This is a genomic window from Kitasatospora sp. LaBMicrA B282 (assembly GCF_050325825.1).
Taxonomy (GTDB): domain Bacteria; phylum Actinomycetota; class Actinomycetes; order Streptomycetales; family Streptomycetaceae; genus Kitasatospora.
The window spans coordinates 1-57,245 of the sequence record NZ_JBNQTI010000013.1; the positions used below are offsets into that span (position 1 = coordinate 1).

Genomic DNA, 57,245 nt, shown 5'->3' on the forward strand with positions numbered 1-57,245 from the left:
TCGCCACTGCAGTCCACCCCTCTGACCAGCCCGATCTCCAGCTCAGGACAGCAGAAGGGCACGGGCGCAGTCCGCCAGAAGACGGCAACGTCACTCTCGCCAGTGAAGATCACCAACAGCATCAACTCCGTGATGGCCGTGCCCATCAGCTACTTGGGAACGCTTACTCGTTGGCCAACTGCGCATGAACGAGGTCGGGATCGCGCTGGGCAAGGTAGGCGAAGTGCAGCCGCAGATCGCCGTCAGAGTCGGACAGCGATGCGAGAAGTCCGTGGCCGGCGTTCAGCAGGCGAGGCTCGTTCCACTGCTGCGCCACGACCGCAATCGGGTTACCGCCGACGGTTTCCAAGACCCAGGTGGCCTGGCCACCGTAGATCAGCGCGAGGTAACGGTCGGCGATGATCGCTTCGATGGCCCCACGAATCGTGATGTTGTCGGGGAGGTGCCGCTCCTGCTCGTGAGGAGCAAACACGTCATCGCCCATGGCGACACTGTCTCTGGTCAACTGGACCCTCATGGAGGCAGCGTAGGTCCTCCCGGCTTGCCGGCAGTAGTCACCTGGTCATGTCAGGACTGGGCGAGGATTCGGATACGAAGGAGCCGGAACGAAGCCCGGCCGTACATGGCTCTCTTGATCGTTTTGACGCGGTTGACGTTCCCCTCGACGATGCCGGAGCTCCAGGGAAGGGTGAGGCCGGCGGTGACGGCGTCGAAGTCCTGGCGGAGGAACGCGGCGAACTTGGCGACCGGGACGACATCGGATTGTTCGGCCTGGCGGATCCAAGCAGGCAGCAGCTGGCCTCGGCGTTTGCGGACCAGGTCGGTGAAGGCCCGGGCGAGGTCACACGCCCTCGCGATGTCCGGGCAGGCGAGGCGGACTTGGTCGAGTTGCTCGATCTCTTTGGTGCTGAGGCGGTCGCGGTTGCGCATGATCCATGCGGTGATCCGGCGCGGGCTCGGGATTTCCGCGGGTGCGGCCACGGCCGTGCCGGCTTCCAGGGTTCGCAGGTAGGCGGTGAGTGTCGAGTAGCCGCCGCGAAATCCGCGCTCGCAGATCTGCTGGAACAAGGTCCGGCCACTGGTGACGCCCGCGGCGTACTGCTGCTGCAGGTACGACTTGAAGGCGTCCAACCGCTCGGGGCGGCGGTCTCGGGCGCTGTCGAGGAGGTGCTCGAGGCTCGTGTCGCGGTAGCGGCGGACGGTCTTGCGGTCGAGGTCAAGGCGGCGGGCGATGTCGCTGAGCGGGTGGCCGGCCGCGACCATGCGCGTGACCTCGGCGTGGTGGTGAAGGACGCGCTGCACGATGCGCGTGGGCGGCAGGGCATCCGCCAGCGGCATCTGGATCGGGCGGTCGCCTCCCCGTTCCGCGTGCTTCTTCAGGCACAGCCGGTGCTGATGGCAGGTCTTCTCAACGGCATCGGAGAGGTTCTGGAGCAGGTGCCAGCGGTCCGCGACCTCCAAGGCGGCCGGGGCCGCCTCCTTGATCGCCTTCGTGTAGGCGCTGGCGCGGTCGCGGCAGATGATCTCCGCACCGGGGTGGGCGGTCAGCCAGGCAGCGAAGGTCTCCGCGGTGCGATCGGGCAGAACGTCGACCACCCTGCCGGTCTCGACGTCGACCAGGATGGTGCCGTACCGGCGGCCGCGACGGAATGCGAACTCGTCGACCCCGAGGACCCGTGGTGCCCGCTCCGGCGCCGGCGGTTCCTCCAGCAGTCCCAGCAGGCGGGTGCGGCCCGCCGCCAGGTTGAGCTTGCGGCACAGCCGCTCGCCGGGCCGACCGCCGAGCTCGACGGCCACCGTCGTCAGCCACTCCTTCAGTCCGAGGCTGGAGCGGCGGCGACGCTCCGTCAGTTGATCGACCTGCTCAACGAACGTGCGACGGGCGCACGACTTCCGGTCGCAGAAGAAGCGCCGCACCCGAAGCCGCACCACCAACTTCTGCCCGCCCAACGGTCGTTCGGACAGGCTACGGCGGTAGGTCGAGTGCAATCTGCGTCCCCGCCATCGGCAGCCCGGGCAACACGGCGGTCGCCCGCAGGCCGCGGCATCAACGAACAGCACCGCGGCGGTGACAGTCACGCCCTCCAATCGCACGTCGATCCCGGGAAACAGTACGTCTTCGATCGAGAAGGCCCCCATGATTGAGAACTGCCCCGACTGAACGTTCCTGCATTCACACCCTGACCTGGGCTTTCACGGAAGCGCGGTCAGAACCGCTCGTTGAAGCCGACGCCGCTGGGCTCCCGGCCGACGTGGCGGTGCACCGTGTCGGGGCCGTGCTCGTCCAGCGCCAGGCAGTAGTTGACCGCCTTGGAGACCGACTGCAGGCAGAAGTCGGTCTCCGCGTCGCCGATCGAGAACCGCTGGCCGTCCACCGTGCAGACCGAGATGGCGAACTGGTCGGCGTCCACCCGGGCCAGCTGCGGGATGTAGTCGGCGACCGCGCCCCGGGTGTCGGCGACCACCTCGGCGTAGATCCGCCGGATGTCGGCCACCAGGGCCGGGAAGTCGGGCACCGCCAGCTCGCCGCGGGCCGCCTTGCTGATGATGCTGCTGTTGCGCTGGGTGGCGGCGGCCAGCTCGGCCACCGTCATCACCAGCGGCTCGGGCTCCGGTGGCGCCGGGCGGGCACCGGCCAGGTTGGCGACCGTCTCGGCGATCCGGGGGTCGTCGGGCAGGATGCCGGCCTGGTGCAGTTGGGCGAGCACCTGGTCCGGGGAGAGCCGGCCCGTGTGGTCCCGGCCGAAGCTGCGGAAGACGTCGACGTGCGCGGCGTCCGCCGGACTCGTGACCACCGGGCCGGCGGCCACCGGGCTCATCTCCACCGGGCTCGCGGCCGGTGCGGTGACGGCCGGTGCCGTGGCGGTGGGTGACGGGGCGCCCGATGACGAGGGGCCCGGCGGGGTGCTCGGGCCGTCGGGGCGTGGCTTGGTCTTGGTACCGGACATGGGGACCTCCAGGAGGCCTTCGGACCGAAGGCGGGACGGGGGGAGGCGCGCGCCCCGGTCGGGCCGCGGTGGACCGGCGCGGCGGCCGGGCGGCGGTGGGGTGGCGCGACGGGGCAGAGGATGCCCAGCAGCCCGAACGCCGCGCAAACGGTCCCTGCGGCGCGTCGCGTTGCGCCGGCCGGGGCGCGGGACAGGCGGGGGACGGGCGAGCGGGGATGTCGATCTCCACCGCAATCACCCGGACGGCCGCCCGCGCGGACATGGCGCCCGGCACTGTCCATCCGCCGCTCGAACCCGGACGCGCTCGCGCCCACGGTCACCACTGCGCGCGCGGCCGCGGGCGCAAGCGGGTCCGGTACACCCGCACCGAGGGGACCGTGCGCGGGGCGCCGAGGTGAAAGCGCCGGCCGTGGGACCGAGCCGGCAGGCAGCCGAAGCGGCCCGCCGGAGAACCGACGGGCCGCCACGAGAGCGGTGCAAAGCTCAGTTGCGGTGGTCTCAACTGCAGTGGTCTCAGTTGCAGTGGTCCGGGCCCTCGCTGAACTGGCCCCAGTAGTCACCACCGCCCCAGTAGATGCACTGGCCCGGGGCGTAGACGTAGACGGGCCCGGCGTAGTACGAGTAGGTCCCCGAGTCGGACTGCGACGCGGGCGGGTTGGGCGTGGTGTCGACCCACGCAGTCGTGTTGTCGATCGGCGAGCCCCAGTCGCCGGGCACGTGCATGGTGACGACGCAGTCGGTACCGCCGCTGTACGAGAGGTAGACGGTCTCCGAGTTGAGGTCGATCTCGCCGTCGGGGCTGAAGCCGGCTCCGCACAGCGCGGCGGCACCGTACTTGTCGTCGGAGACCGCCGAGGCCGACGTGGTCATGAACGCGATCGACACGAGAGACGCGGCGCTGAGGGTGAGGGCGCCCCGCTTGAGCACGGACTTTCGACTGAACATGGTTTCTCCCCCGTGATGGCTCTCGGTGCACTGACGCGGACCGAGTGACGAGAACCATCGTCGAGCACCCCCACCGCCCTTCCCATGGCGTTGACTTGGCGTTCCGCCGGCCTTTCGTCACCGCGATGGCCTACGGTCGTGGACAGACCGACGGCGCGGCAGGCACCGGGCCGCCGGCCAGGTCTGACAGTTGTCGGCGGGGGACGCACACATGCCTGGGCAGTTCGGGAGGCGCTGCGGCGCTACCGGTTGCGGTCCGGTCTCACACAGGAGGAGCTCGCGGAGCGGTCCGGCGTGTCCTCGCACGCGATCAGCGTGCTGGAGGCCGGCCGGCGCAGCCCGCGGCTGTCCTCGGTGTCCAGGCTCGCCGCCGGCCTCGGCCTGGAGCCGGCCGACCGCACCCGGCTGATCGCTGCGCTCGGCGGTCCGGCTGCTCCGGACGCCCCGCCGCCCCGGAGGTCCCGGAGGTCCCCGCCGCCGCGGCTACCCCGGCCGCCGGGAGAGCCACCGGCATCGCCCCGGCGGCAAGCTCCGGCAGCCCGGCCGAGCGACCGGAGCAGCGCGCCACACCCTCCCAACTTCCCTACGACACCCGGATGTTCACCGGACGCACGCGCGAGCTGGAGCAACTCGTCCGGCCGGCCGAAGGAGCGCCCGCGGGCAGCCACGCGGGCATGGTGGTGGTCTCCGCGATCGACGGGATGGGCGGCGTCGGAAAGTCCGCGCTCGCCATCCGGGCCGCCCACCGGGTCCGCTCCCACTTCCCTGACGGCCAACTCTTCGTTGACCTGAACGGCCACACCCCCGGCACCGCGAGGAGGCCGGCCGGGCCGGCGCGGAGGTCGAGCGGGTTCAGGCTGAGCTGGAGCGGGCGCGGTTCGCGGCCCGGCATGCCGAGGAAGCCCGCGCGCGGGCCGCCGAGCGGGCCGAGGAGCTGCGCGGGCGGGCGGGCGAGGCCGCCTCGGCGGTACAGCGGGCGGAAGACGAGCTTGCCGCCCACCGGCAGCAGCAGTCGTAGCCGCTGCCAGCCGATCATTTGCGGCACGCGACCAGCTGATCGTCCCGGGCGATGGACCTGATGTTCCCGAACCAGTCGTTGTTGACGTCTCCCGCGTCTCCGGCGCCCAGCGGCGTCGAGTACCCCGAGCAGTGCGGCTCCGCGAACACGTACCAGGTGTGGCCACTGCGGTTGCGCCACGACCTCGCGAAGTAGCCGACCGCGGTGTCGCGCAAATCGTTGTCGTAGGCACCACGAGCGACGACGGAACCGGTAAGGCCCTGGCCGCTGAAGAGACAGAACTTGCCTCGTGCGCAGCTGTCTTCCACCGCCGCGCCGGCCGGCACCGCCGACATCAGGGCTGCGGCGACCACGGCGAGCGAGACAACGGCCCGACCGAGAGACGACTTGCACATGAAAGGGCTCCAATCTTCGGACAAGGGCAGACTGGGACGACCGGTTGACCGACGACGTGAGCAGTTCGATCCGTGGAGCCCAGACCAGGAATAACCAATCGTACACGACTCACTACGGTTTGTCACCGAGTGTGCAGACTCGCAGCGTGTACAGCCGAAGGGCCGGCGCTAGAGCGCGTGCTGGGCCCCAGGATCGACCACCCGGCGGTCCTGGCCCTGCTGGAGCGGTTCGGCTCACCGGCCGCCCTGCGCAAGGCCGGGCGCCGACGCCTGCTCGGCGTCGCCAGGCCGCTGGCCCCGCGCATGTTCGAGCGCCTCGTCGAGGCCCTCCTCACCGCGCTCGACGAGCAGACCGTCGTCGTCCCGGGCACCAAGGCGGCCGCACTGATCGTGCCGAGCCTGGCCGGCTCCCTGCGGACCGTCCTCGACCAGCGCAAGTTCCTGGAGCAGCGGATCCAGGAACTGTTGGACGAGCACCCGCTGACGCAGATCCTCACGTCCATGCCCGGCATCGGAACATGGACCGGCGCCCGGGTGCTGATCGACGTCGGTGACGCCAGCGCCTTCCCGACCGCCGCCCATCTCGCCTCCTACCCCGGCCTCGCCCCGGCGACCCGCAGTTTGGGCTTGATTCGCTTTGACGGACATCTCTGATCAGGGGCTTCGGCCCCGAGAAGGATGATGTCCATCATGGAGAGCATGGGGAAGAAGAAGCCACGCCCTCGCCGCTCGTTCACGACGGAGTTCAAGGCCGAGATCGTCGAGCTGTGCCGACGCGGTGACCGCTCGGTCGGTCAGGTCGCCAAGGACTTCGACCTGACCGAGACCGCGGTGCGGGACTGGGTCAAGCAGGCCGAGGTCGACGCCGGCGAGCGCGACGGCCTGACCAGCGACGAACGCGAGGAACTGGCCAGGCTGCGGCGGGAGAACCGCCGGCTGCGCGAGGACGTGGACATCCTCCGCCGTGCCACAGCTTTCTTCGCTCAGGAGACCCGGTGACGGTCCACCCGTTCATCGAGGCGGAGAAGCAGGGCGGCCACAACGTCAAACAGGCGTGTGAACTGCTGAAGGTCTCCCGTGCCGCCTTCTACGCCCGCCGCACCGCCGTGCCAGGCCCCCGTGCCGTGCGCGACGCGGAACTGACCGAGAAGATCGCCGACGTCCACCAGGCCTCGCGGGGCAGCTACGGCGCCCCGCGAGTCCATGCCGCCCTGCAGCGCGACGGCGAGCGGTGCGGGCGCCGCCGCATTGCCCGGCTGATGCGCCGATCGGGCCTGCAGGGCCGCCACCGTGGGCGTCGACAGCGCACCACGATCCCCGATCCGCACGCCGACGCCCGCCCGGACCTGGTCCTGCGCAACTTCCAGCCCGACCCGACGGCACTGGACACGCGCTGGTGCGGCGACATCACCTACATCCCCACCGACGACGGATGGCTCTACCTGGCCACCGTCATCGACATCGCCTCCCGCCGCGTCATCGGCTGGGCCACCGCCGACCACCTTCGAACCGAACTGGTCACCGATGCTCTGCGCGCCGCCTGCCATACCCGCCGCCCGACTGGGCCCGTGGTCTTCCACTCTGATCGCGGCTGCCAATACACCAGCCGCGAATTCGCCGACCTCGCCCGGGAGTTCGGCATCCGACTGTCGGTCGGCCGGACCGGTCAGTGCTGGGACAATGCACTCGCCGAATCCTTCTTCGCCACACTGAAGCGGGAGTTGCTCGGCCACAGACCCTGGCCCAGCAGGGCTGCGGCGCGGACCGCGATCTTTGAATGGGTCGAAGGCTGGTACAACATACGCAGGCTGCACAGCAGCCTCGGCTACCGCAGTCCCGCCGAATACGAGAACGTCCTGGCAGCCTGACCACCACACCAACGGTGTCCGTCAAAGCGGAACAAGCTCAGGTAGCCATCGCCCAGGCCCTGCTCGACACCCACTGACGAACACGCCCGCCAACACGCCGAGCCAGCCGGCTCCATGACACGCAGACACCGCACACAGGCGCGGGCCCCGGTCACATCTTGTCAGGGAGGCGACCGAAAGGCCCGCCCGACAAAGCTACCCGCACCCCGGTCGCCACCACCCTCGGACACTCCGGCTCCCGCCTGGCTGGTCACCCGACCAGTGGCTCCCGAACTCACCGAAAAACACGACGCGCGGTCGAAGACATCCACGCCACCAACGGCCCAACCCTGGGCACCGACCGTCACCGAAGACGTGGTGCCCATATGACCCGACTACCGGTGGTTTGTTGACACGGGGTCAGGTACGCAGTATCGGTGAGGTGAGAGTGCTTCGGGGGTGTTGCCATGACCGCACGGGTTCCCTGTCCGCCGGCTCCTGGTCCGCTGGAAGCGTACGCGGCCCAGTTCGACCTCTTCCGCTCGCCGGCCCAGCGGCGGGGATTCCGGGAGTACCTGACCGGTTTGCTGCTGCCGCGAGAGCGGAACAAGACGCTCACCGCGCTGGCCGGGGCCGAGCCCGTGGTCGGCGCCCAGCACCCGGCGGTGCAGCGGCTGCAGTTCTTCCCGTCGGAGTCGACCTGGAAGTTCGAGCAGGTCAACACCCGTCGGCTTGAGCTCCTGGCTGCGGACCCGGCCACCGCGCCGCACGGCCGGGGCGTGCTGGTGATCGACGATTCCGGGGACCGCAAGGACGGCACGGCGACCGCCCACGTGGGACGGCAGTGGCTGGGCCGGCTCGGGAAGACGGACAACGGCGTCGTCACGATGACCACCGTCTGGGCCGACGAGCGCCTCTACTACCCGCTGCACGCCCAGCCCTACACACCGGCCCACCACTTCCCGAGGAAGCGCAACGACCCGGCGTTTCGCACCAAGCCCCAGCTCGCCACGGACCTCGCCGGCCAGGCCAAGCAGGCCGGGTTCCCGTTTCGGGCGGTAGTGGCGGACTGCGGCTATGGCGATCACGACGAGTTCCGGCACGCACTGCGCGAGGCCGGCCTGCCGTTCGTCATTGGCCCTCAAGCCCCGCCGCGGCATCTGGGCCCGTGAAACGGACGCCCACACCCCCGTCGAGGCCGCGCGTGCCCTGGTCTGGACAGATCCCGAGCAGCCCGGCGACTGGACACCGGTCGTCCGTACCTTCCGCGACGGGCACACCGAGACCTGGTGGGCCGCCGACGCCCGCCTGGGACGCTGGGGCCCCGACGAATTCACCCGCCTGGTCGTGGCCTCAGCCGACCCGGACACCCCGCCGGAGAAGGCGACCTGGTACCTGGCCACCAACCTGCCCCGGCCCGGCTCACCCCGTGCCGCCGACAGCCCGCACCAGCCCGCCGGCCTGGCCGAACTCGTCCGCCTCTACGGCCTGCGGCACTGGATCGAGCAGAGTTACCAGCAGATCAAAGACGAGCTCGGCTGGGCCGACTTCCAGGTCCGCTCGGATGTCACGATCCGCCGTCACCAGACCCTCGTGAACTGCGCGTTCTCGTTCTGCTGGGACGCCTGGTTCGCCGATGAGCCCCCACCGCGGGGCCAGACCCAGCCGCCCAGGGATGCCGGCGGGCCAGAGAGGGGGCACACCTGTTCCCCACCAGCCCCAGCCGCCCAGCTGGCCCAAAGCCATCCGCGCGATCCGAGCCTGGCTCGACCCCTGGCACACCCTGCAACGCTACTGGCAGGCATGGTCAACGACACCCCCGCCACCCGAACTCCAAGCCCTCATCAACTCATTGGCCAACGGTCAAGTCCTTGACCTCTACCTACGGGTTTAACAAACCACCGGGAGTTGTCACTGGTCACCCAGCAGCTTCCAGCGGCTACGGGACAGCCCTTAGGCTGACACGCGGTACCCGTTTTCCGTTCGAGGAGGAGGGCTCTGTGATGACCCCTGGTGGACTCGGGACCAGGATGGCCGAGCGGTTGACGGCCACCGGGGTCTTTACTGCCGTCGCCTCCCTCGTCCTGCCACCTCTCGACCGGGCCGTCCACCGTCTCACCGGCGGCCGGAGGATGCTCACCATGGCTCGTCCGCGGGACGGCCTCATCCTGATCAGTGCCGGCGCCAGGACCGGGTCCCTCCGGTCGACCCCTCTTGCCTGTACCCCCGACAGTCTCACTGGCACCTGGTTGGTCGTGGGCAGCAACTTCGGCAAGCCGGAACACCCCGGCTGGAGCGCGAACCTGCGCAAACACCCGTCGGCCGCGATCTACTGGCAGGGCGAGCGGATCGATGTGACCGCTACTCAGCTCACGGGCGAACAGCGCGACCAGGCGTGGGCGCAGCTCGCCGCTTTCCGGTTCATGTACGAGGCCTACCAGCGTCGGACCGAACGGGAACTCAGGGTGTTTCGCCTCGCCCGCCGCCCTGCGTCCTCCTGAGGTCGGCCGTCCTGTCGGTGGGTGAGGCCGTTCGCGTTGGCGGCCGACGGGCCGGTCGGCCGCCAAGGGTGTGTCCAGTGAATGGTGTAACTCGGTTGGGTTGAGTCAGCGGCGGCCGGTGGAGAGGCAGCCGTCGAAGGCGATCTCGAAGGCGTTCAGCGCTGCCTTCCAGCGGGTCATCCAGCGTTTGCGGCCGACCCCGGTCGGGTCGAGCGACGTGATCGCCAGGTAGACGCACTTCAGGGCCGCCTGCTCGTTCGGGAAGTGCCCGCGTGAGCGGACGGCCTTGCGGATCCGGGCGTTCACCGACTCGATCGCGTTCGTGGTGCAGATGACCCGGCGGACCACGACGTCGAAGCTCAGGAACGGCACGAACTCGGCCCAGGCGTTCTCCCAGGGCCGCACGATCGCCGGATACTTCTTGCCCCAGGCTTCGGTGAACTCCACGAACCGCTCCAGTGCGGCTTCCTCGGTCGCGGCGGTGTAGACGGGCTTGAGCGCCTTGGAGATCTTGTCCCAGTCCTGCCGGGCTGCGTAGCGGAAGGAGGCCCGGGTCAGGCGGACGATGCAGGTCTGGGTGACGGCCTGCGGCCAGACCGCGGCGATGGCGTCCGGCAGGCCCCTGGGCCCGTCGCAGACGACCATGCAGACGTCCGTGACGCCGCGGTTCTTGATCTCGGTCAGCACGTGCAGCCAGTACTTGGCGCCCTCGCCACCGTCGCCGGCCCATAGTCCGAGGATCTCCCGGGTGCCCTCGACCGTGACCGCCAGGGCGAGGTAGATCGGCCGGTTGGCGACCTGGCCGTCGCGGAGCTTCACGTGCACGCAGTCGATGAAGACCACCGGGCAGACCGGGGCGAGGGGCCGGTTCTGCCACTCGGCCATGCCTTCGATGACCTGGTCGGTGACGGTCGAGATGGTCTGCTTGGACACCTCCGCGCCGTAGGCGCGGAAATCTCACCATGTGTCAGGCCCCGGGCGGACAGCGAGAGGACCATCTCGTCCACCCCGGACAGGCGCCGCTGTCGCTTGCGCACCAGCTGCGGCTCGAACGATCCTTTCCGACCACGGGGCACGTCGATCTCGACCGGGCCGACCTCGGTCAGCACCGTCTTCGACCGGACGCCGTTGCGCGCGTTCCCGCTGCCGGCCCGGCCGGATCGTGCTTCTCATAGCCGAGATGGTCCGTCATCTCTCCTTCGAGTGCCGACTCCAGGATCTTCTTCGTCAGCTGCTGGAGCAGACCACCGGCACCGGTCAGCGGCAGCCCGCTCGCACGGGCCCGCTCGACCAGCTGCCCGATCAACTGCTCGTCCGGCCCGTCCGAGTCCGGCTCCAACTCCACCGGCCGCACAGCCTCCACGGCCTCGGCCGAAACGGTCACTGTCTTCATCAGGTGCTACTTCCACGATCGGGAGTTACACCGTTCTTTGTACAGACCCGAGCCAGCAACGGGCTCCCCGGGAATTTCGTGATCTTCTCTACCTCTACCAGCACCGGTCGATCATGCAGCATCCACCTCGCAAGGGGAGCCTGTGCTGTTCAGGCACCGCCTTGCGCAGGTTCGCCGGAACATGTGCGCTCTGGTGAAGGGGGAGTTCGTGGCGACTGCGGTGGCCTTGCGCTCCTCGCGCTCGGTGCAGTTTGGCGCCCTTGCGGTCGAGGTTGAGGTGTTGGGTCGGGGACGGCACGCCGTGCACCCTCTCGGGTGTCGGTTTTCCCGTCCCCGCCCGCCGAACCGGACGTGCCCGTTGGCCGAGCATCCGGCTCTCCACGTGATCCGGTGGATCAGGCGAGGTATTCGCTGACCTGGCCGACGAAGGCCACATCGTCGTGGCTGGTCCGGCGGAAACGAGCCCCGTCCGGATCGACCTCGTCGATGTTGTAGGGCGTGCTGATCTGCGCTCCGCGGAAACGGTAACGCTCAACACGCATCTTCGCCGAGTTGTAGAGGACGATCCCACCCTCCGTGATGCGGTCAGCCCCGAATTAGCGGCGCCGCAGCTGTTTCCAGGTCAGGTGGGGGTGCTTGTAGCGAATCCAGTGGATCAGCCTCCACCACGCGTACCAGCCGAGGTAGGAGAACGTCCGCTTGGAAACGCCGTAGCGGAAGTAGACAGCTCTGCCCCGCAGGACAGGGTTGACCGTCCGCCGCACCTCCTCCAACGGGAGCGAGGTCATGCTCCGCCCCGTCAGTTTCTTGATCTTGTGCATCACCGACGCCAAGGCCTGCTTGGACGGGATGGTGAGCACGACGCGCCGGCCGTCGCCGAAGGGCCTCCGCTGGATGTGGAAGCCGAGGAAGACGAAGCCGTCGTCGATGTGGGTGATCTGGGTCTTCTCGTCGGAGAGGGTCATCTTCAGGCTGCGGGCCAGCAGTTCACCGATCTCCGCCTGGCGCCAGAAGGTGCCCCGGCTCCCGCACCGGAAATGGGCCCAGAGGCCCACATCCGTGCAGGTCGCCGGGCACCGTCCGTTGGCTCGACCACGCGCTTGCCTCAGCAGCCCGAGGCTGATGCGGTGCGAGCCCCTTATTCCTGCGCGTTCATGCGCCGTCGGGCCACCAGAGCCAACACCCCGACCCCGATACTGCCGGCACCGGCCAGAAGCAACCAACCGGCCGGGAAGTCCGCACCCGTATCCGGCAACGGCACCGGAGAACGACTCCACGACGGCGACGGAGAAGGCGTCGGAGGCGGCGTGGGCGTGGGAGTAGGCGTCGGACTCGGGGTGGGGGTCGGACTGGGGGTGGGAGTCGGCGAAGGCGTGGGGGTGGGGGTCGGACTGGGGGTGGGAGTCGGCGAAGGCGTGGGGGTAGGCGTCGGACTCGGGGTGGGAGTCGGTGTGGGGCTCGGCGTCGGCGTGGGCGTAGGTGTGGGGGCGGCGGGTGTGTTGACACTCCACGTGCCGGAACCGTTGACGGTCGCGCCGCCACCGGGTTGGAAGCTGTCGGTGCCGGTCAAGGTGCTACCGGGCGCCGCGCTGGGGCTGACGGTGTAGGAGATGGTGCGTGTGACACCCCAGCTGGGGTTGGTCGCGGTGCACGTGGCCGAAGAACCGTCGGGCGCGATCACCTTGGTGTCGCCGCACGTGATGTCGGTGATGGTCACCCCCGCCGGCGCGGTGAAGGTGAGAATGTCGCCCTTGGCCCCGCTGACCGCGGAGGATCCGTCGGGACCGGTCAGGTTCACCGTGGTCGTGCCACTGGCCCCGGGCGCGGTGGTCGGCACGCTCGGCTGCACCAGCAAATTCGGACCCGGTGTCTTGATGGACCAGGTGCCGCCGGCGGTGGTGCCGCCGGCGGGCTGGAAGCTGTCGGTGCCGGTCAGCGTGGTACCGGGTGCCACACCGGGGCCGACCGTGTAGGAGATGGTCCGCGCCACGTTCCAGCCGGCGGTGAACGTGCCGCTGCAGGTGGCACTGGACCCATCCGGCGCGATCACCTTGGCGTCGCCGCAACTGATGTCAGTGATCGTCACCCCGGGCGGGGCGTTGAACGTCAGAACGTCACCCTTGTGCCCGGTGATCCCGGTGGACCCGTCGGGTCCGGTCAGGTTCACCGTGGTCTTGCCGCTCGCACCAGGCGCGGTCGTCGGCACACTCGGCTGCACCAGCAAATTCGGCCCCGGCGTGGGTGTCGGAGTGGGTGTAGGCGACGGAGTCGGTGTAGGCGACGGCACAGGTGTCGTCGGCAGCCGCGTACCGTCGGCGCCGACGAGGAAGAAGGAGTTCAGGCCCTGGCCATTGGTGTTGCCGGGGGTGTTGTCCTGGGCGAAGTAGTACAACGGCTGGCCGGCCAGGGTCGCCTGCTGCTGAGAGGCGTCGTTCGGGTCGCTGGTCGAAGCGACTGCAGCGGTGATCGCGGAATCCTTGCCGGGAAGCCCGAGGGCCGCCGGCCAGACAACGGCGCAGCCGCCGGTGCAGGTGGACGTGCCGGCGCTATCGCCGGCCGACACGTACAAGGCGTTGCCGTTCTGGTCGGCGACAGCCTGACCGAACGGAGTGCTGATCAATGTCAACCGCCCGGGAGCGGTGGGTGTGGTCAAGGCCATCACCGGGCTGACGCCGAGGGCGACGACAGCCGTGGCGGCCGCCGCAACTGACACCGCGCGGCCTACATGTTTTCCTGCTCGAACATCCATGCCACCAAGTAGAAAAGATGACAATTCCGCCCAGCAGCAGGCTCATCACGAGGTCACCCAAACGCCGGACAACCAGCGCACGCCCGGCCGGAGCGCCGCACCCGCTGCCAACAGCCAGCAACCGCGTCGGGAGCCGGCTGCAGCCTCGGGCGCCGGTGCCGGGGTTCGGGGCGGGGCCTGAGCGGCTGTCACCGGGTGAGGCGGGCCAGAAGTGAGGCCGACCCGACCGGGCGGTTGATGACCGCCGGCCGGGGCGGCTGTCGGTACAGTCGTCCAGTCCTGACCGCCCGGCAGCCCGGGGGCGCCCGTCGCGGCGCAGGCGCCGCCCCCAGCGACGGCGGCCCGGGCCGGAGTGCGGTGGTCAGGGAATGAGCAGGCTCTGGCCGGGCTCGATCAGGTCGGGTTGGCGATGCCGTTGGCGTTCGCGATCTCCTGGTACCGGTCGCCGTCGCCGTAGAAGCGTTCGGCGATCGCCCACAGGCTGTCGCCGTCCTGGACGGTGTAGGCCTGCCCCTGCGGGACGCCGGCGGGCGCCGCCACGGCGCCGGTACCCGAGGCGGTGACGGTGACCACGCGGGTACCGGACTCCCACAGCACGCCGCCGTCGCCGGTACGGACCGTCAGGTTCCCGTCCCCATCCAGCTCAAGGTAAGCGCCGTCATTGCCCTCGGTTCCCGTCGACCACTTCGCGCTGCCGGAGGAGTCGTAGACGACGAAGTTGCCGTCCTGCTGCATCCGCGCCTCCACCACCCCGCTCCCGTCGGTCCCCGACGCCCACAGCGGCGAACCGTCGGCCACGAGCACCAGATTGCCGTCCGGCTGCAGCATCAGCCGGCACACACCCGCCCCCACAGGTCCAGGTGCTCCGGTCGTGGGGCCGGCCGGCGCCGACGGGGCGAGGAAGCCGTCGACGACGTCGGGCGGTACCGGAGGCGTTTGAGTCGGTCGCGGACGAGGGCTCGAATCGGTCGAGGGCAACGCCGGCGAGGTTCGCGGGACTGCTTTTGACGTGGGCCCACAGGTACTCGACGCGCCCAGCTCAGTTGCTCCCTCATTCAAGGAGCGGCCGTATGTCCTCTGGGGCTTCGGATCCCCGATCCGGAAGGGTTACAGGGTCGTCTGCGGGGTGCGCCGACGGCGCAGCAGGACGGCGCCGACCAGGGCCTCAGCGGCAGTGCCGCCAGCGACGGCGGGGTCGGCCGGCGGAACGGTATTGACGACCGGGTCGGCGGGCAGCATCGTGCCGTCCGCACCGACCAAGAAGAAGCCGTCCCTGTTGTGACCCTTGATGTCGCCGGCGTTGGCGTCGCCCGCGAAGCAGTACAGCGGTCGGTTGTCCAGGGTCACCAGCGTCTTGCTGGTGTCGTTCGGATCGATGGTCGTGCCGACCGTGGCGGTGATGACGGCGGGATCTGCGGCGGCGGTGCCCGTGGCGGCCGGCCAGACACTCTGGCAATAACGGGGGCAGATGGAGCTGCCGGGGGGTCGTCCCTCGACACGTCCAGCGCGTTGCCGTTCTGGTCCGCGACGGCCTTGCCGAAGGGAGTGTCGATCAGTGTCAGGCTCACCGGGTCGGTGGGCGTGCTCAGCGCAGATGCGGTGGTGGCGTCGAAAGCCATCATCACGGCGGCGACAGTCGCCATGATTGCCGCAATCCGGCGCAGCCACGATGCTGTCGATGTGCTCACATGCCCAAGTCCAGCAGGAGAGGACTCGGCCGAATCGCAAGCCGACCGCAAGGTCGCCCGTCCAGAGACACAGCGGACGCCGGGCGAGCGGGCGGTCATCGCGTCCGTCGACCCGCAGCGAGGAAGGGCCAGCGGGTGTGGGGTATCGACCCGACGTCGTGAATCGGGAACGCGGCTGAGGATGTCGAGGTGCCGCGGTCGGCGCGCAGGTGTCCGTCGCGATCCGGTTGTGTTCGATGGCTCGCGGATCAACTCCTCGGCCCGTTCCGCTGAGCGCGTTTTCGCAGGTCAGCTGCCCGTATCAAGGTGGCGGTGTCTCGGCGGTGTGTTCCGCCTGAGGGAACATGGGGAGCTCGCTGCGTCCTGGGTGAGTGGACATATCGACCGCCTCGCGTCGAGGTTCTTTGGCCCGGAAGGGTTAGGGGTGCTCACAACACGGTGCCACCCGGGTCCGGCATGTGGGACCCGCGCTCTTGAGCGTGCTTATTGTTTGTTTTGCATGACTGGGGAGTGATCACGAGCGGAGTGACCGTAGGTCAGCGCCGTGCCCACCCGCCGAGTCCGAACCATCGGGAAGGGGCCCCGTGCTCACGCTCACCATGACCCGCGCCGCGCGGGTGACAGCTCTCACCGCGGCGACGGCGTTTCTGGCTCTGGCCGCTTCCCCTGCCCAGGCCGCTGCCTTGCCCGGCGGGGACAAGCCGCAGACGGTCGCCATCGCTGCCGGGGCCACCGCGCCGGTCCCCTGGACCTATGAGAACACCGGACCGGAGGTGATCGTGCTCCCTCCCAACGGAACCGGCACCATGGTCTTCCAGGCCCCCGGCAACACCACCTTCCCGACACAGAGCACGGTTCTCTCCACGGGGAGCCTCGACGGCGGCACCACCTGGATCGCCAACGCGCTGGCACTGCAGAACTGCACGGTCAGCAACGGCGGTCAGACCCTCTCCTGCACCGCCGTGAACACCTCGGGCAGTGCCGACAACATCCTGTGGCCCCAGAACACCTTCTTCCGGTTCCAGCCACAGGTCACCGTGAACGCCGACGCCCCCACCGCTACCACCCTGGCCCCGGGCACCGGCCGACTCACCGACACCGCCGGCGACACCGCCGACGCCACACTGAACGTCACCACCCCCCAGGTCCAGGCAGCCCCCCTCGCAGACCCCGCCATCGCCGGCACCACCACCGCCGGCCTCGCCACCACCGCCGCACTCCTCACACGCCTACGCCGCCGAACCCGATAGATGGGAGCAGGCGGGCGAGGACGGGCACCGTGTTGTTCACCACCGACGGGCCCGGGCGGGCCCGGTCCTCGCCACCGCCGTGGCTGCCGGTGCCGGTACCGGTGAGGCGGAGGACCAAGATGCTCGCGGTTGCCCGGAGCCGCCGGCGCCGCCCGTGAGGGTCGCCGCGGTGGCGGGCGGGCCGAAGTCGCCTGTGACGCAGGCGCCGCTGTTGCCACCGTTCAGGGTGAGGGCTCTGCCCCGGCCCGGCGCGACCTGGTGTCCGGGCACGACGTGCAACCGGCGCAGCGGCTCGCCCTCGTCGGCTGCGACCTCGCCGTGGGCGTCGAAGCCCCGATGACATCCCGAACCTGGTCTCGCGGGTCGACGTTCTCCCGCTCTTCAAAGCGAGCCTCACCTCTCTCGCGTTACGTACTGTTACTTTTCATGCGCAATCTGTGATCAGTCGATGTGGAGCGCACACAGAGTTGCCACGGACTCGGGGAAAGGCAAGGGACTTGCGGTGATGGAATGGCGGAGGGCTCGGGCGCCGCGAAGGCGCTCGGGGCGCGGTCGCGGCGGCACGGGCGGCGTGCTGCGGCGCGCCTCGGTGGGGCTGGCCACGCTGGCGGTGGTGCTGGCGACGGCCTCGGGGGCGCCGGCGCGGGCGGACGCGCCGACGGTGAGCGGGAACCTGATCGTCGACGGGGACGCCGAGGCGGGGATGTGCACCACCGACGCGCGCACCTCGACGACGGTACCGGGTTGGACGGTGGACTCCGGCGATCCGCAGGTGCAGTGCTACGGGAACGCCGGGTTCGGTCGTCCCGCCGCTCCGGCGCCGGGTCAGGCGTTCTTCACGCCCACCAAAGAGGGCAGCGTGCTGATGGAGCAGACCGCGAACGTCGCGGCGGCGCAGTCGGCGATCGACGGCGGCGGGGTCCAGTTCACCCTGTCCGGGTGGCTCGGCGGCTGGTCCTCCTACGACGGGAACGTCCGCGTCGCCCTGCAGTTCAAGGACCAGGGCGGCGCGCAGTTGGGCACGGCGGACCTCCCGTCGGGGGCGGATTCGTCGAGCCAGTCGTTCGTGACGCGGAGCCTCACCGGTCTGGTGCCGGCCGGCACACGCTCGATCCGGGTCCTGGTCACGCTGCTGGACCCGTCCTGGTCGAACTACACCGGCTTCCTGGACAACCTGTCGCTGACGCTGAACACGCCGCTGCCGGCGGCCGTGCTCACGCCCCCGCCCTCCCAGGTGCCGGCGTACGACCACGTGTTCGTGATCACGATGGAGAACACCGACTACGCTGAACTCCTGGGCAGTTCCCGGACCCTGACCCCGTTCCTGCACTCCATGATGGACCAGGGCGCGCTCCTGACCGACTACCACGCCGTCGAGCACCCCAGTGACCCGAACTACCTGGCGATGGCCGGCGGCGACGGCTTCATGCACGGGGGCACCTACGCCCCCAAGATCCACGACCCGAACACGAACCTGGCCGACAAGGTCGAGGCGAAGGGGAAGACCTGGAAGGAGTACCAGGAGAGCATGGGGACGCCCTGCAAGTTCTACCGCGACGGGTCGTACTGGCCAGACGACGGTCCATTCCTGAACTACGACGACATCGTGCAGAACAACGCGCGCTGCGTCGCGCACGTGGTCGACCAGAACCAGTTGAACACCGACCTCGCGAGCGCCTCGACCACCCCGAACTTCTCCTGGATCGCGGCCAACGACGACGACGACGGCGAGGGGTCCGGCGACGGGAACGACAAGAGCCTCAAGACCCAGAACGACTACCTCCAGGCGACGCTGCAGCCGATCCTGGCCTCCCCGGCCTGGACGCAGCAGCGGTCGCTGATCATCGTCAACTGGGACGAGACGGAGACCGAGTACGACGGCAAGGCCAACCAGGTGGCCGCCCTGGTCATGGGCTCGCAGAACACGGTCGCGCCCGGCACGGTCGACAACACCCGCTACGACCACTTCAGCGTCCCGCGCACCATCGAGCAGGCCCTCGGGATCGACTGGATGACCCCGAACGACGAGTACGCCACGCCCTTCAACGGCGTCTTCGCACCGATCGCGAACCCGGTGCCGAACAGCACCCTGGCCGCCACCACCCCGGTCGTCACCAGCAGCGACAACCTGGCCTTCCAGTACTTCAGCAAGTCGATCAACGCCGATCCCAACAACTCGGTCGCGCTGTACCTCAGCGGCACCGGCCCGGGGCCGAACCCCGTGGCCCGGGCCACGGCCGGCCAGCCCTTCGGCGAGGCCGACGTGTCCACCACCTCGCTCGCACCGAACACCTACGACGCCTACTACCTCAACAGTGCCGGCGCCACCCTGGCGGGCCCGATCAAGGTCACCGTGCAGGCACCCGGCACCCTGACCCTCGCCACCCCGGGCGGCGCGCCCACGATCACCGCCGGGCAGAACCTCCCCGTCCAGTACGCCACCATCCAGGCCACCGCCTCCAGCTCCAACTGGGTCGCCGTCTACATCGCCGGGACCACCCCGCCCTCCTCGCACAACTACCAGACCTACGCCTGGGCCTCCGGGACCAACGGCTCCCAGAGCGTGCCCACCAATACTCTCCCGACGGGCTCTTACACCGCCTGGTACCTCAACAGCAACTACGTTCCGTTGGCCGCCCCGATTCCCTTCACTATCACCGCGGCCGGTGGTGGCACCGGCGCGCCAACGCCTACGGACACCCTCACCGCAGTCACCCAGAGCGTGGCGTGGGGCAGTCCGGCCACCGTCCAGTACACCGTGGCCCCGGCGGACGTCAGCACCTCCGACCAGCTCGCCATCTTCCCGGTCGACGCCAAACCCGGCTCCACACCCGCCAGCTCGACGTACATCACGGACGCGGGCAACACGGTCAACCTGCCGACCAACAGGCTGCCCGGCCCCGGCAACTACAACATCTACCTGCTGGCCAAGGACGGTCAGACCCCCTGGCCGGACCCGCGGCGCTGACCGTGACCGCAGCCGGCACCGTCACCCCCACCACCACCTCGCAGGTCCAGGGGGCGGACTTCACCGTCGCCTTCTCCACCACCGCGGCCACCGCCTCCGGCTCCAACTGGATCGTCATGGTCCCCGCCGGTGCGACGCCGGCATCCGGCAACTACACCCACTGGGAGTACACCCCCAGCGCCGCCTCCGGAACCGTCACCCTCGACCGGGGCACCATGCCCGCCCCCGGCAACTGGGACATCTACCTCCTGGCCAACGGCGGCTACACACCGCTGTCCGCCCCGGCACACGTCACCGTGACCCCGGCCGGGACCGTGGCCCCCACCACCTCCACGGTGACCAAGGGCAGCCCGATCACCGTCACCTTCTCCACCACCGCGGCCACCGCCTCCAGTTCCAACTGGATCGCCATGGTCCCCGCCGGCGCCACCCCGACGTCCAACAACTACACCCAGTGGGAGTACACCCCCAGCCCCGCCTCCGGAACCGTCACCCTCGACCGAGGCAACGCAGCCGCCCCCGGCAACTACGACATCTACCTCCTGGCGAACCAGGGCTACACCCCGTTGTCCGCCCCGGCCCACATCACCGTGCAGTAACCCAACCCCAACCCGGCACACCAGGGCCGGCCCGCCACACCCGGCGGGCCGGCCCGAACGATCGGGGCCGGAATTCCTGCTTGCGGTCACCGGCGCCGGTGGGGCGGGACGGGACGATCGGGCGACCGCGCTCGTGTGTCACGCCTGTGGGCTGAGCGTTCCTGCGGCTGCCTGCGTGGACGTGGGGTGCGTCGCCGGTCGGGGGTGGGTGAGGAGGTGGAGGCCGGCTGCCAGCGCGCCGCCGATCATCAGGGCGAGGAGGAAGAGCCAGACCTGGGAGAGCGCCGCCCCGCCCGCGAAGAGCGCCGGGCCCAGGCTGCGGGCCGGGTTGACGGAGGTCCCGGTGAGCGGGATGCCGACGAGGTGCACCGCGGTCAGCGCCAGGCCGATCGGCAGGCCGGCGAAGCCGGTGGCCGCGAGCCGGTGGGTGACCGCGAGGACGACGTAGACCAGCAGCAGGGTGAGCAGGACCTCGGTGAGGAACGCGCCGGCGAGGGTGGTGTGCACGGTCGAGCGGCTGCCCCAGCCGTTGCTGCCGAGTTTCCCGTGGGTCGGCAGGCCGGGGATCTGTGCGGCCAGCAGGAACACCAGCGCAGCCCCGGCCAGGCCGCCGAGCAGTTGGGCCGCCCAGTACCCCAGGGCGGTGCGGCCGTCGATCCGGCGCGCCACCAGGAAGCCGAGGGTGACGGCGGGGTTGACGTGGCAGCCGGATATCGGGCCCATCGCATAGGCCAGGGCGAGCAGGACGCAGCCGAACGCCAGCGCGATGCCCACCGTGCCGATGGCCGGACCGGCGACGACGGCGGCTCCGACCGCGAACAGGACCAGCATCAGAGTGCCGGCGAACTCACAGAGCAGGGCACGCCTGTCCATGCACAACACCTCCTGGGATCCCCCCCGATGGATGACCTCTGTGGACGACGGACCAACGCGAGGCGGGCGTGCACGGCAGCGCACGCCTCGGCCAGCGCCCGCCCGGCCGCCAGGTCCAGGTCGCCGACGGGACGCACCCGCAGGCGACCCGCGGTGACGACGGCCTCCACGGCGCCGCCGGGCCCGTCGTGCGGTTCGGCGGGCCGGTGTCCGCACGCTCGCGGCAGCACGGTCATGGCTTCTCCCTCGTCCGTACGGCGGTCCTCGACGGCCCGCCACGGTTGGTTGGACACCGCGGAGCGACGATCCTCACGCGCCCGCCGAAAATATCTCCCGCGCGCGGCCCGGCGACCGTGCCGAGGCACTGGGACGTCCCCGGGGTCCGCACGACCCGCAGGCCGCCGTCGGGGTGAGCCGGACGGCACGAGCCCGTCACGGACCGTGTCCATCGCAGGCCGCAGGCGTTGGCCCTGACGCAGCCCGTGAGGGGCCGGACACCCGCCCGGCCCGACCGCCGCCGGGCACCGGTCCGGAGCTGGAAGGGAACCTGCGGCATGGAGACACCCGGGCCCGCGGGCCCCGAGCCGCACCGTGCGGCGCATCCGCTGGAGCAGGCGCCCGACGGCCTGCTCGCCGGCCGGGCCACTGACGGCGACGACACCGCGTTCGAAATCCTGGTCCGCCGCCACGGCGGCCGGCTCCTCGCGCTGGCGACCAGGCTGCTCGACAACACCACCGAGGCCGAGGACGCCGTCCAGGAGTCCTTCGTCGCCGCCTGGCGCCGACTTCCGGACTTCCGCGGCGACGCCGAGTTCGGGACCTGGATGTACCGGATCGTCACCAACCGGTGCCTCAACGTGCTGCGCGCACGCCGCCCCACCCAGCCCCTGGACGGCCTGCCCGAACCCGCGGCACTCGATCACCAGTCCTCCCCGGCCCTCCTGGCGGAGTCCAGGGCCTCCTCCGAGGCCCTGGCACGCGCGCTGCACACGCTGACCCCCGAGCAGCGCGCATGCTGGGTGCTGCGCGAACTCCACGGACTGGGCTACGAGGACATCGCCAGCGCGGTGGGCATCGGGGAACCCGCCGTGCGCGGCAGGATCCACCGTGCACGACGCGCTCTGACGGAGGTAATGCAGGCATGGCGATGACACCCGACCCGGACCCGCAGGCACCCGGGGCCCCGGACGCCGACACGCTGCCCTGCGGAACGGACCTGGCCGACCTGTGGGAACACGGCGAACCGCAACCCGACCACCGCACCTGCCCCCACTGCCGTAGAGCCCTGGCCGACCTGGACCAGCTGCACGACCTGATCGGCACCGCACTGACCCAGCCCGAACCCCCCGCACCACCCTCCCTGGCCGACCGCATCATGGAGACGGTCCGCACCGAACTGCGCCCGGGACCGCTGCTGCCACTGGGCCGGCCCGAGGACGACGACTGGATCACCGAGTCCGCGGCCGCCCGGGTACTGCGCCACGCCGCCGAGACCCTGCCCGGCATCCTGGCCGGCCGCTGCCACCTTCGCCCCGCGGACGGCACCGGCGAACGGCCCCTGCCCGGCACCCGCCTCCCCCGCCGCCCGCTCGCACTGCACCTGGACATCGCGATCACCACCGACTGGACCACCCAGGACGCGGCCCGGGCCGTGCGCCGGCGCGTGGCCCGCGCCGGCACGGACGAACTCGGCGTGACGATCGAACGCATCGACGTCACCGTCGCCGACGTCATCGCCCCGACCGGCGAGCCGAACGGAAGCAGCAACCAGTGACCGCACAACCCCCGAGCCACGAGGACGAACGCCGCCGGCGCCGGCAAGCCGGCCGGACCGCAGCCGACGCCGCACTCGGCACACCCGGTGTCGCCTACCTGAGCCCCGGCCCCGGCAGCCGGCTCACCGCCGCACTGCACCCCGGCAGCGTGCCGGGCGTACGCGTCACCGCCGACTCCGGCACGGAACGGCGCATGGAGATCTCCATCGCCACCCGCGCGGGCACCCGGGCCGCCACCACCGCCCGCGCCGTCCGTCACAACGTCGAACGGGCGCTCCGGCAGTGCCACCCGGCACCCGCCTCCTACCGGATCGAGATCGTGGTCACCGCGATCGTCTGATCATGACAGCCGCCGGGCCAAGGCGGCCGCGGTCGAGCGGCCGCGGGCGTGCTCGCAGACCTGACCAGGTCAAGGGGAGTTCGGAGTCGAGAAGGTCAGCCGACGGTGGCAGGGCGAGCCGTGGGGTCACGCAGTGGTGCGGCGGCGCAGGAGGGTCATGCCGGTCAGGGCGGCGAAGCCGGTGAGGCCGGCGACGGCGGGGTCGGCCACCGGCACGGTGTTGATGTCGGCGGCGGTGACGGTGAGGGGGACGGGGGTGGCCAGGGGTGCGTAGCCGTTGGCAGCCAGGTACCAGATCTGGTAGGAGCCTGGGGCGAGGGTGGCGGTGGGCAGGTCGAGGGTGCCGTTGTCCTGGGAGGCGTCGAGCCAGGCGCCGGGGAGGTAGGTGCTCGCCGAGGGGGTGACGCCAGCCGGGAAGACGCCGATCCAGTTGGTGGACTTCGCGGTGCCCGGGACGGTGGCGTACTGGACGGGGACGGTGGGGGTGCCCTGGGTGATGGTGGGGGTGGCGGTGCTCAGGGTGGTGCTCAGGTTGGCCCGGAAGCCGAGCGTGACGCGCTGGTCGGCGCCGGTGATCGTGCTGGTGTAGTCGACCTGGTCGCCGCAGTGGCCGTAGGAGGTGCCGGAGGCGGTGACGGTGACCGGCACGCCCGCGTCGACGGTCGGGGCGCCGAAGGTGACGTCGGCGTAGGGCAGTTGGTCGCAGGTCAGCTTGCCGCTGTAGAACTCGACGAAGCCGGTGGGGTTGTCGGTGATGTCCCCGGCGCTCGCCGGCAGCTGCCAGGCGCCGATCTGCACCGGCTGGGCCGGGGTGCCGTCGGGGCCCGGGGCGGCGTCGGTGTCGAGGATGGTGCCGCGCCAGATCACCGAGGCGGGGTCGGGCTGGTCGCCAGCGCGGGTGACGGTCAGCTCGTAGCGGTGGCCCAGGACCAGCGGTGTCAGCACGTCGCAGCTGACGCCGGCGCCGCCGTCGGCGCCGGTGTGGCAGTGGGCGGTGTCCACGATAGTCGCGCCGGGGCCGAAGACGGAGAAGTGCGGGTCCTGGGTGTGGTTCGGGCCCGGCTGGATGCCGATGTAGGCGGTGTTGGTGCCGCCTGCGAGGTCCCACTGCCGGGCGAAGTAGTAGCCCCAGGCGTCGGGGGCGGCGTTCACGGTGATCGGGAAGGTCATCGTGGACCAGGTGGTGCGGGCGGGGGCCGCGGTGCCGGTGACCGTGTTGTCGATCGAGGCCATGCCTCCGGGGGCGCCGCGCAGCGTCACGGTGGCGCTCGCGCTGCCGCTGCCGCCGGCGGTGGTGCCGGTGGCGTTCAGGGTCAGCGGGGTGAGGAACTGGCGTTTGACGGTGGCGACCGTGACGGTCAGCTGCGGCGCGGCCGGGGCGGAGGGCGTCGTGCAGCGGAAGGTGGTGGTGCCGCCGGTGCAGGTCCACCCGGTCGCGCCCGGGCCGGTGGGGGTCACGCTCGTGGTGGTGGTCGCGTCCGTGTCCACCGTCCCGGTGACGGTCAGGCCCTGCCCGACCGAGGCCTGGTCCGTGGTGAGGAGCAGGTCGAAGACGGCGGCCTGGCCGCTGTCCACCGCGGAGGCCCGCGGCGTGACGGTCAGCGCCGGAACGGCCGCTCGCGGCGCCGCAGTGGCCCCGGCACCGGATGCCGGGGCGCAGCAGCCCAGGCCGACCAGCGCGGCCGTGGTGAGGCGGAGCAGCGGTCCCATCGACAACCCCTTCCCGGTTCTGCGCACGAGGTCGGAGGTCATCCTGGCGTGCGGGGCGGGGAGTTCGGATCACGCCACTCTGGTGTTACTGCGTTCGACCGAAGAAGTCGGATCAGCTGACCATCGTGCGGCCGTGGTCGCGCGGGTCCGACGGCGCTGAAACGCGGCGTCCAGGGCGCCCACCGGCCGCAGCGCACGCCGGACCCGGGCAGCGGCCCGGGGTTCGGTGACGGAAGGGAGGCGCTTCGGACCCGCGCCTCCCGCACCGGAGACCGCTACTGGAACTGAGCCGCGAACGCCCCGAAGTCCCAGTAGCAGCCGCAGCGCGCGATGCGCTGCTCGTCGTTGAACTCGGCCACGGTCACGCCGTGGATGACGAACGTGGTGCCGACGTGCTCCGGGGACACCAGTCCGGGCATGTCCTTCAGGAGCGTGCCGCGCATCTCCCACCGCAGCGCCGCCCGGTTGCCGGTGCCGAACGCGTCCAGCACCGGGAAGGCGAAGCGCACGCAGGTGAGCCACGGCTCGTAGCCCTTGGCGATCTCGGCCGGGGAGTGCGCGACGACCCTCAGGGGCGGCTCCTCGTAGTAGATGTCGTCGGCGAAGTGCTGCACGACCTTCGGCATGTCTCCGTCGGTCATCGCCCGGTACTGCTGGCGCAGGGCGATGGCTCCGGGGTGCATGTCACCTGTCCCACTCATGTGGTGCTCTCCTTCCGGCGCCGCAGCGCCTTGATGACGACCGGCGGGGAAACCAGCGCGGCGGGGGACCGCCGCATGTGCTGGACGCCGGCGAATACCCGGTACAGGCCGGGGTCGGTGGGCACGCGGTCGACCAGGCGGCCGCTGTACCAGTGGGCGGCACGGGCGCCCCACGGTGCCTGGCGCGGTGTCCAGGCCAGGTCCGAGCTGGAGGACATCAGCCACGGCACGCGGATGATGCGGGCGCAGCGCCGGTGGAAGGCGCGGGCGTCCTCGCCCCGGTCGAGCGAGCGGCCGAGGGCCTGCGCCTGCAGGGCGGCCACCGTCAGCCCCTGCGCGTAGATCGGGTTGAACCGGCAGTGCGCGTCGCCCAGCACGGCCAGCCCGTCCGGCCAGGCACGGGCCTGGTGGAGCAGGCGCCAGTGGTTGCCCCGGTCGATGAACCGGTGAGCGTTGACGGTCGGCGGGGCCGTGGCGAGGAACTCGGCCAGGAAGGGATCGGGCAGCGTCTTGGCGAAGGCCAGGAAGCCCTCGTCGTCCAGCGGCGGGTGGTTGGCACCGTACCCGAAGAGCGCCAGCGTGCTGCGCCCCTTCTCCACCGCCAGCACTCCCCCGCCGCGCGGCTGGTCCGGCGCGTAGACCAGGACGGCCAGGCAGGCCTCCAGCCCGGGCGGGGCGCTCGCATAGGTGCGGGAGGTGTAGGTGACCTCGGCCGACACGGTGCGCTCGGGCACCGGCCCGCAGCCGGACCGCGCCAGCCAGGAGGTCAGGCTGCTGCTGCGGCCGGTGGCGGCGACCACGAGGTCGGCGGTGACCCGCTCGCCCCCGGCCTGCACGCCGTGGACGCGGTGCGGGTCCCGGGTGGCCAGCAGCCCGTCGACCGGGACGTCGCAGCGCAGCGTCACGTTGGGATGGGCCAGGACCCGGCGGCGGATCTGCTGCTCCAGGTAGGGGCGGGTCATGGACTGGATCCGGATGCCGGTGCGGACCCGCGGGGTCCAGCCGGAGGGCAGCAGGAACTGCGCGGCGGTGCCGAAGTCGCGCTGGGCCACCCCGTCAGCGGTCACGGCCTGCTGCAGGCCGGGAAGCAGGCTCTCCAGGGTGTTGGCACCGCGTTCGAGCAGGTAGTGCGGGTGGTGTCCCTGGGGGACGCCCTTGCGCGGCTGGTCGCTGTCCGGGATCTCGTCGCGGTCGAGCAGGACGACTTCGCGGAAGCGGGTGGCCAGGACGTGCGCGGCCAGCAGCCCGGCGTAGCCGGCGCCCACCACCAGGGCGCGTTCCCGGCCGGTCATGCCGGCCTCCGGTAGCGGTCGCTGGTCACGTGCCAGTGGCGGTTGACCGCCAGCCAGTTCAGGACGTCGGCGAGGTAGCGCCCCAGCGTCGGGCCGTACGCCGCGGTCAGTCGGGTCTTCTCCGCCTGGAAGAAGCCGATGAGTTCGTTGTGCAGGTCGATGGTCCGCTCCACCGCGGTCTCCAGCGGGAGGTCCTGCTCCGACGCGAGCAGCAGCGGGAGGCTGAAGGCCGTGCTCTTCTGCTCCAGGTCGCGCCAGAGCGAGTACACGTCGTTCATCAGGTTGCTGGAGAGCGCGGCCGCGCGCAGCGCCCGCTGCACCTCCGGCAGGTAGTACAGCTGGGGGGACAGCTCGTAGCCGGCGGCCACGTCCGGCAGGATCATGGAGCAGAAGAACGAGTTGAGCTGGCGCTCCATCAGGTACTCCCAGGACGGGGGAACCCGCTGCGCCAGCCGCCACCCGGACTCGCCCCCGAAGCCGATGAACAGGGTGGCCAGGGCGTGCTTGAGGCGTCCTGCCTGGGCGGGGGTGGCGACCTCGTGGAGGCTGGCGATGGCGCCGCGCCAGGCCTGGCACAGGGTGCTCGACCCGGTGCGCGCGTCCCACTCCTTCGCGTAGCCGGCGAGCGGCACGGTCGGTTCGATGGTGAAGGTCCCCATCATCAGCTGCGGGTACAGCTGCGCCGGGACGACACCGTGCTCGTTGTCCTCGCAGGTGTCGTCGGTGATGTACTCGGCGACGAAGCACTTGGCCAGCACGAGCAGGTGGGCGTCGCTCACCGCACGCGGATTGGCCAGGCACATCATGCGGCCGAAGCCGCTGAGGTTGATCTCACCCAGGTAATCGGCGATTCCGATCTCCAAGGCCCACTTCTCCAGCGCCGCTTCGACTCGCCGGGCGCGCTCGGGATTCTCTTCACTCGGAGGTGGAGGGGTTCTGAGGCGGGCGTACGGGTCCATTCCGCTCTCCTCTGCAGTGCGGTCATCCCACTGCTTTCGACAGTCGCCTTCGGTCAGACGTTCCTGGGCAGGGCGAAGCGCTGGCCCTCAGTGCCGGTCACCACCTCCTCGACGGTGGTGTAGCCGTGGCCGGCCAGCCATTCCAGCAGGCCGGTCACCAGGTGCTCGGGAGCGGAGGCGCCGGAGGAGACGCCGACGATGTCGAGCCCCTGCAGCCAGCCGGGGTCGGCCTGGGAGGCGTCGTCGATGAGGGCGGCCCGGGCGCCGGCCTCCTCGGCGACGTCCACCATCCGCTGGGAGTTGGAGGAGTTCGCGGAGCCGACGACCAGGACCAGCTGGGCGCCGTGGGCGACCAGTTCGCGCACGGCGTGTTGCCGGTTCTGGGTGGCGTAGCAGATGTCGTCGCTCGGCGGGTCTTCGAGGCGGCGGAACCGGCGGCGCAGGACGGCGACGGTGCGCATCACCTCGTCGACGGAGAGGGTCGTCTGGGAGAGCCAGACCAGCTTGCGGCTGCGGGAGCCGGGGATCTCGATGGTGGCCGCGTGTTCGGGGCTCTCGACGAGGTGGATGCGGCCGGGTGCGTAGCCGAGGGTGCCGGTGACCTCCTCGTGTCCGGCGTGGCCGATCAGCAGGATGCGGTAGCCGGCGGCGGCGAACCGGCGCGCTTCGCGGTGGACCTTCTCGACCAGCGGGCAGGTCGCGTCGATCACGTGCAGGCCGCGAACCGCGGCTTCGCGCTTGACGGAGGGGGCCACGCCGTGGGCGGAGAGCACCACGGTGGCCCCCTCGGGGACCTCGTCGGTGCTCTCCACGAACAGTGCCCCGCGCTGGTGCAGGTCGGAGACGACGTGGCGGTTGTGGACGATCTCGTGGCGGACGTAGACCGTCTCGTCGCTCTGGTCGAGGGCGCGTTCGACGGTGCGCACCGCGCGGTCGACGCCGGCGCACCAGCCGCGCGGGGCGGCGAGCAGAACCCTTTTTGCTTCGGTCATCAGGTGTCCCGGTAGGCGAGTTGGGCGGCCAGGTGCCGCAGGGTGGTTCGGGCGGGTGCGGTGACGGGGGCCTGGTCGAGGGCGTCCATGGCCTGTTCGTAGCGGCCGTTGATCATCGCCTCGACCCGGCCGGGGACACCGAGATCGGTGATGATCTGCTGGCACTCGACGATCTCGGCCTCGCTGGCGTCGGAGCGGCCGACGTGCGCGCGCAGGGTACGGCGCTGGACGCTGTCGGCCTGGCGCCAGGCCAGAGCGAGCAGTGCGGTGGGCTTGCCCTCGCGCAGGTCGTCGCCGACCGGCTTGCCGGTGACGGCCTGGTCGCCGAAGACGCCGAGCAGGTCGTCGCGCAGCTGGAACGCCTCGCCCAGCGGGGTGCCGAAGTGGCGCAGCGCGTTGGCGGGTGCGGAGTCGGTGGTGGCGGCGGTGGCACCGATCACCAGGGGCCAGGTGACGGAGTAGTTGCCGGACTTCGCGCGGGCGATGGCCAGCACCTGGGAGAGGTCCTCGGCGGGGCCCTGCTGGGTGAGCAGGAGTTCGCGGTACTGGCCCTGGACGACCTCGCGGCGCATGCGGTCCAGTGCGGGGCCGACGCGGAAGTTCTGGCCCGGGGAGAGCGGGGCGGTGCTGACCAGTTCCTGGTGCCAGCAGGCGAGCACGTCGCCGGCGGCGATGGCCAGCGCGGTGCCGGCGCCCGGGTGACGGCTCTCCAGGTGCCGGTGCAGGGCGGGGCGGCCACGACGGGTGTCGGCGTTGTCGAAGACGTCGTCGTGGATGAGCAGGTAGGCGTGGAAGAGTTCCAGGGAGGCGCCCAGGCGCAGCGCGGCTTCGTCGGAGCGGGGCCCCCAGGCGGCGTGCCAGCCGACCACGCACAGGACCGGGCGGAACAGCTTGCCACCGGCGACGGCGCCCATGAGGACGTCGAGGACGGGGCCGGTCTTGGTGGTGAAGAACTCCGTGATGATGTCGGCGATCTGATGCTTGAAGGAGTCCAGGTCCAGGCCCGGCACGCTGTCGGGCCTGGACGCGAAGGGTCGCGGCACGGCGGGTCATCCCTTCTGGGCGGGGTCGATACCGGGTCGGCTGCCGAAGACGCTGCGGGCGGCGTCCCGGCGTGGTTCGTGCGGGTCTGCTGACGGGGTGTTCGGGGCCGGCGGTCGTGGTGGCCTACCCGGGTTCGTGCGGCGCGCAGGTGACGACCCGGTAGGCCTCGCGGAGGAGTTCGAAGACCTGGCCGTCGCCGCCCGGCAGGTCCGGATGCCAGGTTGCGGCGGCCGTCTCGTAGAGCTCGTTCGCACTCCCCCGGCCACCGGCTTCAGCGCCGGCGAGTTCCGGCAGCAGCGCCAGGGCGGTGGCCAGGGAAAGCGGGTGGGTCGGGTCGATGGCCTGGTACAGCAGCCGGTACCGCTGTACCAAGGCGTGGTGGAGACGGGCGGCTTCGGCCTGCCGACGGCGCTCGGTGAGGACCTCGGGCCCCACGCGTTCACGCCAGGCCGCCTGCTTGCAGGCGGCTGAGCACCACCTCGGCGCCGGCCCGTTCCGCTGGGGCCGGTTCCATCTGATCCTGCACCAGCCGCAGGTCAGCCACTGGACGGGTCGGGTCCGATCAGGGGCGGGGCGTTTGGCCTGGACCATGGTCGGCCCCGGTCGGAGGGTGTTCGCCCGGGCGTCTGCTCAGACCCGGTCGGCGGCGATCAGCAGGTACTGGAAGCTGCCGTCCTTGTAGCCGTTGAGGAAGGCCTCCTCGATGCCGGTGGCCACGCCGGCCACGGAACGCAGCTCCCAGTACGGGATGGCGAGGGGGGTGAGGTCCTCGACGTAGGCGGGGACGAGCCGGTTGTTGGCCATCGCCTGGAAGTACTCGCGGCGGCCGTGGCAGTTGCACTCGTACTCGGCGTTGATGAGGGACACGGCCTTGGAGGGCTGGCCGTAGACCTCGTTGTAGCAGCCGGTGATGACGACGTACCGGCCGCCGTGGCGCAGCACGCGGGCGTGCTCGGCGAACAGGTCGTTCAGGTCGACGTACATGCTGGACTCGTTGTTCCAGGAGGCGGCGAGGGAGCCGGTGTCCAGCCCGGTGTCGAGCATGTTCCGCACGTGGTAGCGGACGCGGTGGTGGACGTCGAGGTCGGCGGCGCGCTGGTTGGCGAAGGCGACCTGCTTGGTGGAGAGGGAGACGCCGGTGACGCCGCAGCCGAACCGCTGGTGGGCCATCAGGCTGGTGCCGCCGCGGCCGCAGCCGGCGTCGAGGATGGCGTCCTGCTCGGTGAGGTCGCCGAGGTGGTCCAGCAGGAGGTCGGCCTGGGCGGTCTCCAGGCGGTGCAGTTCGTTGATGATGCGCTGCTCGCGGCCCGCGTCGTCGCCGGCCAGGACGGTGAAGTCGGCCGAGCCGATGCCGTAGTGGTGGTGGAAGAGGCCGTCGACCTCGCCCAGGCGCAGGTTGACCGGGCGCTCCTCCTCGTTCCAGTAGCGGGCGATGTCGCCCTGGTAGGCGGTGGCCGGGCCGGTGTTCTCGGTGATGCTCACTGCGGTGTCCTTCAGCTCGGGTCCCCGAAGTCGGGGAGGGTGTAGCGGCGGGTGTTGGTGGCGTGCCACCAGTGGTTTCCGTCGATCCAGTCGGCGACGGAGTCGAGGTAGGCGGCGGTGGTCGGGTCGGGCAGGCGGGTCTTGGCGGCGGCCGCTGCGGCTTCGAAGCGGTGTTGCGCGGTGTTGTGGATGCCGATGGCCTTCCGGAACGCCTCGCGCGGCTCAAGGCCCTCGTGCCGTTGCAGGACGGTGGGGAGGTTGACGTGGGGACGCTTGGCCCGCAGCTCCTTGGTGTAGGAGTACAGGTCGTTGGCCAGGGTGGTGGCCAACGAGCCCAGCGCCAGCACCTGCTGCACGGCCGGGTGGTCGTGCAGGTCGGCCGGGAGGGCGAAGCCGTCGATCACGTCCACGATGGTCAGGCAGGGGCGGAAGCTGTTGTACTGTCGGACCATCAGGTACTCGCCGACGGTCGGCACCCGCTGCTCGGTCTCCCAGGCGGCTTCGGCCAGGTAGCCCAGGTGCAGGCGGGCCAGGTCGTGGATCTCGCGGTCGCGGATCTGGTCGGGGGCGAGGCCGTCGAAGAAGTCCATCGCCGAGCGGTAGGCGCGGCAGGGCGCCTCGGAGTCGAGGTGGCGCAGCCACTCGCTCTCGTAGGGCTCGACCGAGTACGGGTGCTCCAGCGCGGAGTGGGCCATCAGCAGCCGGGCGCCGAGGCCGTGGGCGGAACCGCCGTGGTCCTCGCAGTAGCAGTCGTCCACCGCGTTCTCGGCGACCAGCAGGCGGGCCGCCGCCTCCAGGTGGTCCAGGCCGGCCGCGTGCGGCGAGGTGAGGGCGACGTAGCGGCCGAAGTCGAAGGCGACGAACTGCTCCTCCCACTCGGGTGGGTAGAGGTCGACCTCGTGGACCGCCCAGTGCCCGATGCGGCGGTCGAGCTCGGCGACCAGGGCGGGGTCCGGCTCCTTGACGGGGTGCCAGTAGAGGCCCGGGATCGGGTGCACGGGCTGTTCGCCGACCATGCCCGAGTGGCCGTGGTGGGGGCGGGTGAAGCCGGTGCCGGGTCCGCTGGGGCCGGTCCGGATCCGGTACCCCGGGTCGCCTCCGCCGGGCGCGGCGGGCGTGCGTGGTGCGGAGTCCCGGACGTGTTGGTGCGGGGCTTCGAGCGGCTGGTCGCGGCGGGTGTCCCTGGTCCGGGTGGCGGGGGCGGGCACCCGGCCGGCCCTGCGGAACAGCGCGGCCAGGTGGCCGGGGTCGGTGGGGTCGGGCTCCCCCGGGCGCGGGGGGCTCATGTCGAGTGGCCGATCTGCACGTTCTCCAACAGGCCGATCGCGTCCGGCACCAGGATCGCCGCCGAGTAGTAGGCGGTCATCAGGTAGGAGACGATCGCCTTGTGGTCGATGCTCATGAACTTCAGGTTCAGCGAGGGCTCAAGCTCGTCCGGGATGCCGGTCTGGTGCAGGCCGACCACGCCCTGGTCGCTCTCCCCGGTGCGGATCGCCATGATCGTGGTGGTGTGCTCGGCGGAGACGGGGATCTTGCCGCACGGGAAGAGCGGCACCCCGCGCCAGGCCGGGACCTGGCTCCCGTCGATGTCGGTCATCGCGGGCATCAGTCCGCGCTGGTTGCACTGGGCGAAGAACGCGGCGATCGCCTTGGGGTGGGCGAGGAAGAACTTCGTCTTCCGGCGCATCGTCAGCAGGTTGTCCATGTCGTCGGGGGTCGGGGCGCCGGCCGCGGTGTTGATCCGCTGCTCGTACGCGCAGTTGTGGAGCAGCCCGAAGTCCCGGTTGTTCAGCATCTCCCACTCCTGCCGCTCGCGGATCGCCTCGACGGTGAGGCGGATCTGCTGCTCGGTCTGGTTGAAGGGGTCGTTGAACAGGTCCTGCACCCGGGAGTGGACCTGGAGCACGGTCTGGGTGACGGACAACTCGTACTCGCGCGGCGAGGCGTCGTAGTCCACGAAGGTGCCGGGGATGTCCGGCTCACCGCTGTGCCCGGCGGCGACCTCGATGGCCGCCTCGCCGCCGCGGTCGGCCTTCTGGCTCAGGGAGGCCATGTAGCGCTCCAGGTGCCGGGCCAGGTGCGGGTGGGTGGCGAGCAGGCCGTTGACCGCGGCCCAGGAGGCGACCATCACGACCGCGTCCGTCTCGGCCTTCACCGTCTTGGACCACAGCGGTGCGGCCTGGCCCACGGCCTCGTCACCGAGCTGGTCCCCGTCGGCGAGGACCCCGAGGGATCCGGTGTCGCCGTACCGGCCGACCGCGTACTGCCCCAGCCGGCCGTGGGCGATGATGTAGGCCTCCTCGACCGGCTGGCCCTGCGTCACGATCACGGTCCCCCGCTGGACGTGCCGGGCGGTGAAGAGGGCGGCCAGATCCGCGAGGACCGCGGTGTCCTCGAAGTCGGCCATAGTGGGGAAGGCCCGCATGGTCTCGGGGATGATCCTGACGTCGTCGGCGCTGTTCTGGACGAACTGGACACGGCCGCGGCCGGGGGTGAGAGTGCGGCGGCGGTTGACCCGGTAGGTGCCGCCCTTCACGTCCACCCAGTCCAGGCGGCGCAGCAGCCACCGGGAGGTGATGCCCTGCATCTGCGGCGGGGTCTTGGTGGTGGTGGCCAGCTGGCGGGCGGCCTCGGTCGAGAGGGAGTGCCGCGCTCCGCCCGGCTGGGGGGCGGGGGCGTGCTCGGGGTCGGGTTCGACGGGCGCGGCGGGGGTCTCGGTGCTCACAGCTGCTCCTGGGGTCGGTCGTTGGCTCTCGGGACGGTTCTTGACGCGGCGTCGGCTCACCGCTCGCGGCCTTCGGCGGTGTCGGGCCGGTCGGCGGCTTCGGGGCTGTCGGTGAGTTCGGTGCTGTCGGGGCTGTCCGTGGTCTCGGTCAGGCGCAGGGCCTCTTCGAGGAGGGCGTCGATGATCTTGGCTTCGGGCACCGTGCGCACCACCTCGCCGCGCACGAAGATCTGGCCCTTGCCGTTGCCGCAGGACACCCCGATGTCGGCTTCGCGGGACTCGCCGGGGCCGTTGACCACGCAGCCCATCACCGCCACCCGCAGCGGGTGGGGGAAGCCGTCGAAGGCGGCCTGCGCACGGGCGGCCAGCTGGTGGATGTCCACCTGCAACCTGCCGCAGCCGGGGCAGGAGACGATCTCCAGCTTCCTGGGGCGCAGCCCGAGGGAGGCGAGGATCTGCTGTCCGGCACGCACCTGCTCCACCGGCGGGCCCGAGAGCGAGACGCGGATGGTGTCGCCGATGCCCTCGGTGAGGAGCACCGCGAACGCGGCGGCGGACTTGATGGCGCCCTGCATGTCGGGGCCGGCTTCGGTGACGCCGAGGTGGATCGGGTAGTCGCAGCGCTCGGCCAGCAGCCGGTTCGCGGCGATCACGGTCTGCGGGTCGTGGTGCTTGACGGCGATCTTCAGGTCGGTGAAGCCGTGCTCGGCGAACAGCTCCGCCTCGTGGAGCGCGGAGGAGACCAGGGCTTCGGCCCGGTCGGCCTCGTAGAGGTCGGCCATCCGCGGGTCCAGGCTCCCGGCGTTGACCCCGACCCGGATCGGCACGCCGGCCTGGCCGGCGGCCCGGGCGATGGCCGCGACCTGGTCGTCGAACTTCTTGATATTGCCGGGGTTGACCCGCACCGCCGCGCACCCGGCCTCGATGGCCGCGAACACGTAGCGCGGCTGGAAGTGGATGTCGGCGACGACCGGCAGCGGGGAGCGGGCGCAGATCGCCGGCAGCGCCTCCGCGTCGTCCTGGGAGGGCACCGCGACCCGGATGATGTCGCAGCCGGCCGCCGTGACCTCGGCGATCTGCTGCAGGGTGGCGTCCACGTCCGCGGTGAGGGTGGTGGTCATGGTCTGCACCGGGATCGGCGCGCCCCCGCCGACCGGCACCCGGCCGACCTGGATGCGGCGCGTCGAGCGCCGCGGCCAGGGGGCCTTGGCCGGCATCTGGGGATCCGGCAGCCGGACGGTCACGGCGATCCCTCCTTCACGGCCACCTGAAGGCTTTCGGTGGCGGCTTCGGCGATGCCTTCCGCCGACAGGCCGTGGGCGGCCAGCAGGTCGGCACGGGGACCGTGGGGAACGAACCGGGTGGGCAGCCCGAGCACCGTCACCGGCACCCGCACGCCCGCATCGGCCAGGGCCTGGGCGACTCCCTGGCCGATCCCGCCCTCACGGACCCCGTCCTCGACCGTCACCACCAGGCGGTGACGAGCCGCCAGACCCGGAAGGAAACGGTTCACCGGCCACACCCATCCAGGGTCGGCGACCGTCACCCCCAGGCCTGCTGCTTCCAGCCGCTCCGCCGCACTCAGGGCATCGACGGCCAGAGGCCCGACCGGAAGCAGCAGCACATCGAGCGCCCCCGAACGGGTGCGGCGCAGCACGTCCACGCCGTCCATCCGCGACATCGGCACCAGGCTGGCGCCGACCTCGGCCTTCGGGTAGCGCACCACCGTGGGCCCGTCCTGCTGGACGGCCTCGGTGAGCAGGGCGCGCAGCGTCACCTCGTCGCGGGGTGCGGCGATGCGCATCCCGGGGACGAGACGCAGCGCCGCCAGGTCCCACATGCCGTGGTGGGAGGCGCCGTCGGGGCCGGTGATGCCGGCCCGGTCCAGCACGAACGTCACCGCGGCCCGGTGGAGGGCGACGTCCATCAGCACCTGGTCGAACGCGCGGTTCAGGAAGGTGGCGTAGATCGCCACCACCGGGTGCAGGCCCCCCAGGGCCAGGCCGGCCGCGTGCGCCACGGCGTGCTGCTCGCAGATCCCCACGTCGAAGACCCGCTGCGGCCACCGCTCGGCCATCGGGCCCAGCCCGGTTGGCTGCAGCATGGAGGCGGTGACGGCGACCAGGCGCTCGTCGACGTCGGCCAGGTCCGCCAGGACGTGGCCGAACACCGAGGTCCACGACCGGCCACCGGCCTTGGCGGGACGGCCGGTGACCGGGTCCACGACGCCGACCGCGTGCAGGCGGTCGGCGTCGTCCTGCTCGGCCGGGGTGTAACCACGGCCCTTCTCGGTGACCACGTGCACGACCACGGGCGCCCGGTGGGTGCGCGCGCGGCGCAGCTCCCGCTCCACCTGGTCGATGCTGTGCCCGTTGACCGGGCCGTGGTACTTGAAGCCGAGGTCGGTGAACACGTTGTGCACCCGGGAGACCCGGTGGCTGCGGATCTGGGCCAGGTGCTCGCCCAGCGAGCCGCCGGTGGGGGCGTAGGAGCGGCCGTTGTCGTTCAGCACCACGACCACGGGCAGGCCGCCGGCGCCGAGGTTCTGCAGCGCCTCCCACGCCATGCCGCCGGTCAGGGCGCCGTCACCGACGACGGCGACCACGAAGTCCGCGTTCCCCGCCAGCCGGCGGGCCTTGGCGAGGCCGTCGGCGTAGGCCAGGGCGGTTGAGGCGTGGGAGTTCTCCACGATGTCGTGTTCCGACTCGGCGCGCGAGCCGTAGCCGGACAGGCCGCCGGCCTGGCGCAGGCCGGTGAAGGCGCCGGCGCGGCCGGTCAGGATCTTGTGGACGTAGATCTGGTGCCCGGTGTCGAAGATCAACGCGTCCCGGGGGGACTCGAAGACCCGGTGCAGGGCGATCGTCAGCTCGACGACGCCGAGGTTGGGACCGAGGTGACCGCCGGTGGCACACACGGCGTCGATCAGGAAGCGCCGCACCTGGGCGGCAAGAGCTTCGAGAGCAGAGGATTCGAGATGGCGGAGGCCACGGAGCGACGGAGGAAATCCGTGGCTCTCCGGCTGGATGAGGGTCATGGCGTACCCGCTCGTCAGCAGCCAGTAGAGGCGCCAAGAGATGTACCCCCCGCGTCGGTCTGCCGTCCAGCAACCACATTCGTCAGCCGACGAACGGTCACCGCCGACTTCTGGGGCCGTGCCGTCCTCGACGGGCCGGTGTGACGTTCGTGGAACCCGACGCCGACCTCCAGGGGCCGCAGGGACCGGTGGTACGTCACGGCGCCCTTCGCCTTGCCGGTGCGACGAGTTGTCAGCAGGCGCGCAACGACCGTGGCGCGCACCTGGCGCGCCGGTGGCGCGACCCTGGCGAAACGTCGGATCCGATCACGTCCGAGGTCGGCGGAGACCGGGCAGCGGTCACCCCTGCGATCGGACCTACCGGGCCGGTGCGCGGCGCGAGCGGCGGCGCAGGGCGAAGCGGCCGGCCAGGAGGGTGGCCGTAGTGGCGGCGGCGAACGGGGCGTTGGCCACCGGGGCGGCGGTGACGTCGGCGTTGGGGAAGCCGATGGTTCCGTTGGCGAGGTCGAAGCGGATGTCGGTGCCGGCGAACGCAGGCAGGCCTGCCAGCGAGGGGTTGCCCGTGGAAGGTGCGGCGTTGGCGAGTTCGGCCCTGCCTCCGCTGGTCACGGTGTAGGTGCGCGACCAGCCTGCTGCCGGCACGCTCAGGGTGAGCGGCTGGCCCGCCGGCACGGTGGTCTGGGTGGCGCCGGGCACCTGGAAGTCGAAGGTGGGGGTGCCGGTGTCGAAGAGGGTGTCCCCGCAGGATCCGCCGGCGGGGACGCCTTGGGTGGCGATGCACGCCTGGATCGCCCGCGGGTTCCAGGTCGGCGGGGTCGCGGTCGAGTTCTGGCTCGGCAGTTGCACGGTCGTGTAGCCGTCGGCGGGCACGTTCAGCAGGACGCTGCCGGTGGGCTGGGTGGGGTCGTAGTGCACGGCGAACTGGCGGCCCACGAGGTTGCTGCCGGCGTCCTGGAGGTTCCACAGGGGGTTGACCATGTCGGTGGCACCGGACATGGCCACGCCCATGATCCCGTCGAACTGCCCGCCGAACTCCTGGGGTTTGGCGCCGTTGGCCGCCTCGCAGTTCGGTTTGGCGGCGGAGCAGCTCGTGCCGGTGACCAGTTCGACGGGGATGGCGCCGGTGGAGTAGTCGCCGATCTGGACGGTCGCGGTGTTGATCGTGCCGGTGAGCTGCACGCCGCTGCCGAACCCGTAGGGGGGTGCGGTGATGCCGGGCGAACTCGCGGCGCCGGCGGGCACCTTGTCCGCCACCACGCGCAGTCCGGTGGAGCCGGTGTCCAGCAGCACGTTCAGTGTGCTGCCGCCGATGGTGATCGGGACGATCGCCCGGGGGTAGTTGGCGGCGTCCCACACCTGGAACGGGAAGGAGCCCGTCGAGCTGGTCGAGGCCATGGCCTGCGCGGGCGCGGCACCGACGGCCGCGGCGCCTGCACAGAGGAGCAGGGTGAGCAGGGAACGCTTCATGTGCACGGCGCGGATGTCCATTTCTCCGGTGCGGCAACCTGCGGCCCGGCTCTCCTCGGGTTCGGAGAGCCGGGCCTCGCGGTGTCAGACGGTGGGGGTGCGGCGGGTGCGGCGGCGCAGCAGGTACACGCCGAGCACGCCGGTGGCCATGGTGGCGCCGGCAACGGCCGGGTTGGCGACGGGGACGGTGTTGATGCTGCTGGTGACGACGTTCAGGACGAGGTCCGGGGCCATGGCGGTGTAGCCGTTGTTGCTCATGTACCAGATGCGGTAGACGCCGGGAGTGAGGGTGCTGGTGCCCAGGTTGACGGTGCCGCTGGGGCCCGAAGCGGTCTGCCAGCCCGGCTGGTAGTTGCCGGCCGACGGGGTGACGCCGTCCGGGAAGACCCCGATCCAGTTGTTGCTGGCGTTGGAGGGCGGGTTGGTGGTGTAGGTGACGGGGATGGAGGCGGTGCCCTGGAGGATGGTCTGCTGGGGGGTGCTGATCGTGCCGGCCTGCGCCACGATCAGCTGCACCGGTCCGGCCAGCTGGTTGTAGACGCCGTTGGTGGTCTTCCTCGACATCAGGTAGACGTTGTAGGTTCCCGGCTGCAACGAGCTGATGTTCACGTTGGAGGTGCCGTTGGCCAGCGGGGCCTCGGCCCAGGTCGAGTAGGCGCTGCCCGGGTCCTTGCCGGGCTGGGTGATCGAGACCCAGTTGTTGGTGGCCGGGTTGGCGGTGTACTGGACCGCGAGCGAGGCCGTTCCCTGCCCGACGCTCATCACGGGCAGGCTCACGGTGCCGGTCTGGGCCGTCACGTCCAGGGGGGCGGGGCCGGCCACGGTGTCGTAGGCGCCGTTGGTCGTCGACCGGGCGAGCAGCCAGACGTCGTAGGAGCCGATCGCCAGCCCGCTGGTGTCCAGGTTCACCGATCCGCTGGTCGAGGGCGCGTTCTGCCAGGCGTTGCCGCCGATGTAGTTGCTCGGCGTCGGCGCCTGGCCCCGCGGGACGATGCCGATCCAGTAGTTGCCGGACGGGTTGGCGGTGTAGTTGACCACCAGCGGGCTGGTGCCCTGGGTGATGCTCGGCGTGGTGACCGTCACCGTTCCGGCGCCGATCTGCGCACGCTTCTCGGCCGGGTGCTCGTCGCCGGCTGCCGCGGGCTGGGCTGCGAGGTGGGTGAGGGGGGTGGCGCCGGCCGCCGCCAGGGCGGGAGCGGCCGTCAGGGCCCCGGCGACCAGCAGTGCGCCGGTCGCGGCCAGGAACGTCCGGCTTCTGCGGTGTGCTGTCATCGTTGATCCAATCCGGGAGAACGGGTGGCTGTGCACCGCCCCCGGCCTGCAGCCGCGCCTGTGGGTCGACAGGCGGGCCACCGTCGTCCGGAGTCCGGAACGGCTCGGGCAGGGGGAGGTACGGCTCGTGCTGACTCGCGGACGGGAAACGAGGCCGGGCGGCAGAGCGACAACGGCGTGCCGGAACGGGCGGCCTCGGGGCGAGTCCTCACAGCAGCACAGCACAGCCGGATGCCCGAGACGCGACAGATGTGCACGCGCAACTCGGACAATCCCTCGAACAGCCCAGGAGCACCGCCGCCGGGCCGGGCACACGGGCGTCCGGTTGGCGCTCGCCGCAGGGTGATGCCCTGGACGAGCAGCAGGAAGGCCCGGCGGAGGAGAAGGGCGGGGAGACGGGTGGCTTCCGTGCCTCGACGAGGTGGCCGGGACTCACTGCGGAGGTTCGGCAACCTGTATTCCTCCACGGCGACTTGTGCCGATTCAGGCCCGGACCTGGTAGAGCGTGCGCCCGCCCAGCACCTCGGCGATCGGGGTGAAGTGCCGGTGGTCGGCTCGGACGGAGGCGAGCAGCGGGAGTTGGGCACCGGGGCCGCCCAGGATCACGTACTGCGCGTTGCCGCCCTCCAGTTGGGCGCGCAGGCTCCGGGCGTCCTGGGGCCGGTCGAGCACGATCAGGTGGCGCTGGAGTCGGTCGCCGATCAGGTCGTGGGCGTAGTCCATCGCACCGCCGCTCCAGGCCCAGGCCACGGTCGAGCCGTGCGGAAGCCGGTCGAGGGCGGTGAACTCGTTGTTCGGCAGGACGTCGGGGCCGCGTCCCTGCCCGGAGCGGATCAGCTGGACGGCCTGGGCGAAGTCGACCGTCTGGATCCGGCCGCCCTGCTGGACCTGGTAATAGGTCGGGTTGGTGGTCCACCACATCATCACGGCCACTGCGGCGGTGACGACGGAGGTGGCGAGCAGCATGGGCGTGGGCAGGCGCCGGGCCAGCCGGGTGAGGGCCGCCGCGGCGAAGGCGGCCGCCAGGCCGGGCAGCACGATGTGCTCGCGCAGGCGCCATGAGGCCGGGCTCTCGGTGATCCACAGCAGGCAGAAGCCGGCCAGGACGGTCGCCTGGACCCACCGGGCCCGCTCCCGGTGCCGTCGAGCGCCGAGGGAGAGGAAGCCGGTGATGGCCGCGGGCACCAGCAGGGTCAGGAAGAGCAGGCCGAACCCGCCGGTGGAGGGTGAGTAGCCGTAGTCCCGGTAGGTCTGGCGGGACAGGTCGGCCCACCAGGACCACAGGGCCCGCCCGAGGGGTCCACCCGGCACGTCGCGCAGGATGGCCGGCATCATCCGGTCGTTGCCCAGCACCGCCTCCATGGTGCCGCGCCCCGGCAGGCCGAACATGCTGACGGGGTAGAACGGGCTGCCGTAGACCAGGGCGGTGTGGACGTACCAGTAGGCGCCCAGGCCGAGGACCGGGACCAGGTAGCAGACGGCGATCAGTCGTCGGGACCGCCTCTCGGCCGCGGCCAGTTGCGTGCTGGTCAGTCGGCCGCGCTGGTCGCGCACGATCTGGAAGTAGCCGATCACGAGAAGCAGTGCGGCGAAGAGAACGGTGATCACGTTGGAGCTCTTGACGCCGACCGCCAGGCCGCAGGCCAGGCCGCAGGCCGCCACGTGCGCGGGGATCTGCCGGAACGCCGTCTCCTCGCGCCCGGCCACCTGCGGCATCGAGAGCGCGAACTGGAAGGCGGCCAGCGCGGTGGCCGCGCAGGCCACGTCCACCATCCCGGTGGCGGCCTGCAGGTAGGTGACCGGGGTGGCGAGCCAGAGCAGTGCGGCGACGGTGGCCCAGTGCCGGCCGGCACCCAAGTGTCGGGCGACCGCGGCGACCGCGATCGCTCCCATGGCGAAGAAGGGCAGGTGGGACAGCCAGGTGTAGCGCATGGTGCCCAGGAACAGGCCGCTCCAGCAGGACAGCAGCCCTTGGTCGTCGGGGTAGGTGTCGGCGAAGACGTTCTGCGGGCTGCCGATGATCCGTCCGGCCTGCACCCACGCGTCGGGGCCGAGCCAGTGGTAGGCCAGCGAGTCGTAGTCCACCTTCGCCATGAAGTCCGCACAGGCCGCGCGCCACGCGTACTGGGCGGCGACGAGCAAGCCGAGGAGTACCACCGCCGGGTGCCGCCAGGCGCGCAGCACCGGGTGGAGCGCGCGTCCCACGGCCCGTCGGGAGCGTCGGCAGGCGTCGCGTCCCCGGGTGCCGGCCCAGACTGCCTCGCCGGCGGCCACCAGCAGTGAGCCGGCCGCCACCGGCACGGGCCGCAACGAAGCCAGGGCCCCGCCCACGATCAGGGTGACCGCCGCCGCCTGGGCGGCGCAGAGCACCGCCCAGGCGGTCAGTGCGTCCAGGCCGCGGCGCAGGTCCAGGCAACCGGCGGCGAGGGCCGCCCCGAGCACGGTGGCGAGCACGGCGGACACGCCCAAGAACCACACGGTGGGTACTCCTCGATCAGGTGGGTGGGGCCGGCGGTGACCCGTCGTGCGGAACCGCGGTGCCAGGTGGTCCGGTGGACCGGGCGAGGGCCGCCCGGGGCGGGGTCAGTCACCCTGGTTGCGGGAGGCGCGGCGCAGGCGGATGACACGCAGGACCATCAGGCCGGCGAGGATCGTGGCGGCTGCGATGGTGCCGATCAGGAAGCCGTTGAAGCCGGTGTCCGGGAGCGGGGGGATGGGTGGGTACATGGGAAGGACCTCGGTGGGGTCGGGGATGCCGCTGCGGGCACCCGGTGCGGGACTGCGGTGTCAGGCGCGGTCGGTGAGCATCGCGCGGGTGGCGGCGGCGATCAGCGCGCCGGCCTGGTCGGTGCCGAACGGCGAGGGCCTGCCGGCCAGTTGGGTGCGCACCGTCTCGACGTCGGCAAGCAGGGCGCGGGCGGTGTGGCCGATCTCCGGCCCCGGTTCGACCAGGGTGGCGAAGTGGGCCAGGGCTTCGGGGCGCTCGGTGGAGCGGCGCACCACGACCAGCGGGCGCGCCAGGACGGTGACTTCTTCCTGGACGCCGCCGGAGTCGGAGACGATGAGGGCGGATTCGGCGGCCAGGGCGAGGAAGTCGCCGTAGCCGACGGGGTCGGTGACCAGCAGGCGGGCCAGCAGCTCGGCGTGGCCGGCGCGCTGGGCCGCGGCGCGACAGCGCGGGTGCATGGGGAACAGGACGGGCCGGCCGGCGTCGGCGATGCGGGCCAGCTCGCCGAGGACGGTACCCAACACCGTGTCGTCGTCGGTGTTCTCCGGCCGGTGGATGGTGGCGAGCACGAACCGCCCGCTCTCCACGCCGTGGTCCGCGAGCAGCTTGGTTCGCTTCTCCGGTCCGGGCAGGTGGCGGTGGACGGCCTCGACCACGGTGTTGCCGGTCTGCACGATCCGCTCGGCATCGATGTTCTCGGCCAGCAGGTTGGCCACGTTGCCGACGGTGGCGGCGCAGAGCAGGTCGGCGAGGTGGTCGACCATCACCCGGTTGTGTTCCTCGGGCATCGCGCGGTCGAAGCTGCGCAGGCCGGCCTCGACGTGCACCAGCGGGATGCCGTGCGCGTTGGCCGCGAGGGCGCCGGCCAGGGTCGCGTTGGTGTCGCCCTGGACCACCACAGCGGCGGGCCGCCGGCGGGCGAACAGTGCGTCCAGCGCATCCGTGGCCCGGCCGATCTGCGCACCGCGGGAGCGACCGCCGACATCCAGCAGGGCATCGGGGCGGCGCATGCCGCATTCGGCGAAGAAGACGTCCGAGAGTGCCGGGTCGTAGTGCTGCCCGGTGTAGGCCACCCGGGCATTCTCCGGGAATTGGCGAGCCACTGGCGCAAGTTTGACGATTTCCGGTCGGGTACCCAGGACGAAGGCGATGGAGCCTTCGAAGGAGCTGTTCCCGCGGTCGCGCCCCGGACTCGCGCATGCCGTTTCCGACACGCCTTCACCTGCTTTCACAGATCTGCACAGGGAAATCCTTGGACGGGGGCCGGCTCGGGCGGATCTGGTCGGGCGCCGAGCTGCCGTCGGGCCCAGCAGAACACGGAGAGTGACACGCGAAAAGTCGCGCCGTGCCGCAACGCGCAACTACCGCTCGGAGAGCGGATTCGTAGGTTTAATGGACCGATTGTGGCCCGGACGGGGTGGCGTGGCGGGGTGGCGTGCGGCGTCCGACACGCACGCGAATGGCCACTCGGCGAGCAATCACAAGCTACGATCGCACCCGAACTTCTGCGAGCCCACGAGGGCCTGCGAAGCGGCTGCACTGCCGCACGGCGCCCGGTCCGAGCAGACCGGCCCCCGATACGCCGGGCGCCCCGCCACCGCCGGGAGAGGTGGCGCACGGAGGCCGCTCTCCGTCGACCGCCGCCCCTTCCCGCGGCCCGGTCCCAGCCGGGAGAACGGTCACGTAGACCGTTCGAGGGTATTTCCGGCAACGTCCTGCGCGAATTCCGCAGATCGATTCTCCGGACGTGTTCTGCTGCGCTCCACGGCGGCTTCGAATTGCACCTCCGACGGTCTTCGAAGTACCACCGGCTGCCGGTGATTCCATTTCGGTTCCAGGTGCCCTCGCCGTCCCAGCAATCTCACAACCTTCCCTTTCAGCCTGCAGAGGTGGCACGCGTGCTTACCGAGGCATGCCTCGTTCCGACTCGGAGAAATCCCCGACCCGCAACCGTCGCCGGCTCGCCGGCCGCCCCGTTGACCGACGGCGTGGCCTTTCTGGCCGCCGGCCGCTCGGAGGCGGTGCGGCTCGCACCGGTGGCCAGGAGGTTCCCGCTCGTCGCCCGGGTCCTGTGTCCGGGCCGGCTGGAGCAAGCGCTGGTGCCGGGCGAGGTGTTCGTGGCCTGCGGACTGCGCGGCCCCGACGCGCTCTTCAAGACCGACGGGCGCACCAGTGCCGCCAGGATCGCCCAGGCCGCCAGGTCACTGGACGCCTTGTTCGCCCGGCAGCGCCCGGCCGTGCTGGTCGTCCACGGGAGCAGCGACGCCGCGTTGGGCGCCGCGCTGGCCGCCCAGAGCAGGAGCATCGCGCTGGTGCGGGTGGACGCGGGGGTGCGCACCTTCGAACACCCGGCGCGGGAGGAGCGCAACCGGGTGCTGACCGACCGGATGGCCGACCTGCTGTGCGCGTCCACCGCCTCGAACGCTGCCAACCTGACCGCCGAGGGCATCGCACCGCGGCGGATCGCGCTGACCGGCAGCACGGTGCTGGAAGCCGTCGGACAGCACCTGCCCCCGGCGCGGCAGCGGGCCCACCTGCTGACCCGCCACGGCGTGAGCCCCGACCGCTTCGTCCTGGGCGCGATCGAGGGCACCGCCGCGTCCGAGGACGCTGCCGCCCTGCGGGCCGTGCTCGCCGAGCTGGACCGGCTGGCCGAGGGGGGCTGGCCGGTGCTGCTGCCCGCGGGGCGCCGCTTGCGGGCCACGGCTGAGCGGGCCGGCTGCGCCCGGCTGCTGTCCCGGCTGCGGATCGTCGAGCGGCCCGACTACGGCACCTTCCTGGCCCTGGCCCGCGAAGCCGCACTGGTGATCGCGGACACCGGCGAGACCGAGGAGGACATCACCGTCCTGGGACGCCCGCTGGTGGCGCTCGGCCGCCGCACCGGGCGCCCGGAGAGTCTGGTCGACTTCACCGTGCTGGTCGCCCCGGGCCCCGACCTCGGCCACCACGCGCGTCGGCTGCTGGCCGAGGCGAAGGCCATCCGCGCCCGCCTGCAGCAACAGCCCTCACCCTTCGGCGGCCTCGACGCCGGACGGCACATCGCCGATGCCACGCGGCGCCTGCTGGCCGACCGGGCCGCCTGAGCGACCGTCACCGAGGCCGCACGTGGCCGCCCCACCTGACGCCCCCGTTCCGCCCGACCGACGACCCCCTTCGACATCTGAGGTGTCCTTCGTGATTCCAGGTCCACGCCCACGCCCCACCGGGGGCGCCGTACCCCGCGTGCCGGTCGGCACCGCGCTCCGTGCCCTCGCCGTGCGGTCCGGCACCGAGGCGGCCCCCCGTGCCAGGGAGGGCCGTGATGGCGAGCGCTGAGCCCGCGCCGGTCCGCCGGACACCGCTGCTGCTGCGCGCGGGCAACCGCATCCTGCGGGACGCCACCGCCGCGGTGGCCTTCGTGGCCGCCGGTGCCCTGGCATGGCGCAACCACGCGGTCCGCGACCTGGAGGCCCGTGCGACCGAGCGAGCCGCCACCCAGTTGCTGGGCCTGCACCCCTGGGTCCCGTTCTACGAGCACGACGTCCTGCTGGTGACCAACAGGGCCCACGCCGTGGTCGGCATCCAGATCACCCCCGCCTGCACCAGCGCGGTCTTCCTGCTCCCGCTGACCGCGGTGGTCGGCGTGCTGCTCTGTCTGCGCCGCCTGCCCGCCGTCCGGGTGCTGTTCGCCGCCGCCGTCGCGGGCGCCGTCATGTGCGCCACCGACCTGGCCCGTCTGGTCAGCCTGATCGCCGCCCTCGCCTGGGCCGGCCATCGCGCCTTCGCCTGGATGCACGTGGTGGTCGGCACCTGGATGTCGATGCTGGGTGCCGTCGCCGGCCTGATGCTCTTCTGCCGCCTGCTGGTCGGCCGCTGGTGGCCCGCCCGCACCCCCCACAGCGCCCCGGAGGCCCGCGCGTGATCACCGTCCTGCTGATGGGCCTGACCAGCCTGGTCATCTGGCTCTCCAGCGCCTACTTCTTCATCATGCTGGGCCTGGGCGTGCGCCGGCTGCACCGGGAGAAGATCAAACTCCCCCAGCAGTCCCAGCTGCGCTACGGCAAACCGCACCTGGGTCGCCAGGACGACATGTTCGTCTACTTCATGATCCCCTGCCTCAACGAGGAACAGGTGATCGGCCACACCGTCGCCCGCCTGGTCGGCGACCGCGCCTCGCACGTCGTCGTCATCGACGACGGCTCCGACGACGCCACCGGGGACGTGGCCAAGCTCGCCGGCGGCGACGAGGTGACCGTGCTGCGCCGCGAGCTGCCCGACGCCCGACGCGGCAAGGGCGAGGCCCTCAACGCCGGCTTGGCGCTGGTGCGTTCCCTGGTCGTCCAGGGCAGCCTCGACCCGCAGCAGGTGCTGATCTGCGTCATGGACGCGGACGGCCACCTGTCCAACGGCGCCGTGCGCCACGTGACCCGCTGCTTCGAGGACCCCGCCGTCGGCGGCGTCCAACTGGCCGTGCGGATCCGCAACCGCGACACCTTCCTCGCCCGGGTGCAGGACTTCTACTTCTGGGCGATCGCCTCGGTCACCCAGTTCGGCCGCGCCACCACCGCCACCGTCAGCCTCGGCGGCAACGGCCAGTTCTCCCGCCTGACCGCGCTCGACGAGGTCGGCGCCCGGCCCTGGTCCCGCTGCCTGACCGAGGACCTGGACCTGAGCATCACCATGGCCCTGCGCGGCTGGAAACTCACCACCACGCCGCACGCCGCGGTCTCCCAGCAGGGCGTGCACAAGATCAAGGCTCTGGTGCGCCAGCGCGCCCGCTGGTACCAGGGCCACATGTCCTGCGGCCGGCGCCTACCGGAGGTCTGGCACTCCCCGCACCTGAACCACGTCCAGGCCACCGAGCTGTCCATGTACCTGCTCGTGCCGTGGGTCCTGGACCTGCCCTGGTCGATCCTCTGGCACGTCTCGCTGTTCAACTTCGTCGCGCACCTGCGCGACTACTTCATCGCGGACGCCGACTGGGCGACGACCACCCTGAGCGTAGCCCTGTGGTACCTGCTCAGCTTCGGTCCGGCCCTGCTCGCCTCCCTGCTACAGAAGCGCCGTTCCCCGGACACCAACTGGGCGCGCGCACTGCTGCTCGGGCACTCGTTCCTGCTGATGAACTACCTGTTCTTCCTGTGCGCCTGGAAGGCCGTGTTCGCCCTGGCGAGCGGCCGCAACGACTGGGCGAAGACCGACAGGGAGTTCGAGGAGGCCGGCGCCCTGCCGCCCCCTCGACGCACCACCAAAACCCTGGAGGCCGGCCCCACCCGGGCCGACTGACCCGGACACCGGCCCCAATCCCCTCCCAGAAAGGCACACCACACATGCGTGGAACCAGTCGGACCCTCAGAGCCGCGGCCCTCGCGTCGACCACCGTCGCCCTGCTCGCGGTCGCCGCCGGCCCGGCCATGGCGGTCCCGGCTCCGCTACCCATCGCCAACGGCAACTTCGCCACCCCGAGCGTCACCAACGGACCGCAGTCGTACCTGACCAACGCGATCCCGAACTGGAACATCACCACCGAGACCTACTCGAACCAGATGTGCCAGCGCACCGACGGCCTGCAGTGCATGGACCTCAACTCCGGCTCCCCGCAGGTCGCCAGCCAGCAGCTGATCAACGTCAAGAAGGGCGACGCCGTCGTCATCACCTTCGAGACCAGCCCCAACACCTGGAGCGGCTGCGGCGTCCAGCAACTCGCCGCCGGTCAGCCGTTCTCCGTCGGTGCCACCGGCACCCCGACCCAGCAGTACCGCGCCAACGGCGTCACCACCACCCAGACCGCCAGCTGGAGCACCCAGACCTACTCCTTCACCGCCACGCAGAACGCCCCCACCCTCAGCTTCATCTCCCAGGACAACGGCGCTGGCGGCTCCGCCGCCTGCGGCCCGCTGATCGCCAACGTCACCGCCACCGACGACCCGACCCCCAATGTCAACACCGTCCCGATCGCCAACCCGACCCTCGCCGGCGGCACCCTCGCCGCCGCCCTGGGCGCCGGCTACCTGGTGTACCGCCGCCGCAAGGCCGGCATCGCCGCCTGACGGGCGCCCACCACGTGTGGGGGGTGGGCATCAGGAGTGCCCACCCCCCACACGCTCGTGCCTCACCAGACTGCCACGTCGCGCGCGGCCAGGCCCCTCGACCACCGCGCCGACGCGTGCCCGCGCAGCAGTCCGACGACCGATCGTTCTCACCCCACTGGAGCGAACTGCCCCGGTGGCCAAGCCTCACGATCACGAACCACCTCCCAGCCGCGGTACGCCTAGCGGCCCCGGCAGCCCACCCGCCGACCCACCGCCGCTGTAGGCCACACGGGTCAACCCTCGGCCTCCCTCGACGCCCCACCTGACGCCCTCGAAGCCGGCGCCACCGCACCGGCTGCCCCGGGGACCCGCCCCACCCCGAGAAAGGACACTGCCTTGCGCAGCCTCCCACGCACCCTGAACGCCTGCGGCGCCTTGGCGGCGACCGTGCTGCTCACCGGCCTGAGTGCCGGCGCCGCGCACGCCCTGCCGGCCTCCGACGGCGTCCTCGTCGCGCACGCAGCCCCCCGCGCCGGCGTGAACATGTTCGCCCAGCCGACCGTGCCCACCACCGGGCTCGGCGCCAGCGGCTCCACCACCGTCAACATGACCACGGGCGACGGCTCCTCCGCCGTCCCCGGCGCGTCCGGGGACGTGCTCACCTTCACCGCCCCAGCCGGGGTACAGATCACCGACGTGTTCTGCGGCTCCGGTACCACCAAGACCATCGCCCCCGACGGTTCCAGCGCCACCTGCAACTCCACCGCTGGCGGTAACTGGGACGTGGGGCGCAGCATCTCCTACACCGTCAGCCCCAACGCCGCCACCGGCACGCTGACCGGCGGCGCCAGCCTCACCCAGGCCAGCACCGGCACCTCCACCGGCACCTGGGCCGTCAACGTGGCCCTGAACCAGCTCACCCAGCCCAGCGTACCCACCACCAACCTCGGCTCCAGCGGCTCCACCACCGTCAACCTCACCGGACCCGGCGGCTCCGGCAGCGTCCCCGCCCAGACCGGGGACGTGCTCACCTTCAACGCCCCGCCCGGGGTCCAGATCACCGACATCACCTGCGGCGACAACAAGCAGATCGCCCCCGACGGCTCCTGGGCCACCTGCACCTCCACCGGCACCAACGGCTGGAACGTGGCGCGCAGCATCTCCTACACCGTAAGCCCCAACGCCGGCGGCCCCACCCTGACCGCCCCGGCCAGCCTCCTGCGGAACGGCGCCTTCATCGCCAACGGCACCTGGTCCGTCAACACCAACGGCACCACCATCAACACCGTCCCCATCGCCGACCCCGCCGTCGCCGGTGGCACCCTCGCAGCCGCTGTCGGCACCGGCTACCTGGTGCACCGCCGCCGCAAGGCCGACAGCGCGAGCTGACCCACGCGCGCGGGTGTGAGGGGTGGGCACCTCAACTGCCCGCCCCGCACCCACCAGCCTGCCCCACCCCGAACACCCCCGCCCACCCGGCCTCCGCCACGGGCGGCGGGCCAACCGCCCACCCGTGCGAGACGATTACCGCCGTGGCCAACTCCGCTGACCCTCCACCAAGCGCCACCCGAGCGCCGGACGACCGCACCGAGCCTGCCGCACCCGCACCACTCCCGCGAGCCGAACGGGTGCACGACTCCCGCAGGACCGATCGCAACACCCCCCGCCCGTGGATGCGCTGCCTGCCGTGGTTGCTGATCGTCATCGCGGTCGGCTACGACCTGGCCACTCCCCTGCCCTACACCGCCGCCCCGCTACTCGCCGCCGCACCGCCGGCCGCCGCCGCGCTGCTCTCGCTCACCGAGACCGCCCTCATCGGCAGCGCCGTCGTCGCCATCTGCACCGTCCTGGCCCTCTTCCGCGACGACGCCCAGGGCCACATCGAGATCTGGCCCCAGCTGGGCGGTCTGGTCGCGCTCGCCGTCCTCACCACCGCGCTCAAACGCCGCTCCGAACACTCCTCCCGCCAGCTGGCCGGCGCCCGCGACGTGGTCGAGGTGCTGCAACGCGCCGTGCTGCCCGAGCCGCCCGCCCGGATCGGCCCGCTGCACTTCGCCTCCCGCTACCGCGCCGCCACCAGCCACGCCCGGATCGGCGGCGACTTCCTCGCCGTCCAGGCCACCCCCAGCGGCGTGCGGGCGATCATCGGCGACGTCCGCGGCAAGGGCCTGGGCGCCGTCACCGCCGTCACCATCATCCTGGGGGCCTTCCGGGTGCTGGCCGAGCTCGTGCCCCGCCTCGACTACCTCGTCGAGTCGATCGAGCACGCCCTCGACCGCGACATCCGCCGCCGCGGCGACACCGAGGACCCCGAGGCCTTCGCCACCGCGATCATCGCCCAGTTCGCCCCCGACGGCTCCTACGTCGACCTGGTCAACCGCGGGCACCCGACCCCCATCCTGCTCACCGACGGCACCGCCCGCCTGCTCGAACCCCCCGCCTTCGACCTCCCCCTCGGCATGGCCGACCTCCGCGCCACCGACGGCCACCACCCCCAACGCATCCTGCTGCCCACCGGCGCGACCCTCCTGCTCTTCACCGACGGCATCACCGAGGCCCGCGACGCGACCGGCGCCTTCTACACCCCGGAGACCTTCCTCGCCGGCCGCACCTTCGCCACTCCGGAAGACCTCCTCAGCGCCCTCCTCACCGACATCGCCACCCACACCGACCACAGCACCGCCGACGACGACCAGACCCTCCTCGCCATCACGCGTACCGCCCGAACCACGAGCTGAACATCGGTCGTGGTGGTGCACTGTGCGGCGTCCGCCCGCACTGTGCGGAGGGGCGAGGTACCGCAGCAGGTGCCGGATCGCCCGGCCCTGCGGGCGGCGCGAATCTTCGCCGACAACCCGTCAGGGTTCAGTCCCGCTCGAAGGACGGTGGCTGGGTGCGCAGTTCGTCACTACTGAACGGGTTGTCCGCCAGCTGTCCGTGGAAGGTGCGCACAAGGAACTCGACGACGCCCATGTCGTACCGCGTCCAGGTCGGCCCGGGCCTCCACGGGTCTTGGCGGATGACGACCGGCCACTGGTCCGGATCTCCGACCGGGCTCCAGAAGGCGATGTCGTCGGTCTGGCTGCGCCCCCACATGAGCAGGCCGCCTGGCTGCAGATAGGCGGGGTCGAGGCTCTCGTACTCCTTCTCGTCCTCGGGCGGCTCAGCCGAGAGCGGAAAGACACCGGGCCGCGTCCCGATCTCAGCGGCCGAAAGCGGGGGGTAGATACTGAGATACCGCGAGATCTCCCCCGACCCGTAGGTTTCCGCCAGCCACATGTAGTCCGCGGGCAGGGCCCTGCCGTACCCCCGCACGATCTCCTCCGGGCTTGGGACAGGCCACTTCTCAGCCGGCGGCTCAAGAAGCCGTAGCAGCTCTGCCTTCCACGACACGGGTATCCATCCCCTCACCGGCACGTCCATCGGCTGGCGAGGTTAGTGCACTGCCCTGTCAACGAGCCGATCGGTCGCCCCGTCCACCTGGTAGGCCCTTCCGGGGCGGCCCGGCCGAACCCCACCAGCCACGCCCCGGCCAGTGCCGCGCATCACTCGATCGGGTGATCTCGAGATCCGCGGCGAGCCTCGGGCCACAGCCGCCGCACCGATGCCCAAAGCTGGGCTGGTTCCCCGCCGCGGAGTTGAGGAGTTGCGGGTGCTCCTGCACTTCCTGACGTACCTGGTCCCGATCCTGCTCGCGACGATGGGTTCGCTCTGGCTCGGGGCGAGGTTCGGACGCCCCTGGACCGCCCAGGACGAGCAGAAGCAGAACTTCGAACACGTCACCTCTCTGGTCCGGATGCTGTTCGCGTTCACCCTCGCGTTCGTGGTGGTCCTGGTCTGGCAGAAGTACCAGGCCGGCCAGAAGACCGCGACCGCCGAGGCCTCGGCCCTGACCGAGGTCAACTGGGCGGCCCTTCAGCTGCCGGCCGACCAGCGCGACGGCCTGCGCCAACGCGTGATCGTCTACACCCACAAGGTCATCACCCAGGAATGGCCGACGATGCACGACCACGAGGCGATGGACACCGACACCCGCAACGCCTGGGACGACCTGCGCCGCTACGCCGAGCAACTGCCCACCGTCGACACCCGGACCACCGACTTCCAACACCGCGTGCTGACCCAACTCGAGAACGCCGGGACGGCCCGCCGCGACCGAGGCGACCAGACCCGGTCCGGGCTGCCGTCGGTGTTCTGGACGGGCCTACTCCTCGGTGCCAAACGCGGCTACATCTACCTCGGCACCGTCACCGCAGCAGCCCTCGTTATCTGGCTCCGCACATGATCGGCCGGACAACTCCTAGTACTCCAGTGAGAGTTCTTCGTTTTCCTTGGTCAGCGGCCTGGTGGTCGGGAGTGTAGCGGGGCCGTCCCGGGGGGCGGTGTTCGCCGGGATGTCGCGCGAACGAGTGCCCGCGCCGTATGTAGTGGCAACGACGTGGACAGTCCCCCGTTGTGAGCGATGATCTGGCGGATCTGTGGGACCGGGAACTGGACGAACTGTTCCTGCGGATCGGGGCCCGGTTCACCCGGGTCGAGCCCCGGCGGCGGATGCGGGACTACGTGCGTGGCCTGCTGGGTCCGGTGGGCCGCAAGAACAGCTGGCAGCTGGCCGAGTTCGCCGGTCACCCGGCCCCGCACCGCCTGCAGCACCTGCTCGCCGGCACCCGCTGGAACGCGGACGAGGTCCGCGACGACCTGCAGACCTACATCGCCGAGCAACTCGGCGCCGCTGACGGCGTCCTGATCATCGATGACACCGGCTTCGCCAAGAAGGGAACCGTCTCCGCCGGCGTGCAGTGCCAGTACTCCGGAACCGCCGGGGCTTGTATCTCAATTAGTGCTTGTTCAGGAGGACTTGGTGGGAGGGTGGACCATGACTGTGCGTCCGCCCGTCACGGTGTTACGGGCCAAGTTCGATCGGATCTTGCCGCACTTGGACGAGCGGCGACGTCGGCTCTATCTGGCCAGCGAGGTTGCGTCGATCGGCCATGGTGGGATCGCCCTGGTGGCGGCCTCCGGGATCAGCGCCGCCACCGTCGCGCGCGGGGTGAGCGAGCTGGCCGGGGACCCTGTGCCGACGAGGCGGGTGCGGGCCGCGGGAGCCGGCCGCAAGCCGTTGACGGTCACCGACCCCGGCCTGCTGACAGCACTCGAGGCACTGACCGATCCGCACACCAGGGGTGATCCCGTCTCCCCGCTGCGTTGGACCACCCTGTCGCTGCGGGCTCTGGCGTCAACCCTCGCGTCGCAGGGCCATCCAGTCAGTGCCGCCACCGTCGGGCGCCTGCTGCACAGCCTCGGCTACAGCATGCAGGGGACCGTTAAAACCACCGAGGGTGCCAGCCATCCCGATCGCGACGCTCAGTTCGCCCACCTCAACGCCACGGCCACCGCGTTCCTCGACGACTGGCAGCCGGTGATCAGCGTCGACACCAAGGCCAAGGAATGGCTCGGCAACCGTGACCGGCCCGGCCACACCTGACGGCCGGGCAAGGACCCGATCAAGGTCGACTGCCACACCTTCACCACCAGCGACCAGCCCGTCGCCATCCCCTACGGGATCTACGACATCGCCAACAACACCGGCTGGGTCAACGTCGGGACCGACCACGACACCGCCGAGTTCGCGGTGGAGTCCATACGCCGATGGTGGCAGCGCCGCGGACGAGTGCACCACCCGAACGCCACCCGGTTGCTGATCACCGCCGACGCCGGCGGCTCCAACGATCCCCGCCGCTGGACCTGGAAGAAGCACCTGGCCACCTTCGCCCTGGAGAGCGGACTGGAGATCACGGTCTGCCACTTCCCGCCCGGCACGTCGAAGTGGAACAAGATCGAACACCGGATGTTCTGCCACAGCACCGCGAACTGGCGCGGCCGGCCGCTCGCCAGCTACCAGGTCGTCATCGAGACCATCGCCGCGACAACCACACACACCGGGCTGACCATCGGCGTCGAGCTGGACACCGGCAGCTACCTCCTGGGCACCACCGTCACTCCCGCCGAGTTCCAGGCCTGCCGATCACACCCCACGCCTTCCACGGCGACTGGAACTACACCCTGGCCCCCGTTCCGCCCCGAATACCACCGAACCCGGCCCCCCCGGATCCACCCCGGCCTGACCGAGATGCTCAGCGATCCGGCCCTGACCGGCATGCCACGATCCGACTTCGAACACCTGGTAGCAGTCCCCGAGCCCTACTGGGACGCACTGGCAGAGGCGGCCTTCCAGCGTCGCTTCCACCGTCCGCGCAGCTATCTCCACCCACAGACCAACAGCCTGGACCACTACCACCGCCTCCTGACGGCGCGCCTACGCCGACGCAGGGCGATCACCAGCACCCTCCTCGCCCAGCTGCTGGGCGTCACTCGCACCAACCTCTCCAACCAGTTCCAAGACGGCCACCGCCTCCTGGACCTGCACCGCATCATCGTCACACCACTGCCTGGGCCACCCGCCCGGACCCTCGAACAGCTCCGACGCCGCCTGCCTGACGAGGACCACTAGGAAGATCAATCCTGACAGTTATTCAGATGCAAGCCCCCGGCCGGCCCGAGAACTGCCAGATCGGCGTCTTCGCCGCCTACGCATCCGCCAAGGGCCATGCCCTGGTCGACCGCGGGGCCCACGGTCAACCTGCCCCGCGAGCAGGCCGGATCTGGGGCCGCGAGCAGACCAGAAAGGTCAGGTGGCGCCCACCGCACCCGGAAAACTCACCCGTCAGTGCAGGTTGTGCGCACCGTGATGGTGGTCCACACACCCAGGTGGATGCGGTCGCCGTCCTGGAGTTCGATCGGCCGCCCAAGCTCGACCTCGTCGCAGGAACCGTTCATGAACGTGCCGTTCGCCGTCTCCTGCGCGATCAGCACCAGGCTGCCGTCGTCCTGCTGCTGCAGGTGCCCGTGGTGGTAGCCCACCCCCAGATCCTCCACGAGATCGATCTCCGGCGGCACCCGGTGGCGTCCCGCAGAGCTCCTGCCGATCCGGAACCTGTCCCCGTCCTTGATGAGGATCCGCCGCACCGCCAAGTCCGTAGGGAAGTCGGGGATCAGGTACTGCGCCCCGTACAACTCGAGGTTCCTGCGGTAGTACTCATGGTCGGCCTGGACCATCGCGACCCACCTCCCCGCCCGCGCCGGCGCGACGGACACCAAGGCCCCGTCCGCCGACGCCGGGTCACCTCCTCCGCACACCGCCGCGACGGCCGCCTGCAACGGCTCCCGGCCGGTCCATCCAATCTGCATCCGCCTGCTCCCCCTCGGACCCGATCGCGCGACCTCCGTCGAAGACGCCCAGGACCCACCGCTCGGTTGCGGCCAGACGGCAGACTCACGTGACGTTCAGGCGCAGGCGGCGACCACGGCACCGTCCTCGTCAACAACGACCCCACCGACACGCACGACTGCACCTGACCACCCGGCCTTCCCGGACCCACCGCCGTGCCGCAGACAGCGACCACGCGATCGGCACGTTGTCGGCACAACAAACCGGCCGAGCCGACCTGGTCGGGGGAGAGCGACAGTTACAGGCCGTACTCGCCACCGCCCGGAACCAGGTACTCACCACCGACAAGGCCACCACAAGGCGGTGCCATCCGACGGATCACCGGACGTCGCGTCCGCCCGAGGCGGGGGGATCCTGGGGGTGCTGCCCCGGCCACCTTGGCCGGGACCTGGAAGGAACGTATACGTATGAGCGGGCTCGGCTGAGTGCCGGGCAACACGGCCAACTGGAGGCCCTCGGGGTCGCCCTGTAGACCCTGACGGGTCCACGTTGAGGCAGGCGACTGTCTCCAGGTCGCCGGGCCTGGCCGAGGCGTCGTCCCCGGACAACTCCTCCCCCGTCCACCAGCACGCGGCCGCCGACCGGGGGCACGCGACGGTAGGGCACGAAGGCGTCGTCGATGTCGCTCCACCAGCGGTCGGCATCGTGGACCAGGCGCAGCTGCCCGCGGGTCGAGCTGCGCAGGACGCGGATGCCGCTGCCCCACGCCACGGCCGAGATGATCCGGGCGGCTGCCGGATCCGGCCCGTCCTCACGTAGTTCCAGGTGCACCCCTGTCAGCGGCAGCGGCCCGAACGGCGCTCCGAGCCTCGTAGGGCCGGCAGCTGGCCGGGAACGGGTTGCCCCGGATCACCCCGACCGGAGTGGCTGCCCCGGAACGGGCCAGCCGCTGTGCTCGAGTACCCAGACGCCGGGCCTGGTCGGCTATTCCGTGCCCTCGCAGGCGGCCCGGACGACCACCCACCACGTACCGTCGGCATACTGCCCGGAGCTGATCACCGGGCCCGGGTCGCAGGCGTAGTGGCTGATGGTCACGTCGGCTACCGCCACGGCGTCCTGGTAGGTGGCCCCCTTGCCCCCGACGTTCCAGAAGTGGGGCGGGACGGTCGGCGGTGCGGCCGTGGCGGGGGCGGCGAGCAGTGCACCGGCCGCGGTTGCCGCGAGCTCTCCGAGCAAGGCTTCCTCCTGGCGAAGAACGAACGGCAGATGAAGGAGCGGCCCTGGGCGTACGGGACCGGCCCCGTTGAAGGA

Annotated in this window: 48 protein-coding genes and 6 pseudogenes; 21 read left to right on the plus strand and 33 right to left on the minus strand. The window is 71.2% G+C overall.

Annotated features, from left to right (window positions below):
* Positions 1-163: 163 nt before the first annotated feature.
* From ACQRUO_RS06365 to ACQRUO_RS06380, 4 genes are all read right to left on the minus strand, one after another.
* Positions 164-484 (minus strand): hypothetical protein, encoded by a 321-nt coding sequence (locus tag ACQRUO_RS06365; protein WP_428314744.1) that lies wholly within the window; start codon positions 482-484, stop codon positions 164-166.
* Between the two features lie 83 nt (positions 485-567).
* Positions 568-2,139, minus strand: a complete 1,572-nt coding sequence (locus tag ACQRUO_RS06370; RefSeq protein WP_428314745.1) for an ISL3 family transposase — start codon at positions 2,137-2,139, stop codon at positions 568-570.
* Positions 2,140-2,207: 68 nt separating this feature from the next.
* Positions 2,208-2,948 (minus strand): glutaminase, encoded by a 741-nt coding sequence (locus ACQRUO_RS06375; RefSeq protein WP_428314746.1) that lies wholly within the window; start codon positions 2,946-2,948, stop codon positions 2,208-2,210.
* A 513-nt stretch (positions 2,949-3,461) separates the two neighbouring features.
* Entirely contained in the window at positions 3,462-3,893 is a 432-nt protein-coding gene (locus ACQRUO_RS06380; RefSeq protein WP_428314747.1) for a hypothetical protein, read from the minus strand.
* 84 nt (positions 3,894-3,977) lie between these two features.
* Between ACQRUO_RS06380 and ACQRUO_RS06385 the strand changes: the two are divergent.
* Positions 3,978-4,289, plus strand: a pseudogene (locus tag ACQRUO_RS06385) (helix-turn-helix transcriptional regulator); the annotation flags it as partial.
* Between the two features lie 187 nt (positions 4,290-4,476).
* On the opposite strand, the gene ACQRUO_RS06390 reads toward ACQRUO_RS06385, so the two are convergent.
* The gene (locus tag ACQRUO_RS06390) at positions 4,477-4,929 is read right to left on the minus strand and encodes a hypothetical protein (RefSeq protein ID WP_428314808.1); all 453 of its coding nucleotides are present in this window, start codon (positions 4,927-4,929) and stop codon (positions 4,477-4,479) included.
* Positions 4,926-5,306 (minus strand): peptidase inhibitor family I36 protein, encoded by a 381-nt coding sequence (locus ACQRUO_RS06395; RefSeq protein ID WP_428314748.1) that lies wholly within the window; start codon positions 5,304-5,306, stop codon positions 4,926-4,928. Before ACQRUO_RS06395 ends, ACQRUO_RS06390 begins: the two co-directional genes overlap by 4 nt.
* Before the next feature lie 162 nt (positions 5,307-5,468).
* Between ACQRUO_RS06395 and ACQRUO_RS06400 the strand changes: the two are divergent.
* The 5 genes and pseudogenes from ACQRUO_RS06400 to ACQRUO_RS06420 form a co-directional block, all read left to right on the plus strand.
* Positions 5,469-5,933, plus strand: a pseudogene (locus ACQRUO_RS06400) (transposase); the annotation flags it as partial.
* A gap of 63 nt (positions 5,934-5,996) precedes the next feature.
* Entirely contained in the window at positions 5,997-6,305 is a 309-nt protein-coding gene (locus ACQRUO_RS06405; protein WP_428314749.1) for a transposase, read from the plus strand.
* Entirely contained in the window at positions 6,302-7,174 is an 873-nt protein-coding gene (locus tag ACQRUO_RS06410; protein WP_428314750.1) for an IS3 family transposase, read from the plus strand. The genes ACQRUO_RS06405 and ACQRUO_RS06410 overlap by 4 nt, the downstream gene beginning before the upstream one ends.
* 446 nt (positions 7,175-7,620) lie before the next feature.
* Positions 7,621-9,028 (plus strand): annotated as a pseudogene (locus ACQRUO_RS06415) (IS701 family transposase).
* A gap of 266 nt (positions 9,029-9,294) precedes the next feature.
* Complete coding sequence (locus ACQRUO_RS06420; RefSeq protein ID WP_428314805.1) at positions 9,295-9,654, plus strand: nitroreductase family deazaflavin-dependent oxidoreductase; 360 nt, start codon at positions 9,295-9,297, stop codon at positions 9,652-9,654.
* Positions 9,655-9,759: 105 nt separating this feature from the next.
* On the opposite strand, the pseudogene ACQRUO_RS06425 reads toward ACQRUO_RS06420, so the two are convergent.
* The 6 genes and pseudogenes from ACQRUO_RS06425 to ACQRUO_RS06450 all read right to left on the minus strand — a co-directional run bounded on the left by ACQRUO_RS06425 (position 9,760) and on the right by ACQRUO_RS06450 (position 15,143).
* Positions 9,760-11,047 (minus strand): annotated as a pseudogene (locus ACQRUO_RS06425) (IS256 family transposase).
* 395 nt (positions 11,048-11,442) lie between these two features.
* Positions 11,443-11,589, minus strand: coding sequence for a hypothetical protein (locus ACQRUO_RS06430; RefSeq protein WP_428314751.1), 147 nt, complete (start codon positions 11,587-11,589; stop codon positions 11,443-11,445).
* A 54-nt stretch (positions 11,590-11,643) separates the two neighbouring features.
* The gene (locus tag ACQRUO_RS06435; RefSeq protein WP_428314752.1) at positions 11,644-12,012 is read right to left on the minus strand and encodes a group II intron maturase-specific domain-containing protein; all 369 of its coding nucleotides are present in this window, start codon (positions 12,010-12,012) and stop codon (positions 11,644-11,646) included.
* A gap of 173 nt (positions 12,013-12,185) precedes the next feature.
* Positions 12,186-13,796: an LPXTG cell wall anchor domain-containing protein gene (locus tag ACQRUO_RS06440; protein ID WP_428314753.1), complete on the minus strand. Its 1,611-nt coding sequence runs from the start codon at positions 13,794-13,796 to the stop codon at positions 12,186-12,188.
* Between the two features lie 393 nt (positions 13,797-14,189).
* A complete protein-coding gene (locus ACQRUO_RS06445; protein WP_428314754.1) occupies positions 14,190-14,624 on the minus strand; it encodes a LysM peptidoglycan-binding domain-containing protein in 435 nt (144 codons plus the stop codon).
* A 279-nt stretch (positions 14,625-14,903) separates the two neighbouring features.
* Positions 14,904-15,143 (minus strand): hypothetical protein, encoded by a 240-nt coding sequence (locus ACQRUO_RS06450; protein ID WP_428314755.1) that lies wholly within the window; start codon positions 15,141-15,143, stop codon positions 14,904-14,906.
* Between the two features lie 925 nt (positions 15,144-16,068).
* On the opposite strand from ACQRUO_RS06450, the gene ACQRUO_RS06455 reads away from it, so the two are divergent.
* The 3 genes from ACQRUO_RS06455 to ACQRUO_RS06465 all read left to right on the plus strand — a co-directional run bounded on the left by ACQRUO_RS06455 (position 16,069) and on the right by ACQRUO_RS06465 (position 20,301).
* On the plus strand, positions 16,069-16,734 hold the full coding sequence (locus ACQRUO_RS06455; RefSeq protein WP_428314756.1) for a hypothetical protein: 666 nt from the start codon (positions 16,069-16,071) through the stop codon (positions 16,732-16,734).
* Positions 16,735-17,305: 571 nt separating this feature from the next.
* A complete protein-coding gene (locus tag ACQRUO_RS06460) occupies positions 17,306-19,702 on the plus strand; it encodes an alkaline phosphatase family protein (RefSeq protein WP_428314757.1) in 2,397 nt (798 codons plus the stop codon).
* A gap of 2 nt (positions 19,703-19,704) precedes the next feature.
* On the plus strand, positions 19,705-20,301 hold the full coding sequence (locus tag ACQRUO_RS06465; RefSeq protein WP_428314758.1) for a hypothetical protein: 597 nt from the start codon (positions 19,705-19,707) through the stop codon (positions 20,299-20,301).
* 138 nt (positions 20,302-20,439) lie between these two features.
* On the opposite strand, the gene ACQRUO_RS06470 is transcribed toward ACQRUO_RS06465, so the two are convergent.
* The gene (locus ACQRUO_RS06470; RefSeq protein WP_428314759.1) at positions 20,440-21,174 is read right to left on the minus strand and encodes an aquaporin; all 735 of its coding nucleotides are present in this window, start codon (positions 21,172-21,174) and stop codon (positions 20,440-20,442) included.
* A 554-nt stretch (positions 21,175-21,728) separates the two neighbouring features.
* On the opposite strand from ACQRUO_RS06470, the gene ACQRUO_RS06475 reads away from it, so the two are divergent.
* Genes ACQRUO_RS06475 through ACQRUO_RS06485 form a run of 3 tightly spaced genes read left to right on the plus strand, consistent with a single transcriptional unit; the run spans position 21,729 to position 23,289 of the window.
* Complete coding sequence (locus ACQRUO_RS06475) at positions 21,729-22,325, plus strand: RNA polymerase sigma factor (RefSeq protein WP_428314760.1); 597 nt, start codon at positions 21,729-21,731, stop codon at positions 22,323-22,325.
* Positions 22,316-22,948, plus strand: coding sequence for a hypothetical protein (locus ACQRUO_RS06480; protein WP_428314761.1), 633 nt, complete (start codon positions 22,316-22,318; stop codon positions 22,946-22,948). Before ACQRUO_RS06475 ends, ACQRUO_RS06480 begins: the two co-directional genes overlap by 10 nt.
* On the plus strand, positions 22,945-23,289 hold the full coding sequence (locus ACQRUO_RS06485; RefSeq protein ID WP_428314762.1) for a hypothetical protein: 345 nt from the start codon (positions 22,945-22,947) through the stop codon (positions 23,287-23,289). Before ACQRUO_RS06480 ends, ACQRUO_RS06485 begins: the two co-directional genes overlap by 4 nt.
* 126 nt (positions 23,290-23,415) lie before the next feature.
* On the opposite strand, the gene ACQRUO_RS06490 is transcribed toward ACQRUO_RS06485, so the two are convergent.
* The 17 genes from ACQRUO_RS06490 to wecB all read right to left on the minus strand — a co-directional run bounded on the left by ACQRUO_RS06490 (position 23,416) and on the right by wecB (position 43,909).
* On the minus strand, positions 23,416-24,999 hold the full coding sequence (locus ACQRUO_RS06490) for a hypothetical protein (protein ID WP_428314763.1): 1,584 nt from the start codon (positions 24,997-24,999) through the stop codon (positions 23,416-23,418).
* A 275-nt stretch (positions 25,000-25,274) separates the two neighbouring features.
* Positions 25,275-25,700: a nuclear transport factor 2 family protein gene (locus ACQRUO_RS06495; protein ID WP_428314764.1), complete on the minus strand. Its 426-nt coding sequence runs from the start codon at positions 25,698-25,700 to the stop codon at positions 25,275-25,277.
* Entirely contained in the window at positions 25,697-26,992 is a 1,296-nt protein-coding gene (locus ACQRUO_RS06500) for an FAD-dependent oxidoreductase (RefSeq protein WP_428314765.1), read from the minus strand. Before ACQRUO_RS06500 ends, ACQRUO_RS06495 begins: the two co-directional genes overlap by 4 nt.
* Positions 26,989-27,855, minus strand: a complete 867-nt coding sequence (locus ACQRUO_RS06505; RefSeq protein ID WP_428314766.1) for a terpene synthase family protein — start codon at positions 27,853-27,855, stop codon at positions 26,989-26,991. Before ACQRUO_RS06505 ends, ACQRUO_RS06500 begins: the two co-directional genes overlap by 4 nt.
* 149 nt (positions 27,856-28,004) lie before the next feature.
* Positions 28,005-28,943, minus strand: coding sequence for a 4-hydroxy-3-methylbut-2-enyl diphosphate reductase (locus ACQRUO_RS06510; RefSeq protein ID WP_428314767.1), 939 nt, complete (start codon positions 28,941-28,943; stop codon positions 28,005-28,007).
* Positions 28,943-29,986, minus strand: coding sequence for a polyprenyl synthetase family protein (locus ACQRUO_RS06515; RefSeq protein ID WP_428314768.1), 1,044 nt, complete (start codon positions 29,984-29,986; stop codon positions 28,943-28,945). Before ACQRUO_RS06515 ends, ACQRUO_RS06510 begins: the two co-directional genes overlap by 1 nt.
* A gap of 124 nt (positions 29,987-30,110) precedes the next feature.
* Positions 30,111-30,422 (minus strand): hypothetical protein, encoded by a 312-nt coding sequence (locus tag ACQRUO_RS06520; RefSeq protein ID WP_428314769.1) that lies wholly within the window; start codon positions 30,420-30,422, stop codon positions 30,111-30,113.
* 195 nt (positions 30,423-30,617) lie between these two features.
* The gene (locus ACQRUO_RS06525) at positions 30,618-31,469 is read right to left on the minus strand and encodes a geranyl diphosphate 2-C-methyltransferase (protein ID WP_428314770.1); all 852 of its coding nucleotides are present in this window, start codon (positions 31,467-31,469) and stop codon (positions 30,618-30,620) included.
* A gap of 11 nt (positions 31,470-31,480) precedes the next feature.
* Positions 31,481-32,755: a terpene synthase family protein gene (locus ACQRUO_RS06530; RefSeq protein ID WP_428314771.1), complete on the minus strand. Its 1,275-nt coding sequence runs from the start codon at positions 32,753-32,755 to the stop codon at positions 31,481-31,483.
* Positions 32,752-34,194, minus strand: a complete 1,443-nt coding sequence (locus ACQRUO_RS06535; RefSeq protein ID WP_428314772.1) for a family 2B encapsulin nanocompartment shell protein — start codon at positions 34,192-34,194, stop codon at positions 32,752-32,754. The genes ACQRUO_RS06530 and ACQRUO_RS06535 overlap by 4 nt, the downstream gene beginning before the upstream one ends.
* A gap of 56 nt (positions 34,195-34,250) precedes the next feature.
* Positions 34,251-35,411, minus strand: coding sequence for a flavodoxin-dependent (E)-4-hydroxy-3-methylbut-2-enyl-diphosphate synthase (gene ispG, locus ACQRUO_RS06540; RefSeq protein ID WP_428314806.1), 1,161 nt, complete (start codon positions 35,409-35,411; stop codon positions 34,251-34,253).
* Between the two features lie 23 nt (positions 35,412-35,434).
* Positions 35,435-37,228 carry a 1-deoxy-D-xylulose-5-phosphate synthase gene (locus ACQRUO_RS06545; protein ID WP_428314773.1) on the minus strand — a complete coding sequence of 598 codons (1,794 nt, stop codon included), beginning with the start codon at positions 37,226-37,228 and terminating at the stop codon, positions 35,435-35,437.
* Positions 37,229-37,585: 357 nt separating this feature from the next.
* Entirely contained in the window at positions 37,586-38,716 is a 1,131-nt protein-coding gene (locus ACQRUO_RS06550; protein WP_428314774.1) for a DUF3443 family protein, read from the minus strand.
* 63 nt (positions 38,717-38,779) lie between these two features.
* The gene (locus ACQRUO_RS06555; protein WP_428314775.1) at positions 38,780-39,967 is read right to left on the minus strand and encodes a hypothetical protein; all 1,188 of its coding nucleotides are present in this window, start codon (positions 39,965-39,967) and stop codon (positions 38,780-38,782) included.
* A gap of 483 nt (positions 39,968-40,450) precedes the next feature.
* Positions 40,451-42,445 (minus strand): hypothetical protein, encoded by a 1,995-nt coding sequence (locus ACQRUO_RS06560; RefSeq protein WP_428314776.1) that lies wholly within the window; start codon positions 42,443-42,445, stop codon positions 40,451-40,453.
* A 105-nt stretch (positions 42,446-42,550) separates the two neighbouring features.
* The gene (locus ACQRUO_RS06565; RefSeq protein ID WP_428314777.1) at positions 42,551-42,694 is read right to left on the minus strand and encodes an LPXTG cell wall anchor domain-containing protein; all 144 of its coding nucleotides are present in this window, start codon (positions 42,692-42,694) and stop codon (positions 42,551-42,553) included.
* 60 nt (positions 42,695-42,754) lie between these two features.
* Positions 42,755-43,909 (minus strand): non-hydrolyzing UDP-N-acetylglucosamine 2-epimerase, encoded by a 1,155-nt coding sequence (gene wecB / locus ACQRUO_RS06570; RefSeq protein ID WP_428314778.1) that lies wholly within the window; start codon positions 43,907-43,909, stop codon positions 42,755-42,757.
* 774 nt (positions 43,910-44,683) lie between these two features.
* Here wecB and ACQRUO_RS06575 point away from each other — a divergent pair.
* The 6 genes from ACQRUO_RS06575 to ACQRUO_RS06600 all read left to right on the plus strand — a co-directional run bounded on the left by ACQRUO_RS06575 (position 44,684) and on the right by ACQRUO_RS06600 (position 51,444).
* Entirely contained in the window at positions 44,684-45,778 is a 1,095-nt protein-coding gene (locus ACQRUO_RS06575) for a UDP-N-acetylglucosamine 2-epimerase (protein WP_428314779.1), read from the plus strand.
* A gap of 218 nt (positions 45,779-45,996) precedes the next feature.
* Positions 45,997-46,596: an exosortase/archaeosortase family protein gene (locus ACQRUO_RS06580; protein WP_428314780.1), complete on the plus strand. Its 600-nt coding sequence runs from the start codon at positions 45,997-45,999 to the stop codon at positions 46,594-46,596.
* The gene (locus ACQRUO_RS06585; protein WP_428314781.1) at positions 46,593-47,960 is read left to right on the plus strand and encodes a glycosyltransferase family 2 protein; all 1,368 of its coding nucleotides are present in this window, start codon (positions 46,593-46,595) and stop codon (positions 47,958-47,960) included. Before ACQRUO_RS06580 ends, ACQRUO_RS06585 begins: the two co-directional genes overlap by 4 nt.
* A 44-nt stretch (positions 47,961-48,004) precedes the next feature.
* Positions 48,005-48,724 (plus strand): DUF642 domain-containing protein, encoded by a 720-nt coding sequence (locus ACQRUO_RS06590; RefSeq protein WP_428314782.1) that lies wholly within the window; start codon positions 48,005-48,007, stop codon positions 48,722-48,724.
* Positions 48,725-49,102: 378 nt separating this feature from the next.
* Positions 49,103-50,095 (plus strand): hypothetical protein, encoded by a 993-nt coding sequence (locus tag ACQRUO_RS06595; protein ID WP_428314783.1) that lies wholly within the window; start codon positions 49,103-49,105, stop codon positions 50,093-50,095.
* Between the two features lie 302 nt (positions 50,096-50,397).
* Complete coding sequence (locus tag ACQRUO_RS06600) at positions 50,398-51,444, plus strand: PP2C family protein-serine/threonine phosphatase (protein WP_428314784.1); 1,047 nt, start codon at positions 50,398-50,400, stop codon at positions 51,442-51,444.
* 127 nt (positions 51,445-51,571) lie between these two features.
* On the opposite strand, the gene ACQRUO_RS06605 is transcribed toward ACQRUO_RS06600, so the two are convergent.
* A complete protein-coding gene (locus ACQRUO_RS06605) occupies positions 51,572-52,129 on the minus strand; it encodes a hypothetical protein (protein ID WP_428314785.1) in 558 nt (185 codons plus the stop codon).
* Positions 52,130-52,358: 229 nt separating this feature from the next.
* Here ACQRUO_RS06605 and ACQRUO_RS06610 point away from each other — a divergent pair, with 229 nt between their 5' ends.
* The 3 genes and pseudogenes from ACQRUO_RS06610 (at position 52,359) to ACQRUO_RS06620 (ending at position 55,204) form a co-directional block, all read left to right on the plus strand.
* Complete coding sequence (locus ACQRUO_RS06610; protein WP_428314786.1) at positions 52,359-52,991, plus strand: hypothetical protein; 633 nt, start codon at positions 52,359-52,361, stop codon at positions 52,989-52,991.
* Positions 52,992-53,197: 206 nt separating this feature from the next.
* Positions 53,198-53,530 (plus strand): annotated as a pseudogene (locus ACQRUO_RS06615) (transposase); the annotation flags it as partial.
* A 52-nt stretch (positions 53,531-53,582) separates the two neighbouring features.
* Positions 53,583-55,204: pseudogene (locus ACQRUO_RS06620) on the plus strand (ISAzo13 family transposase).
* Positions 55,205-55,423: 219 nt separating this feature from the next.
* Here the strand turns inward: ACQRUO_RS06620 and ACQRUO_RS06625 are convergent.
* Positions 55,424-55,822 (minus strand): FHA domain-containing protein, encoded by a 399-nt coding sequence (locus ACQRUO_RS06625; protein ID WP_428314787.1) that lies wholly within the window; start codon positions 55,820-55,822, stop codon positions 55,424-55,426.
* Between the two features lie 1,096 nt (positions 55,823-56,918).
* Positions 56,919-57,170: a hypothetical protein gene (locus tag ACQRUO_RS06630; RefSeq protein WP_428314788.1), complete on the minus strand. Its 252-nt coding sequence runs from the start codon at positions 57,168-57,170 to the stop codon at positions 56,919-56,921.
* Positions 57,171-57,245: the final 75 nt, after the last annotated feature.

What these genes read in the sequence shown, in the direction of transcription:
- ACQRUO_RS06470 (WP_428314759.1), bottom strand. Translation starts at nt 21,174, where the DNA reads ATGGACAGGCGTGCCCTGCTCTGTGAGTTCGCCGGCACTCTGATGCTG.
- ACQRUO_RS06430 (WP_428314751.1), bottom strand. Translation starts at nt 11,589, where the DNA reads ATGCGTGTTGAGCGTTACCGTTTCCGCGGAGCGCAGATCAGCACGCCC.
- ACQRUO_RS06580 (WP_428314780.1), top strand. Translation starts at nt 45,997, where the DNA reads ATGGCGAGCGCTGAGCCCGCGCCGGTCCGCCGGACACCGCTGCTGCTG.
- ACQRUO_RS06490 (WP_428314763.1), bottom strand. Translation starts at nt 24,999, where the DNA reads ATGGGACCGCTGCTCCGCCTCACCACGGCCGCGCTGGTCGGCCTGGGC.
- ACQRUO_RS06370 (WP_428314745.1), bottom strand. Translation starts at nt 2,139, where the DNA reads ATGGGGGCCTTCTCGATCGAAGACGTACTGTTTCCCGGGATCGACGTG.
- ACQRUO_RS06440 (WP_428314753.1), bottom strand. Translation starts at nt 13,796, where the DNA reads ATGGATGTTCGAGCAGGAAAACATGTAGGCCGCGCGGTGTCAGTTGCG.
- ACQRUO_RS06500 (WP_428314765.1), bottom strand. Translation starts at nt 26,992, where the DNA reads ATGACCGGCCGGGAACGCGCCCTGGTGGTGGGCGCCGGCTACGCCGGG.
- ACQRUO_RS06555 (WP_428314775.1), bottom strand. Translation starts at nt 39,967, where the DNA reads ATGACAGCACACCGCAGAAGCCGGACGTTCCTGGCCGCGACCGGCGCA.
- ACQRUO_RS06590 (WP_428314782.1), top strand. Translation starts at nt 48,005, where the DNA reads ATGCGTGGAACCAGTCGGACCCTCAGAGCCGCGGCCCTCGCGTCGACC.
- ACQRUO_RS06390 (WP_428314808.1), bottom strand. Translation starts at nt 4,929, where the DNA reads ATGATCGGCTGGCAGCGGCTACGACTGCTGCTGCCGGTGGGCGGCAAG.
- ACQRUO_RS06495 (WP_428314764.1), bottom strand. Translation starts at nt 25,700, where the DNA reads ATGAGTGGGACAGGTGACATGCACCCCGGAGCCATCGCCCTGCGCCAG.
- ACQRUO_RS06445 (WP_428314754.1), bottom strand. Translation starts at nt 14,624, where the DNA reads ATGCTGCAGCCGGACGGCAATCTGGTGCTCGTGGCCGACGGTTCGCCG.
- ACQRUO_RS06475 (WP_428314760.1), top strand. Translation starts at nt 21,729, where the DNA reads ATGGAGACACCCGGGCCCGCGGGCCCCGAGCCGCACCGTGCGGCGCAT.
- ACQRUO_RS06510 (WP_428314767.1), bottom strand. Translation starts at nt 28,943, where the DNA reads ATGACCGAAGCAAAAAGGGTTCTGCTCGCCGCCCCGCGCGGCTGGTGC.
- ACQRUO_RS06550 (WP_428314774.1), bottom strand. Translation starts at nt 38,716, where the DNA reads ATGGACATCCGCGCCGTGCACATGAAGCGTTCCCTGCTCACCCTGCTC.
- ACQRUO_RS06625 (WP_428314787.1), bottom strand. Translation starts at nt 55,822, where the DNA reads ATGGTCCAGGCCGACCATGAGTACTACCGCAGGAACCTCGAGTTGTAC.
- ACQRUO_RS06365 (WP_428314744.1), bottom strand. Translation starts at nt 484, where the DNA reads ATGGGCGATGACGTGTTTGCTCCTCACGAGCAGGAGCGGCACCTCCCC.
- ACQRUO_RS06565 (WP_428314777.1), bottom strand. Translation starts at nt 42,694, where the DNA reads ATGTACCCACCCATCCCCCCGCTCCCGGACACCGGCTTCAACGGCTTC.
- ACQRUO_RS06530 (WP_428314771.1), bottom strand. Translation starts at nt 32,755, where the DNA reads ATGAGCCCCCCGCGCCCGGGGGAGCCCGACCCCACCGACCCCGGCCAC.
- ACQRUO_RS06375 (WP_428314746.1), bottom strand. Translation starts at nt 2,948, where the DNA reads ATGTCCGGTACCAAGACCAAGCCACGCCCCGACGGCCCGAGCACCCCG.
- ACQRUO_RS06480 (WP_428314761.1), top strand. Translation starts at nt 22,316, where the DNA reads ATGGCGATGACACCCGACCCGGACCCGCAGGCACCCGGGGCCCCGGAC.
- ACQRUO_RS06420 (WP_428314805.1), top strand. Translation starts at nt 9,295, where the DNA reads ATGGCTCGTCCGCGGGACGGCCTCATCCTGATCAGTGCCGGCGCCAGG.
- ACQRUO_RS06545 (WP_428314773.1), bottom strand. Translation starts at nt 37,228, where the DNA reads ATGACCCTCATCCAGCCGGAGAGCCACGGATTTCCTCCGTCGCTCCGT.
- ACQRUO_RS06405 (WP_428314749.1), top strand. Translation starts at nt 5,997, where the DNA reads ATGGAGAGCATGGGGAAGAAGAAGCCACGCCCTCGCCGCTCGTTCACG.
- ACQRUO_RS06395 (WP_428314748.1), bottom strand. Translation starts at nt 5,306, where the DNA reads ATGTGCAAGTCGTCTCTCGGTCGGGCCGTTGTCTCGCTCGCCGTGGTC.
- ACQRUO_RS06380 (WP_428314747.1), bottom strand. Translation starts at nt 3,893, where the DNA reads ATGTTCAGTCGAAAGTCCGTGCTCAAGCGGGGCGCCCTCACCCTCAGC.
- ACQRUO_RS06605 (WP_428314785.1), bottom strand. Translation starts at nt 52,129, where the DNA reads ATGGACGTGCCGGTGAGGGGATGGATACCCGTGTCGTGGAAGGCAGAG.
- ispG (WP_428314806.1), bottom strand. Translation starts at nt 35,411, where the DNA reads ATGCCGGCCAAGGCCCCCTGGCCGCGGCGCTCGACGCGCCGCATCCAG.
- ACQRUO_RS06435 (WP_428314752.1), bottom strand. Translation starts at nt 12,012, where the DNA reads ATGACCCTCTCCGACGAGAAGACCCAGATCACCCACATCGACGACGGC.